The sequence below is a fragment of the Zhenpiania hominis genome, assembly GCF_014333425.1.
In the GTDB taxonomy this organism is placed as follows: domain Bacteria; phylum Bacillota; class Clostridia; order Peptostreptococcales; family Anaerovoracaceae; genus Hominibacterium; species Hominibacterium hominis.
This window is the reverse complement of record NZ_JACRYT010000009.1, coordinates 57,488-110,604: the sequence shown is the minus strand read 5'-3', so window position 1 is coordinate 110,604 and position 53,117 is coordinate 57,488. Positions and strand designations below refer to the sequence as shown.

At 44.2% G+C, this 53,117-nt stretch carries 53 protein-coding genes (1 of these 53 cut by a window edge); 38 read left to right on the top strand and 15 right to left on the bottom strand.

Features of this window, described 5'->3' with window-relative positions; all coding sequences use genetic code 11:
- The first annotated feature begins 241 nt into the window (after nucleotides 1–241).
- The 18 genes from H9L42_RS09815 (at nucleotide 242) to spoIIR (ending at nucleotide 16,311) form a co-directional block, all read left to right on the top strand.
- Nucleotides 242–826 carry a hypothetical protein gene (locus H9L42_RS09815; protein ID WP_187303231.1) on the top strand — a complete coding sequence of 195 codons (585 nt, stop codon included), beginning with the start codon at nucleotides 242–244 and terminating at the stop codon, nucleotides 824–826.
- On the top strand, nucleotides 813–1,985 hold the full coding sequence (locus H9L42_RS09810) for an ISAs1 family transposase (protein WP_187303230.1): 1,173 nt from the start codon (nucleotides 813–815) through the stop codon (nucleotides 1,983–1,985). The genes H9L42_RS09815 and H9L42_RS09810 overlap by 14 nt, the downstream gene beginning before the upstream one ends.
- A gap of 150 nt (nucleotides 1,986–2,135) precedes the next feature.
- Nucleotides 2,136–2,720 (top strand): hypothetical protein, encoded by a 585-nt coding sequence (locus tag H9L42_RS09805; protein WP_187303229.1) that lies wholly within the window; start codon nucleotides 2,136–2,138, stop codon nucleotides 2,718–2,720.
- A gap of 79 nt (nucleotides 2,721–2,799) precedes the next feature.
- Nucleotides 2,800–3,879, top strand: coding sequence for an ISAs1 family transposase (locus H9L42_RS09800; RefSeq protein ID WP_346726307.1), 1,080 nt, complete (start codon nucleotides 2,800–2,802; stop codon nucleotides 3,877–3,879).
- Between the two features lie 160 nt (nucleotides 3,880–4,039).
- Complete coding sequence (rpmH, locus tag H9L42_RS09795) at nucleotides 4,040–4,174, top strand: 50S ribosomal protein L34 (RefSeq protein WP_187303227.1); 135 nt, start codon at nucleotides 4,040–4,042, stop codon at nucleotides 4,172–4,174.
- Nucleotides 4,175–4,227: 53 nt separating this feature from the next.
- Nucleotides 4,228–4,566: a ribonuclease P protein component gene (gene rnpA, locus H9L42_RS09790; protein WP_187303226.1), complete on the top strand. Its 339-nt coding sequence runs from the start codon at nucleotides 4,228–4,230 to the stop codon at nucleotides 4,564–4,566.
- A 13-nt stretch (nucleotides 4,567–4,579) separates the two neighbouring features.
- Nucleotides 4,580–4,789: a membrane protein insertion efficiency factor YidD gene (gene yidD / locus H9L42_RS09785; RefSeq protein WP_187303225.1), complete on the top strand. Its 210-nt coding sequence runs from the start codon at nucleotides 4,580–4,582 to the stop codon at nucleotides 4,787–4,789.
- Between the two features lie 12 nt (nucleotides 4,790–4,801).
- The gene (locus H9L42_RS09780) at nucleotides 4,802–5,512 is read left to right on the top strand and encodes a YidC/Oxa1 family membrane protein insertase (RefSeq protein WP_187303224.1); all 711 of its coding nucleotides are present in this window, start codon (nucleotides 4,802–4,804) and stop codon (nucleotides 5,510–5,512) included.
- A 34-nt stretch (nucleotides 5,513–5,546) separates the two neighbouring features.
- Nucleotides 5,547–6,359, top strand: a complete 813-nt coding sequence (jag, locus tag H9L42_RS09775; protein WP_187303223.1) for an RNA-binding cell elongation regulator Jag/EloR — start codon at nucleotides 5,547–5,549, stop codon at nucleotides 6,357–6,359.
- 72 nt (nucleotides 6,360–6,431) lie between these two features.
- Entirely contained in the window at nucleotides 6,432–7,811 is a 1,380-nt protein-coding gene (gene mnmE, locus H9L42_RS09770; protein ID WP_187303222.1) for a tRNA uridine-5-carboxymethylaminomethyl(34) synthesis GTPase MnmE, read from the top strand.
- 15 nt (nucleotides 7,812–7,826) lie between these two features.
- A complete protein-coding gene (gene mnmG / locus H9L42_RS09765; RefSeq protein WP_187303221.1) occupies nucleotides 7,827–9,704 on the top strand; it encodes a tRNA uridine-5-carboxymethylaminomethyl(34) synthesis enzyme MnmG in 1,878 nt (625 codons plus the stop codon).
- The gene (rsmG, locus tag H9L42_RS09760) at nucleotides 9,701–10,411 is read left to right on the top strand and encodes a 16S rRNA (guanine(527)-N(7))-methyltransferase RsmG (protein ID WP_187303220.1); all 711 of its coding nucleotides are present in this window, start codon (nucleotides 9,701–9,703) and stop codon (nucleotides 10,409–10,411) included. Before mnmG ends, rsmG begins: the two co-directional genes overlap by 4 nt.
- 87 nt (nucleotides 10,412–10,498) lie before the next feature.
- Nucleotides 10,499–11,320 (top strand): ParB/RepB/Spo0J family partition protein, encoded by an 822-nt coding sequence (locus H9L42_RS09755; protein WP_187303219.1) that lies wholly within the window; start codon nucleotides 10,499–10,501, stop codon nucleotides 11,318–11,320.
- 117 nt (nucleotides 11,321–11,437) lie between these two features.
- Complete coding sequence (locus H9L42_RS09750; RefSeq protein ID WP_187303218.1) at nucleotides 11,438–12,211, top strand: ParA family protein; 774 nt, start codon at nucleotides 11,438–11,440, stop codon at nucleotides 12,209–12,211.
- Entirely contained in the window at nucleotides 12,211–13,104 is an 894-nt protein-coding gene (locus H9L42_RS09745; RefSeq protein WP_187303217.1) for a ParB/RepB/Spo0J family partition protein, read from the top strand. The genes H9L42_RS09750 and H9L42_RS09745 overlap by 1 nt, the downstream gene beginning before the upstream one ends.
- A gap of 22 nt (nucleotides 13,105–13,126) precedes the next feature.
- Nucleotides 13,127–13,642 carry a SprT-like domain-containing protein gene (locus H9L42_RS09740; protein WP_187303216.1) on the top strand — a complete coding sequence of 172 codons (516 nt, stop codon included), beginning with the start codon at nucleotides 13,127–13,129 and terminating at the stop codon, nucleotides 13,640–13,642.
- A 141-nt stretch (nucleotides 13,643–13,783) separates the two neighbouring features.
- A complete protein-coding gene (locus H9L42_RS09735) occupies nucleotides 13,784–15,667 on the top strand; it encodes a DUF3794 and LysM peptidoglycan-binding domain-containing protein (protein WP_187303215.1) in 1,884 nt (627 codons plus the stop codon).
- A 74-nt stretch (nucleotides 15,668–15,741) separates the two neighbouring features.
- Entirely contained in the window at nucleotides 15,742–16,311 is a 570-nt protein-coding gene (gene spoIIR / locus H9L42_RS09730; RefSeq protein ID WP_187303214.1) for a stage II sporulation protein R, read from the top strand.
- A 74-nt stretch (nucleotides 16,312–16,385) separates the two neighbouring features.
- On the opposite strand, the gene H9L42_RS09725 is transcribed toward spoIIR, so the two are convergent.
- Complete coding sequence (locus tag H9L42_RS09725; RefSeq protein ID WP_187303213.1) at nucleotides 16,386–17,657, bottom strand: S1C family serine protease; 1,272 nt, start codon at nucleotides 17,655–17,657, stop codon at nucleotides 16,386–16,388.
- A gap of 170 nt (nucleotides 17,658–17,827) precedes the next feature.
- Between H9L42_RS09725 and hslO the strand changes: the two genes are divergently transcribed.
- The 7 genes from hslO (at nucleotide 17,828) to H9L42_RS09690 (ending at nucleotide 23,214) form a co-directional block, all read left to right on the top strand.
- A complete protein-coding gene (gene hslO, locus H9L42_RS09720; RefSeq protein WP_187303212.1) occupies nucleotides 17,828–18,745 on the top strand; it encodes an Hsp33 family molecular chaperone HslO in 918 nt (305 codons plus the stop codon).
- On the top strand, nucleotides 18,745–19,170 hold the full coding sequence (locus tag H9L42_RS09715; RefSeq protein ID WP_187303211.1) for a YwiB family protein: 426 nt from the start codon (nucleotides 18,745–18,747) through the stop codon (nucleotides 19,168–19,170). Before hslO ends, H9L42_RS09715 begins: the two co-directional genes overlap by 1 nt.
- A 161-nt stretch (nucleotides 19,171–19,331) precedes the next feature.
- Entirely contained in the window at nucleotides 19,332–20,849 is a 1,518-nt protein-coding gene (locus H9L42_RS09710) for a DUF1846 domain-containing protein (RefSeq protein WP_187303210.1), read from the top strand.
- Nucleotides 20,850–20,947: 98 nt separating this feature from the next.
- Nucleotides 20,948–21,388 (top strand): PaaI family thioesterase, encoded by a 441-nt coding sequence (locus tag H9L42_RS09705; RefSeq protein WP_187303209.1) that lies wholly within the window; start codon nucleotides 20,948–20,950, stop codon nucleotides 21,386–21,388.
- Nucleotides 21,389–21,527: 139 nt separating this feature from the next.
- A complete protein-coding gene (locus tag H9L42_RS09700; protein WP_187303208.1) occupies nucleotides 21,528–22,475 on the top strand; it encodes an AEC family transporter in 948 nt (315 codons plus the stop codon).
- 57 nt (nucleotides 22,476–22,532) lie between these two features.
- Nucleotides 22,533–22,823: a nucleotidyltransferase family protein gene (locus H9L42_RS09695; RefSeq protein WP_187303207.1), complete on the top strand. Its 291-nt coding sequence runs from the start codon at nucleotides 22,533–22,535 to the stop codon at nucleotides 22,821–22,823.
- On the top strand, nucleotides 22,810–23,214 hold the full coding sequence (locus tag H9L42_RS09690; RefSeq protein WP_187303206.1) for an HI0074 family nucleotidyltransferase substrate-binding subunit: 405 nt from the start codon (nucleotides 22,810–22,812) through the stop codon (nucleotides 23,212–23,214). Before H9L42_RS09695 ends, H9L42_RS09690 begins: the two co-directional genes overlap by 14 nt.
- Nucleotides 23,215–23,290: 76 nt before the next feature.
- On the opposite strand, the gene H9L42_RS09685 is transcribed toward H9L42_RS09690, so the two are convergent.
- On the bottom strand, nucleotides 23,291–25,024 hold the full coding sequence (locus H9L42_RS09685) for a phospho-sugar mutase (protein ID WP_187303205.1): 1,734 nt from the start codon (nucleotides 25,022–25,024) through the stop codon (nucleotides 23,291–23,293).
- A gap of 70 nt (nucleotides 25,025–25,094) precedes the next feature.
- Between H9L42_RS09685 and H9L42_RS09680 the strand changes: the two genes are divergently transcribed.
- Nucleotides 25,095–26,024 (top strand): glucokinase, encoded by a 930-nt coding sequence (locus tag H9L42_RS09680; RefSeq protein ID WP_187303204.1) that lies wholly within the window; start codon nucleotides 25,095–25,097, stop codon nucleotides 26,022–26,024.
- Here H9L42_RS09680 and H9L42_RS09675 read toward each other — a convergent pair.
- The 7 genes from H9L42_RS09675 to H9L42_RS09645 form a co-directional block, all read right to left on the bottom strand.
- On the bottom strand, nucleotides 25,998–29,222 hold the full coding sequence (locus tag H9L42_RS09675; protein ID WP_187303203.1) for a 4-alpha-glucanotransferase: 3,225 nt from the start codon (nucleotides 29,220–29,222) through the stop codon (nucleotides 25,998–26,000). The two genes, H9L42_RS09680 and H9L42_RS09675, sit on opposite strands and share 27 nt — an antisense overlap.
- 11 nt (nucleotides 29,223–29,233) lie before the next feature.
- Complete coding sequence (gene glgA, locus H9L42_RS09670; protein ID WP_187303202.1) at nucleotides 29,234–30,742, bottom strand: glycogen synthase GlgA; 1,509 nt, start codon at nucleotides 30,740–30,742, stop codon at nucleotides 29,234–29,236.
- 23 nt (nucleotides 30,743–30,765) lie between these two features.
- The gene (gene glgD / locus H9L42_RS09665) at nucleotides 30,766–31,869 is read right to left on the bottom strand and encodes a glucose-1-phosphate adenylyltransferase subunit GlgD (RefSeq protein WP_187303201.1); all 1,104 of its coding nucleotides are present in this window, start codon (nucleotides 31,867–31,869) and stop codon (nucleotides 30,766–30,768) included.
- A complete protein-coding gene (locus H9L42_RS09660) occupies nucleotides 31,862–33,028 on the bottom strand; it encodes a glucose-1-phosphate adenylyltransferase (protein ID WP_207734956.1) in 1,167 nt (388 codons plus the stop codon). The genes glgD and H9L42_RS09660 overlap by 8 nt, the downstream gene beginning before the upstream one ends.
- A 50-nt stretch (nucleotides 33,029–33,078) precedes the next feature.
- A complete protein-coding gene (locus H9L42_RS09655) occupies nucleotides 33,079–35,496 on the bottom strand; it encodes a glycogen/starch/alpha-glucan phosphorylase (RefSeq protein ID WP_187303200.1) in 2,418 nt (805 codons plus the stop codon).
- Nucleotides 35,497–35,526: 30 nt separating this feature from the next.
- Nucleotides 35,527–37,434, bottom strand: a complete 1,908-nt coding sequence (glgB, locus tag H9L42_RS09650; protein ID WP_187303199.1) for a 1,4-alpha-glucan branching protein GlgB — start codon at nucleotides 37,432–37,434, stop codon at nucleotides 35,527–35,529.
- A gap of 161 nt (nucleotides 37,435–37,595) precedes the next feature.
- On the bottom strand, nucleotides 37,596–37,988 hold the full coding sequence (locus H9L42_RS09645) for a helix-turn-helix domain-containing protein (protein ID WP_187303198.1): 393 nt from the start codon (nucleotides 37,986–37,988) through the stop codon (nucleotides 37,596–37,598).
- A 230-nt stretch (nucleotides 37,989–38,218) separates the two neighbouring features.
- On the opposite strand from H9L42_RS09645, the gene rpsF reads away from it, so the two are divergent.
- The 12 genes from rpsF (at nucleotide 38,219) to H9L42_RS09585 (ending at nucleotide 48,513) form a co-directional block, all read left to right on the top strand.
- Nucleotides 38,219–38,506 (top strand): 30S ribosomal protein S6, encoded by a 288-nt coding sequence (rpsF, locus tag H9L42_RS09640; protein ID WP_187303197.1) that lies wholly within the window; start codon nucleotides 38,219–38,221, stop codon nucleotides 38,504–38,506.
- A gap of 12 nt (nucleotides 38,507–38,518) precedes the next feature.
- Nucleotides 38,519–38,941 (top strand): single-stranded DNA-binding protein, encoded by a 423-nt coding sequence (locus tag H9L42_RS09635; protein ID WP_187303196.1) that lies wholly within the window; start codon nucleotides 38,519–38,521, stop codon nucleotides 38,939–38,941.
- A gap of 18 nt (nucleotides 38,942–38,959) precedes the next feature.
- Nucleotides 38,960–39,190, top strand: coding sequence for a 30S ribosomal protein S18 (gene rpsR / locus H9L42_RS09630; protein ID WP_187303195.1), 231 nt, complete (start codon nucleotides 38,960–38,962; stop codon nucleotides 39,188–39,190).
- Nucleotides 39,191–39,459: 269 nt separating this feature from the next.
- Entirely contained in the window at nucleotides 39,460–40,194 is a 735-nt protein-coding gene (locus tag H9L42_RS09625) for a DUF2232 domain-containing protein (protein ID WP_187303194.1), read from the top strand.
- A 30-nt stretch (nucleotides 40,195–40,224) separates the two neighbouring features.
- A complete protein-coding gene (locus tag H9L42_RS09620; protein WP_187303193.1) occupies nucleotides 40,225–41,979 on the top strand; it encodes a DHH family phosphoesterase in 1,755 nt (584 codons plus the stop codon).
- Between the two features lie 26 nt (nucleotides 41,980–42,005).
- On the top strand, nucleotides 42,006–42,449 hold the full coding sequence (rplI, locus tag H9L42_RS09615; RefSeq protein ID WP_187303192.1) for a 50S ribosomal protein L9: 444 nt from the start codon (nucleotides 42,006–42,008) through the stop codon (nucleotides 42,447–42,449).
- 18 nt (nucleotides 42,450–42,467) lie between these two features.
- The gene (gene dnaB, locus H9L42_RS09610) at nucleotides 42,468–43,793 is read left to right on the top strand and encodes a replicative DNA helicase (protein ID WP_187303191.1); all 1,326 of its coding nucleotides are present in this window, start codon (nucleotides 42,468–42,470) and stop codon (nucleotides 43,791–43,793) included.
- A 2-nt stretch (nucleotides 43,794–43,795) separates the two neighbouring features.
- Complete coding sequence (locus H9L42_RS09605; protein WP_187303190.1) at nucleotides 43,796–44,002, top strand: DUF1858 domain-containing protein; 207 nt, start codon at nucleotides 43,796–43,798, stop codon at nucleotides 44,000–44,002.
- On the top strand, nucleotides 43,986–45,278 hold the full coding sequence (locus H9L42_RS09600; protein WP_187303189.1) for a DnaD domain protein: 1,293 nt from the start codon (nucleotides 43,986–43,988) through the stop codon (nucleotides 45,276–45,278). The genes H9L42_RS09605 and H9L42_RS09600 overlap by 17 nt, the downstream gene beginning before the upstream one ends.
- Nucleotides 45,251–46,690 carry a M23 family metallopeptidase gene (locus tag H9L42_RS09595; protein ID WP_187303188.1) on the top strand — a complete coding sequence of 480 codons (1,440 nt, stop codon included), beginning with the start codon at nucleotides 45,251–45,253 and terminating at the stop codon, nucleotides 46,688–46,690. The genes H9L42_RS09600 and H9L42_RS09595 overlap by 28 nt, the downstream gene beginning before the upstream one ends.
- A gap of 191 nt (nucleotides 46,691–46,881) precedes the next feature.
- Nucleotides 46,882–47,739, top strand: a complete 858-nt coding sequence (locus tag H9L42_RS09590; RefSeq protein ID WP_187303187.1) for an anthrax toxin lethal factor-related metalloendopeptidase — start codon at nucleotides 46,882–46,884, stop codon at nucleotides 47,737–47,739.
- An 18-nt stretch (nucleotides 47,740–47,757) separates the two neighbouring features.
- Entirely contained in the window at nucleotides 47,758–48,513 is a 756-nt protein-coding gene (locus tag H9L42_RS09585) for an exodeoxyribonuclease III (protein ID WP_187303186.1), read from the top strand.
- 60 nt (nucleotides 48,514–48,573) lie between these two features.
- Here the strand turns inward: H9L42_RS09585 and H9L42_RS09580 are convergent, their stop codons facing one another.
- The 6 genes from H9L42_RS09580 to H9L42_RS09555 form a co-directional block, all read right to left on the bottom strand.
- On the bottom strand, nucleotides 48,574–49,245 hold the full coding sequence (locus H9L42_RS09580; RefSeq protein WP_187303185.1) for an NAD(P)H-hydrate epimerase: 672 nt from the start codon (nucleotides 49,243–49,245) through the stop codon (nucleotides 48,574–48,576).
- A gap of 11 nt (nucleotides 49,246–49,256) precedes the next feature.
- Nucleotides 49,257–50,819, bottom strand: a complete 1,563-nt coding sequence (locus H9L42_RS09575) for a phosphohexomutase domain-containing protein (protein WP_187303184.1) — start codon at nucleotides 50,817–50,819, stop codon at nucleotides 49,257–49,259.
- A 189-nt stretch (nucleotides 50,820–51,008) separates the two neighbouring features.
- A complete protein-coding gene (locus H9L42_RS09570; protein ID WP_187303183.1) occupies nucleotides 51,009–51,398 on the bottom strand; it encodes a putative ABC transporter permease in 390 nt (129 codons plus the stop codon).
- Between the two features lie 68 nt (nucleotides 51,399–51,466).
- On the bottom strand, nucleotides 51,467–51,853 hold the full coding sequence (locus tag H9L42_RS09565) for a MazG family protein (RefSeq protein WP_187303182.1): 387 nt from the start codon (nucleotides 51,851–51,853) through the stop codon (nucleotides 51,467–51,469).
- 12 nt (nucleotides 51,854–51,865) lie between these two features.
- Nucleotides 51,866–52,678: an ATP-dependent sacrificial sulfur transferase LarE gene (gene larE / locus H9L42_RS09560; RefSeq protein ID WP_187303181.1), complete on the bottom strand. Its 813-nt coding sequence runs from the start codon at nucleotides 52,676–52,678 to the stop codon at nucleotides 51,866–51,868.
- Nucleotides 52,668–53,117, bottom strand: the 3' portion of a protein-coding gene (locus H9L42_RS09555) for an HDIG domain-containing metalloprotein (RefSeq protein ID WP_187303180.1). Its footprint extends 114 nt past the window's final position; the window shows 450 of its 564 coding nt (coding positions 115–564); its start codon lies beyond the right edge, outside the window; the stop codon is at nucleotides 52,668–52,670. Before H9L42_RS09555 ends, larE begins: the two co-directional genes overlap by 11 nt.

Below are 53,117 nucleotides of genomic sequence, written 5' to 3'. Positions count from 1 at the left end.
AGTTCTACCTTTCTGATAATGATTTCCTCCTGTTCATAAGTCTCATAGGAGGATAATTATACCACATTCGGGACATTTTCTTTTGTGGTATACTAAGACATTATCATATGTGAACCATAAACATGTTAGGGCAATCGCAAAGTCATAATTAGTAGAAAAGAGAGTAGAGGAAAAGCGACATTTTCTGCTGCTCTCTTAATTTATGCTTGACTTGTATTGTATATTATGATAATACATATATATGAAATATCCAGATTATGTAAAACAGTACAGGCCAAAGGGGACAGTGGTAAAAAAAGTAAATGACACATACTACGCTTACTACGCGACTTCCAAACGTGTTCCAGGAAAAAATTATCCGGTCCAGGAGATTAAGGGACTGGCAGGGAAAATAGATCGGTGGGGGTTCCATCCGCTGTACAGAACGAGGGTTGATACGGAGCACGTAGTTATCCGGGAGTGCGGCTTTACAAATTTTCTGCTGAAATTTGAGGAGGAATATATCAGCAGGCGAAGCGGACCTGTGCAGGAGCGGAGGAATCTTTATTACAGTATGATCGTTTACTTATCCAATAATTCCTTTTTAAATGACAGGGCAGACGTGACGATTTATCCGGTGGATGAAATGGTCGAACGCTTCCATATCGGGATCCCAAACCAGATCACAGCGATCAGCAAGATCTGTGAATACCCATTGGAAGAATTGGAGCCGCTGAAATATATTTGCAGTGTCAGGATGGGGAAACGGGTTTTTCAAAGTGAACTGACGAAAGTACAAAGAGAATTGCTAGAAAGGCTGGGAATAGAAGACAATGAGATACGATGAAGAAAAGCAACTGATCTTTCTGTTGGAGCAGATTGAAGACCCGAGACATGCCAGAGGGATCCGTTATCGTTTTGCAGATCTGCTGCTGATCTGTATTTACGCGGTGCTGGCGGGTCACAGCGAAGGGAGCGATATTGCTTTTTACGCGGAACTGAACTTCGAATATTTTAAGGAGAAAACCCAGATGAAACGGGTGCCTTCCCACGACACCTTTTCGAGGCTGTTGCGAATGGTCAGTTTTGAGAAGCTGTCGTTTTCGCTGGGGGCGTGGCTTAAAGAAATGTTCCCGGAGATCTGCGAGAGATACAAAGACATGAAAATATTGCGTGTAGATGGGAAGGCGGTACGAGCGGCCAGCGAAAAAGGGAAAGGAGAAAAGCCGAGGTATCTTCTAAACGCAATGTATGAGGGGGAATCCATTGGATTGAAGGTGAAGGAAGTGGGAGAGAAGGAGAATGAAATCAGCTGTCTTCCGGAATACCGGAAGCTGTTTGAGTTGAATAAGACGATCGTGACTATAGACGCAATGGGGTGTAACCAGACCGTAATCCAAGCGATAGTAGATAGGGGAGGAAGCTATGTCATACCGGTAAAAGAAAACCAGAAAAGGCTGCTGCGGACGATAGAGGAAGAGTTGGAGAGACTGAAACAGAAAGGGAAGTATGAGAAGCTAGACGGAGTGGAACAAATTAACAAGAGTCATGGAAGGATAGAACGCATAAAAGGAAGACTGATTCAAGACACATCGTTTCTATATGAAAAGCTGGGGCTTGAATCGATTTATGGAAGTATTGCCCGGATAGGGGTCATAGAGAAAAAGACGGTTCAGACAGGGACAGGCGAGATAAGCCATTCCAGACAGATCGTGATCACAAATCTGGAAGAGTTGGATATAGAAAATCTGGTAAAGATCCGACAAGGGCATTGGAATATAGAGATGCAGCACTGGCTGTTAGATGTGCAATTAAAGGAAGACCAGAAAACCGCGCGGAAAGAAGGAGCCATGACAAGTGGAGCTGTATTAAGAAGATTCTGCCTGATGATGAAGAAATATGATGAGCAATACTCAGATAAGCCAATGAAACGGTTTATTATGGCAAATGAGCATGATATACACAGGATAGAGAAACTGCTCTTTGAGAAAAAATATGAAAATTAAAACTCTCTGACTTTGCGATTGCCCTATAAACATGTTAGGGCAATCGCAAAGTCATAATTAGTAGAAAAGAGAGTAGAGGAAAAGCGACATTTTCTGCTGCTCTCTTAATTTATGCTTGACTTGTATTGTATATTATGATAATACATATATATGAAATATCCAGATTATGTAAAACAGTACAGGCCAAAGGGGACAGTGGTAAAAAAAGTAAATGACACATACTACGCTTACTACGCGACTTCCAAACGTGTTCCAGGAAAAAATTATCCGGTCCAGGAGATTAAGGGACTGGCAGGGAAAATAGATCGGTGGGGGTTCCATCCGCTGTACAGAACGAGGGTTGATACGGAGCACGTAGTTATCCGGGAGTGCGGCTTTACAAATTTTCTGCTGAAATTTGAGGAGGAATATATCAGCAGGCGAAGCGGACCTGTGCAGGAGCGGAGGAATCTTTATTACAGTATGATCGTTTACTTATCCAATAATTCCTTTTTAAATGACAGGGCAGACGTGACGATTTATCCGGTGGATGAAATGGTCGAACGCTTCCATATCGGGATCCCAAACCAGATCACAGCGATCAGCAAGATCTGTGAATACCCATTGGAAGAATTGGAGCCGCTGAAATATATTTGCAGTTTCAGGATGGGGAAAATGGTTTTTCAAAGTGAACTGACGAAAGTACAAAGAGAATTGCTAGAAAGGCTGGGACTCGCAGAAAATGAGATACGATGAAGAAAAGGAACTGATCTTTCTGGTGGAGCAGATTGAAGACCCGAGACAGGCCAGAGGGATCCGTTAACGTTTTGCAGATCTGCTGCTGATCTGTATTTACGCGGTGCTGGCGGGTCACAGCGAAGGGAGCGATATTGCTTTTTACGCGGAACTGAACTTCGAATATTTTAAGGAGAAAACCCAGATGAAACGGGTGCCTTCCCACGACACCTTTTCGAGGCTGTTGCGAATGGTCAGTTTTGAGAAGCTGTCGTTTTCGCTGGGGGCGTGGCTTAAAGAAATGTTCCCGGAGATCTGCGAGAGATACAAAGACATGAAAATATTGCGTGTAGATGGGAAGGCGGTACGAGCGGCCAGCGAAAAAGGGAAAGGAGAAAAGCCGAGGTATCTTCTAAACGCAATGTATGAGGGGGAATCCATTGGATTGAAGGTGAAGGAAGTGGGAGAGAAGGAGAATGAAATCAGCTGTCTTCCGGAATACCTGAAGCTGTTTGAGTTGAATAAGACGATCGTGACTATAGACGCAATGGGGTGTAACCAGACCGTAATCCAAGCGATAGTAGATAGGGGAGGAAGCTATGTCATACCGGTAAAAGAAAACCAGAAAAGGCTGCTGCGGACGATAGAGGAAGAGTTGGAGAGACTGAAACAGAAAGGGAAGTATGAGAAGCTAGACGGAGTGGAACAAATTAACAAGAGTCATGGAAGGATAGAACGCATAAAAGGAAGACTGATTCAAGACACATCGTTTCTATATGAAAAGCTGGGGCTTGAATCGATTTATGGAAGTATTGCCCGGATAGGGGTCATAGAGAAAAAGACGGTTCAGACAGGGACAGGCGAGATAAGCCATTCCAGACAGATCGTGATCACAAATCTGGAAGAGTTGGATATAGAAAATCTGGTAAAGATCCGACAAGGGCATTGGAATATAGAGATGCAGCACTGGCTGTTAGATGTGCAATTAAAGGAAGACCAGAAAACCGCGCGGAAAGAAGGAGCCATGACAAGTGGAGCTGTATTAAGAAGATTCTGCCTGATGATGAAGAAATATGATGAGCAATACTCAGATAAGCCAATGAAACGGTTTATTATGGCAAATGAGCATGATATACACAGGATAGAGAAACTGCTCTTTGAGAAAAAATATGAAAATTAAAACTCTCTGACTTTGCGATTGCCCTATAAACATGTTGAAAACTTCAGTTTTTTGTTGACAGAAAAGAAACTCAAATGTATAATAATAGGGCATATGTACATGGGTTTTTATATGCGCGTTTTTTGACGCTTTTGATAGGAAGGAAGGAGGTGTTTTAAAAATGAAGATGACTTATCAGCCGAAAAAGAGACAGAGAAAAAAAGAACACGGATTCAGAAAAAGAATGAAGACGAAAAACGGTAGAAATGTTTTAAAGAGAAGAAGGGCAAAAGGAAGAAAAGTGTTATCAGCATAGAGACCGCGGATTGTGGTCTTTTTGTTATGAGAACCATGTGAAGATGAGCAGCTATGCTAAAAAAAGAAGTATTACGAAAAAAAAGCGATTTTTCTTCCATTTATAAAAAAGGGAAGTCTGTTGGAGATCGTTATGTTGTCGTTTTTTGCAGAAAAAATAATCTTCCCTATAATCGAATCGCGTTTTTAGCAAGCAAAAAAGTAGGAAACAGTGTAGTAAGAAATCGAGCACGCAGGCTCATGAAGGAAAGCTACAGACAGATTTTTGAAAGACTTGCTGTAGGATATGATATTATTTTTATAGCAAGAAAGACAATTGTTAATTTGAAATGTGCGGATGTGAAAAAATCAATTGAAGCCGCAACCAGGAGATCCGGTATCTTGAAAAAATAAGAAGGTGATGAGAATGAAACATATCTTGATTCTCTTAATAAAGGGGTATCAGAAATTTATATCCCCTTTATTTCCACCTACTTGCAGATTTTATCCGACTTGTTCGGTGTATTTTATTCAAGCTTTGGAAAAATACGGATTTTTCAAAGGGACATATCTTGGGATTAAAAGAATTTTAAAGTGTCATCCCTTTCATCCGGGAGGTTATGATCCTTTAAAATAGTGGAGGAAATGAATGTACACGATATTAGGAGTAATAGCAGAACCTCTTGGCTGGTTACTTAGTTTTTTATATGGATTCATCAATAATTACGGAATTACAATTATTATTTTTACGATTATTGTAAAAATGTGTCTTTATCCATTATATATAAAGCAGACAAAGTCTATGGCCAGAATGTCAGAGGTACAGCCTAAGATGTTGGCTCTGCAGAGAAAATACGCGAATGATAAAGAGACTTTGAATATAAAAATGGCAGAGCTTTATAAAGAGGAAAAATTTAATCCTATGGGCGGATGCTTGCCGATGTTGATTCAAATGCCGATTATTATGGGATTATTCGCTCTGCTCCGGCAACCAATGGAATATATGACAAACGACGATACGATGTTGTTTGCTGTTCATGAAGAATTCCTGTGGATCATGGATCTGAGCCAGCCGGATAAATGGATTTTGCCGATTTTGGCAGGTATTGCGACGTTCATCGCGTTTTCCATGAATCAGCAGCAGCAGGAAGAAGCTACCGGAACCGCTGCTCAGATGAATGGGATGATGAAAATGATGAAGTACATCTTTCCTATTATGATCGTATGGATGGGAAGATCTTTTCCTTCCGGCCTGGCTTTATACTGGGCTTTGGGACAGATCATGCAGATCTTCTTTAATATCCATCTGAAGTCAGTAAGAAATAAACTCAAAGAGGAATCAAAAAAGAAGAAAAAATAGTAAATTTCTTTTTTGATAATGCGGAGGAATAAATATGGATTTTTCAGAAAAGTGGGGTACAGACGTAGAAGAAGCTGTCAAACTTGCCCTGATTGATTTAAAACTGGAAAGAGATGAAGTAGAAGTGACTGTACTGGAAGAGCCGTCAAAGGGGTTTTTCGGTATAGGATCAAAGCTCGCTAAGGTAAGAGTGGAGCCAAAGAAAAAAGTGGTGGAAGAAACAGCTGTGTCTGAAATGAAACCGGAAATTAAAGAGGAACAGCCTTCAACGATTGAGGAAACAGCGGAATCTGACAAAGCTCTTGAACAGCGAAAAACGGAAAAGAGGAAGAAGGATAGAAAGAAAAAAGAAAAGAAAAAGACAATCATTCCTCGTGAACCGGAAGAAAATATGGTAGAGGTAGAAGATCATCCGGCCCTTTCCTTTTTGAAAGAGTTGACGGAAAAAATGGGTCTGAATCTGGATATTACGGCTAAAACAGGAAGCAGCAGTGTTTATCTGAATATAAAAGGGAAAGATTCCGGAACCGTGATCGGAAAAAGAGGACAGACTCTGGATGCCATTCAGTATCTGACGAGCCTTGTGGTGAACAAGGAAAACGAAAAATATATCCGGGTTGTAGTAGACGCAGAGAATTATAGAGCAAAGAGGGAAAAAACCCTGGAACAGCTGGCCAACAGACTTGCGGATAAAGTTGTGAAAACAAAGAAGAGTGTGAGACTGGAGCCTATGAATCCATATGAGAGAAAAGTAATTCACGCGACCCTTCAGAGCAACCCGAATGTTACCACAAAGAGTGAAGGGGAAGAACCTTACAGAAGGGTAATCATTGAACTGGCAAAATAAAGTGGAAACAGACTCGGCCCGCAGCATATGCGGGTCTTTTTCATAATAAAGAAATTAGAAAGGTAATAGGCGATGGAAGATACAATTGCTGCTATTGCAACGGCGTACGGGGAAGGCGGAATAGGAATTGTCCGTATCAGCGGGCCAAATACTTATGACATATTAAAAAAAATATTTGTTCCGCGGAATAGAAAGCAAGATTGGAAAATGGAAAACCGTAAAATGACTTACGGGCATATTATGGATCCGAAAGACGGTCAGGTAGTCGACGAAGTACTTTCTGTTTTCATGAAAGAACCTCATACTTATACAAAAGAAGATGTTGCGGAGATCAACTGCCATGGCAGCATGGTTTCCTTAAGGAAAACCCTGGAGCTCGTTTTAAGGAATGGGGCTCGTCTTGCGGAGCCGGGAGAATTTACGAAAAGAGCTTTTTTAAATGGACGGCTGGATCTTTCTCAGGCAGAGGCAGTGATTGATCTGATTAAGGCAAAGACGGACAAAAGTTTTGATGTGGCAATGGGACAACTGGAAGGTGTTCTTTCTGAAGAAGTAGGAAAAATCAGGGCAAGTCTTCTTGATCTTTTAGTAAACGTGACGGTCAATATCGATTATCCGGATGAGGATATTGAAGAATTGACTTATGAGAAAATGGAAGATGAAATATCGCAGATAAGCAATATGATTGAAAAACTCTTGTCTACAGCGGATTCTGGAAGGCTGATTCGGGAGGGATTAAACGTAGCGATTATCGGAAAACCAAATGTGGGCAAGTCTTCTCTGATGAATGAGCTTTTGAAAGAAACCAGGGCGATTGTTACCGAAATACCAGGTACTACAAGAGATACCATCGAAGAGGTTCTCAACATTCGAAATATACCAGTCCGTCTGATCGATACAGCGGGAATTCGCGAGACAGATGACAAGATTGAAAAAATCGGAATTGAAAAAAGTAAAAAATCTTTTAATGAAGCAGATTTGATCCTATTTGTTTTAGATGTCAGCCGGGAGCTTTCAGAGGAAGATCAGGAAATTATCCATTATATCGGGGATCGTAAAGCAATTGTCCTGATAAATAAAATTGATCTTGAAAAAAAATGGGATTTAACATTTTTGAAGGAGCAGATGCCAAATGCTTCTGTAATTGAAACTTCTTTAAAAGACAGATTTGGTGTGGAGAAGGTAGAAGAAGAAATTGTAAATATGGTTTACAGCGGTTCTGTCCGGCAAAATGACAGTCTGATGGTAACAAATGTAAGACATAAGAATCTGTTGGAACAGGCGAAAAGTTCCTTGGCAGATGCCCAGTCAATGACAGCGGCTAGAGAAGCTATGGATTTTATTGAAGTGGATTTGAAAAGCGCTTATGATTCTCTGGGTGAAATTACGGGTGAAACAGTTTCTGATGATATTATTAACGAAGTCTTTTCGAGATTTTGTTTGGGAAAATAGAGTAGAGGATAAAAGATGGCATATTTAATGGGTGAATATGATGTAATTGTGGTTGGCGCCGGCCATGCGGGCTGTGAAGCGGCGCTGGCCTGCGCGAGGATGGGAAAAAGAACTTTGATTCTGTCGATTAACCTTGAGGCGGTAGCGATGATGGCTTGCAATCCTTCTATTGGAGGAACAGGAAAAGGCCATCTTGTTCGTGAGATTGACGCTTTGGGGGGACAGATGGGTCTGAATATTGATAAAACCTTTATTCAGAGCAAGATGCTGAATACGGCGAAAGGACCGGCTGTTCATTCCCTGCGGGCTCAGGCGGATAAAAATCGTTACCATGAGGAAATGAAAAAGACTTTGGAAGATCAGGAAAATCTCCATTTGAAACAGGGCGAGGCTATCGATCTGATCCTGGAAAACGGAAGAGCGCAAGGCGTCGTTTTAAAGACGGGTTCTATATACCGGTCGAAAGCCGTGATCTTGGCAACAGGTACCTTTTTAAAGGGAAAGATTTTTATTGGGGAAAGTGCTTTTGACAGCGGTCCAAATGGTTTGGCTCCGTCCATGGAACTGGGAGAAAATTTGAGAAAGTACGGTCTTCCTATGCGGAGATTTAAAACGGGTACGCCTGCCAGGGCTCTGGGGAAAAGTTTGGATTATTCGAAAATGCAGGAACAGAAGGGTGATTCAAAAATTGTTCCGTTTTCCTTTTTAAATGATGGGCTTGAGAAAGATCAGATTTCATGCTGGCTGACTTATACAAATGAAGATACACATACGGTTATTCGAAATAACTTTCACCGTTCTGCTCTTTTTGGAGGGCAGATTGAAGGCGTAGGTCCCAGATATTGTCCTTCCATAGAGGATAAAGTAAATCGGTTCGCGGATAAAAAACGGCATCAGTTATTTATTGAACCGGAAGGGCTGACAACCGATGAGATGTATATACAGGGAATGTCGTCCAGCCTTCCGGAGGATGTTCAGGAAGCTTTTTATAAAACAATTCCTGGACTGGAGCAACTGGAAATTGTGCGGCCTGCTTACGCGATTGAATATGACTGCATTGATCCTCTGGATTTAAAGCTGAGTCTGGAAAACCGACAGATCGAAAATCTTTTCTGTGCCGGCCAGTTTAACGGCAGCTCCGGTTATGAGGAAGCGGCAGCGCAAGGGTTGATGGCTGGGATCAATGCTGTTTTGAAAATTGACAAAAAAAATCCGTTTATCCTGGATCGAAGCGAGGCTTATATTGGCGTTCTCATCGACGATCTTGTGACCAAAGGTACTAATGAACCTTATCGAATAATGACCAGCAGAGCGGAATATAGACTGGTTCTCAGGCAAGACAACGCAGATCTGCGTTTGACAGAGAAGGGATATGCCCTCGGACTGGCTTCAGAAAAGCGTTATAGGAAATTTGTAGAAAAAAAGGAAATTATTGAAAAAGAAAAAAAGAGACTGCAAAAGAAGATGCTTTCACCGGAAGATATTAATGAATATCTGATCGAAAAAGGGAGCACGCCAGTGGAAACGAAAATTTCTATGATAGAGCTGATGAAGCGCCCACAGGTAAATTATGAAGATCTGGCTTTTGCGGATCCAGATCGCCCTCATCTTTCCGACCACGCCAGAGCTCAGTTGGAAGTCCAGATTAAATATGAAGGATACATTACAAAACAGGAGCAGCAGATTCAGAAATTTAAAAAGCTGGAAGATAAAAAGCTGGATAGTGATTTTGATTACGAAAAGGTTGAAGGACTCCGTTTGGAAGCCAGGCAGAAACTGAACCAGTTCAAGCCGGTGTCTTTGGGGCAGGCATCCAGAATTTCCGGAGTTTCACCGGCAGATATCAATGTGCTGTTGATTTATTTGGAAAAAATGAGAAGGAAGAAAATATGAAACAGTTAGAAAGAGCGCTGACTCAATTAGGAATATCCAGTGACAGCTCTCGAATTGAGAAATTTAGGATATACATGGAAGGTATTTTAAGTTGGAATAAAATGGTAAATTTAACTTCCATTACAGATCCGGAAGAATTTATAGAAAAATATTATATGGATTCTTTATTATGTGTATCCTATGATGAATTTCAAAATTCAAATTCGATTATTGATGTAGGAACTGGAGGAGGTTTTCCGGGAGTTCCCCTGGCCATTGCCGCGCCGGAAAAAGAGTTTCTCCTGATCGATTCCTTAAATAAAAGGATCAAAATTATAAATGAACTTTGTGAAAAGGCAGAAATTAAAAATGTGACGGCTATCCATGGAAGAGCGGAAGAGTTGGCAAAAAATAAAAAATACAGACAGAAATTTGATCTTTGCGTGTCCAGGGCAGTGGCGAATCTTTCCGTTCTTTCTGAATACTGTCTTCCTTTTATTAAAAAGGGAGGTTGGTTTCTCGCATATAAAGGACCGGATATTAGAGAGGAATTGAAGGAAAGCAGAAAGGCGATACAGATTTTAGGGGGTGAAGTAAAAAAAGAAGAACAGCCAATTTTGGATGGATTTCGTTTGGATCATAAAATTATTTTTATTAAGAAAACAGGCAGCACCCCTTCAAAATATCCGAGAAAAGCGGGAACACCATCGAAAGAGCCCCTAAAATAGATTTTTTAGGGGTTTTTTGTTGAACGAAATTTCTTTTGCCCTTGTCCCAATCCTGTTAAGATAGAATCAGAACAAGGAGGGATCAATATGTGGATTAAGAAAGTAACGGATATACCAGTTGATCTGATCGTTACAAATCCGGATCAGCCAAGAAAATGTTTTGGCGAAGAAGAGCTTCTTGAACTGAGAGATTCAATTGTAAAATATGGAGTGATACAGCCAATTATTTTAAAAAAGCAAAACAACGGACCTTACATACTGATTGCAGGGGAAAGAAGACTGAGAGCAGCAATTATGGCAGGACTTACAAAGATACCTGCTATTATTCGGGAAGCGGATGATAAGGACGCGGCGATCATCGCACTGGTGGAAAATGTACAAAGAGAAAATCTGGGATACATGGAGGAGGCGCAGGCGTATTATCGTCTTATGGAAGAATATAACCTTACGCAGGGAGAAGTAGCGGAAAGGGTAGGGAAAAAACAGTCAACGATTTCGAATAAGATTCGTATTCTTTCTTTACCGGAGGATATTCAAAAAGTTCTTATAGAAAATAAGCTTACAGAAAGACACGCAAGGGCATTGTTAAAAATTCCGGATGATGAGACCAGAAGAGTTGTGATTGAGAAGGTTGTCTCACATGGATTAAATGTGAGACAGACCGAAAAATTTATAGAGGATGTGCTGGAAAAACAACAGGAAGAACAGCGAAAGAAAAATAAGATCAGCTATATTAGCTATAAATTATATCTTAATACAATACGCAAAACTTTTAACGAAATCTTTCAAGTAGAACAGGGGGCAAAGTATACGCAAGAAGATAAAGGAGATTATTATGAGGTAAAAATAGTAATCCCTAAAAATAGCTCAAAAAGATCTCCTGAAAAAGCAAAAATTGTAAATCAATAAGAATGTTTCACGTGAAACATTCTTTTTTTTCGTAAAAACTATAGTAAAAAAAACATGAATAGTATATAATCAATTTATACAAAAGGAATTTATAGATTGTTCTAAGGAGGATATATTTTGGGAAAAGCAATAGCAATATTCAATCAAAAAGGAGGGGTAGGCAAAACTACTACAAATATAAATTTGGCTGCTTGCCTGGCTCTCAAAGATAAGAAAGTTTTGATTATCGATATTGATCCACAGGGGAATACTACTAGCGGTATTGGATTATCGAAAAAAGAACTTGGCAATACTTCTTACGAAATTCTTGTAGAAGATAAAATCGATCCACAAACGGCGATTGTGCAGACAGGAGTAAAAAACCTTGATATTATTCCAGCTAGTGTACAACTTGCCGGAGCTGAAGTAGAATTGATTAAATTAAAAGGTAGAGAAAAGAGACTAAAAAAAGCGCTGGATCAGATTAAGCCAAACTATGATTATATTTTTATTGACTGTCCTCCGTCTTTGGGTCTTCTGACTATTAACTCTCTGACGGCTGTAGATTCTGTATTAATCCCGATTCAGTGTGAATTCTACGCGCTGGAAGGTGTAAGTCAGCTTATGAGCACAATTGAAATTGTAAAGAAAAATATGAATCCAAATTTAAAGATACAGGGTGTAATTCTCAGTATGTTTGATGGAAGAACAAATCTATCTGTTCAAGTAGTTGAGGAAGTAAAGAAATATTTTAAAGAAAAGGTTTATACAACCGTAATACCAAGGAATGTAAGACTTGCAGAGGCCCCAAGTTATGGTATGCCTATTATGCAATATGATCCAAAATCAGCAGGAGCCCAGGCTTATCAGGAATTTGCTGAAGAATTCTTAAGTCTGGAGGAAGAAGAGTAATGGCAGCACCAAAAAATCGAGGTTTAGGAAAAGGGCTTGAAGCTCTTTTTAGTAATTCTGAAATAGACACACAGGAAATTTCTGTTACAAAAAAAGAAGAAAGCGAAGAAAAAGGAATTTCTTTTATTAATATAAATGAAATCAAGCCTAACCAAAATCAGCCACGGAAAAGTTTTAATGAAGAAAAGTTAGAAGAATTGGCTGCGTCTATTATAGAAAACGGTTTGATACAGCCTGTTATCTTGCGAAAAGCGGATAAAGGATATGAAATCGTTGCAGGTGAAAGACGTTGGAGGGCTTGCAGAAAAGCGGGGCTGAAAGAAATCCCATGTATCATAAGAGAATTTACAGATGAGCAGAATATGCTTATTGCTATTATTGAGAATATGCAGCGAGAAGATCTAAATCCGGTTGAAGAAGCAGAAGGACTCAATCAGATGATCGTGAATTTCGGCATGACTCAAGAGCAGGTTTCTAAAAGCGTAGGAAAAAGCAGACCGTATATTACAAATGCTCTTCGCCTTTTAAAGCTTCCGTCTGAAATTCGAGAAATGCTCTTGGCAAACCAGCTTTCCGCCGGACATGCCAGGGCAATTGCGGGGATCGGGGATACGGAAAAACAGATTCAACTTGCGGAATATGCAATAAAAGAAGGACTCTCTGTAAGAGAAATTGAAAAAATAATCAAGGAAGAAAATGCTCCTAAAAAGAAAATTTCCAGAAAAAAAGCAGAGAAAAGCGCGGATGTAAGAAAAGTGGAAGACGATTTAAAACAGATTATGGGTACGAAAGTAAATCTGAATCAGTCTGGAAAAAAGGGTAAAATTGAAATCGAATATTATAGCCGAGATGAGTTGGAGAGATTGATTGAACTATTGAAATCACTGGGATAGAATGAAAAGTTTCACGTGAAACATGGATAAGAAAGAAATAGAATTTTGTGTTCAGGAGCTTATAAAAGAGTGCCGGAATTTAAAAATACCTGTAAGCAGGAAAATAAATTCGGAAATCACAATCAACAAAAGAGCTCGCAGCCGGTTTGCCGCTTGCAGACGGGAAAAAGGCATCAAGGGTGAGATCTACAGGATTGAAATAGGAGAAATGCTTCTTGCGGCAGACAAAAAGGTTGTACGGACGATTCTTGCTCATGAGCTGCTCCATACCTGTAGGGGATGCTACAATCACGGTACTAAGTGGAAGGAATACGCATCCAAAATGAACCAGACTTATGGCTATAAGATCAAAACTACAGCTACTTATGAAGAATTGGGGTTGGAAGCGCCAAAAAGAGAAAAAAAGATCAATTATGTGATAACGTGCCAGAAATGTGGCAAAAAGTTTTACCGACAGAAACGCTCCAAATTGATTACAAATATCAACCAATACAGATGTCGATGTGGCGGAAGATTAAATTGTGAAAAGCAGATCTGAAAAATGAAAAGATCTGCTTTTGTTAATTATTTACAATTTTAAAATCGCTAAATACAGGTAATTTAAAAACAAGGAATGAATGATTTCCTATCCGCATAGAATTTAAAAGAATATTGTACAGAAAATAGAGGGGGAATCATTATGACCTATGAGGAAAAGATACCTGATTTCGCGCTGCAGCCGGCAAAATCGGAAGATGCGGATTTAGATAAACAAGAAAACAACGATGAATTTGATCCGACTCCTTATGATCGGCTTTTAGTGCCGGAACCGCCGGAAATAAAGAAAGAGAACGGTGACATTTCGGAGGAAAATAATCCGACAGAAGAAGAAAAAAGAAAAGAAACGGTGAAGGAAGAATCAGAGGAAAAAGCGGATCCAATTATTTTTAAAGAAAAGGAAAAAGAAAAAATCGAAAAAAAGCCTATTGTGGATCCGATGAGAATAACACCGCTTTCCGCTTCCTGTGTATATAATGATTTGAATATTTGTACAGTCTGCCAGAATGAAGATACAAAAATAGTAGTAGAGGAAGACGTTTTAGTTCCGGATGTAAAGCCGGATTTACTTTCGATTCTCTCCATGAGCGGGAATGCTTATCTTTCCGAACAAGAAATTCAGGCAGAGCAAGGGGAATCAGGGAATATCCGTGTAACGGGAGAAGTTTCTATTCATACAATCTATATCCCACAAAAGGAAGAAAACAAAGATCCTATCGCGGTTATACAGTCACGTCTGCCGTTTAAAAAAGACTGGCCGATTAGTGCTTCTCCAATTTCTTATACTTCCATTCGGCCTGAAATTGAAAAGATAGAATATACCGTGATTAATGAGCGCAAATTTCGCGCGAAAATAACCGTAAAACTTTTCATGAAAGAATACGCGGAAAAACATCTTAAGTTGTTTGACAGTTTGCGCAATGAAAAGCTGGAGCTTCTGAAAGAAACCGTATCTATCAGCCATATAGCTGCAAGAAAAGAAGATTCCATTGAAATTTCAGAAGATCTGCATTTAAAAGATGGATCTTTGCGGCCTTCAAAAATTCTAAATACTGATATTCGCATTGTGGAAAATCATAGACAGGTTACAGAAGAAAAAATTGTAATTAACGCGAATCTGTGGGTTGATGTTCTCTATGCCGGAGAAGATGTGGAAGAAGGGGAAATTTACGAAAGAACAGCTTTTTTTCAGGGAAAGACCGATTTCACTCAATTTATTTTAATTGATAAGGAAAAAGAGATTAGCGGAAGCCGGGTTACTTTCAACGATCAGGATCTGGAAATAAAGATAACGGAAGGAACAGAAGATGGCTTTTCTATTTCAGGAAATATCCACACATCCGTAGAACTGCTTCGCAACATTGAGAAGGAAATTGTATCCGATCTGTATCATAATACCAAAGATACAACCTATGATTGTTCCGAAGAAAAGGTAGAGGCTATTTTAGGAAACAGCCGAAGTGAAACAACCGCGAGGGAAATTTTTCATATCCCGGAGAAATACGGAAACGCAGAGAAAATACTGTACATAAACGGCATGATCAAAGAAAAGAAAAGCCGGTTTGAAGGAGGAAAAGTGATCGTAGAAGGGATTCTTACAGGAGAGATCTTGTGCCTTTCCGAGGAAAATCGAAAACCTTTCGCAGTCAGACAGGACCTTTCATTCCGAAGTTCTCTGGAACTTCCGCATAATCGTGATAATGTTAAAATTGAAAGTAATGTCGAAATTCGGGAACTCTGGTTTGATAAAATAAACGACAAGCAGGTTGAAGTAAATGCCAGTCTGCAAATTGAAGCTACCGCTATTGAAGAAAAGAATATAAAACTGATTAAGAATCCATGTTTTGTGGAAAATGATTCGAATAAACGCCCATCTTCCATGGTAATTTATATCGCGAGAAAGGAAGACAGTCTCTGGAATATAGCGAAAAAATATAAAACAGGCGTTGATACCATAAGAAAGATCAATCAGATGCAGGACAATGAAGATGTAAAAGAAAATATGCGGCTGCTTATTGTAAAATAGAAAATCCCATAAATTAAGTATAAAATAAGCCCTCCATGGTAAGAATTGAAAATACAAGGAGGGCTTTATCTATTATGAAGAATTCAGATTTAAAACAAAAATGTGTACTGAGTCTGATCTTAGTTATTGTAATGGCAGTCGTTCTCTTTTATACATATGAGGACACGCCGCAGAATCAATATAGCGGGATTATACGGCTCCATGTGATCGCCAACAGTGACAGCGAAGAAGATCAGGAACTGAAACTGAAGGTAAGAGATGAAATTATCAAAAAGACTAAAAGTCTGCAGGAAAGCCAAAGTATCGAAGATTCCAGAGAATATCTGCAAACACATTTAAACGATATGGAAGAGACAGCAAATAAAGTAATTGAGGAAAATGGAAAGAGTTATAAAGCGGAGGCGAATCTTGGAATCCGATGGATCCCTGAAAAAACTTATGGAGATATGTATTTTCCGGCAGGAAATTATGAAGCTTTAAATCTGACACTTGGGAGAGGAGAAGGGCAAAACTGGTGGTGTGTACTCTTTCCACCGCTGTGCCTTATAGAAGAAGATGAAGAAGCTATAAAAGAGATGGGGATCAGCGAGGAACAAAAAATTGAGATAAAGTGGAAATTAATGGATATTTTAAAAGAAAAATAGAAAAAATTGAAACATGCAAAAGACCCGGGGAGCTGTTAGCTTACCGGGTCTTTTGCATATCTTATTATTACTTATTAAGAGGAAGTTCTTTCTTCTAACTCTAACTCAATTTCTTTTGTCTGTCCGTCGCGGAGCACGATATAAGTCACCTTATCCCCGACTTTATGAGAAGTAATGATGGAGGAAAGAGTTTCAAAACTGTCAATTTCCTGCCCATCTACGGAATAAACAAGATCTCCTGATTTAAAACCAGCTTTCTTGGCGTTGGTTCCTGTTACTTCCTGGATATAGACACTGCCGGCTCCCTGAGAGCTCTGTCCGCCGCCAAAAAACTCTTCGAGCCCGCTGGTTCCGCCGCTCTGCTGAGAAGACATATCCACATAAGACATTCCTGTGTATGGCTGTCCGCTTACATATCCGTTTTCAATTAACTGGCTGGCAGCGTCCGCAGCTTTGTTAATCGGAATAGCAAATCCCAGACCTTCTACATCGGAACCGGAGGATTTCGCCACTACAATGCCGATTAACTGTCCATATTGGTTGAAAAGCCCGCCGCCGGAATTTCCCGGATTGATAGAAGTATCTGTCTGAATCAAAGACATGGTTTTTCCATCAAGACTGATAGAACGATCCAGGGCACTGATAATACCTGCCGTAACGGTGCCGCCCAGTTCACCCAAAGGATTTCCAATAGCAACTGCCATATCGCCTACATTTAGCTGATCACTGTTTCCCATGGTAGCCGCGGTCAGGTTTTTGGCGTCAATTTTCAGAACCGCGATATCGGTATTAGAGTCGCTGCCAACTACTTTTGCCTCATATTCCTTTTCATCCGCTGTAGTAACCGTAATAGTGCTGGCATCCTCTATAACATGGTTATTTGTAATAATATACCCGTTGCTTCTTACAATTACACCGCTTCCCGCGCCCTCGGTCACATATTGATCCATCCATTGAGAAGTCTGGACAGACTCTGTTTTAATTTCCACAACAGAATCCTGAGTCTTCGCTGTAATCTCCTGAACTGTCATTTCGCTTCCCGTCGCGTCTTCCAGATTAAATCCGGTTGTATTTGCGTTTGTGGTATTATCCTGTCCCGCGGAATACTGCGGTGAAGCTGAATTTGCCAGATAAGCTCCTCCAAAACCGAAAGCGCTTGACAGGAAAACGCAAAGCACAATAATTGCGACGAGACCTGTTTTTGTCAGAGTAATCGGTTTACCGCTCTTTTTTTTCTTTCTGCCTCTTCCGGGCTGCGGCTCCTGTTCTCCCATTCCCGAAGGAATCAGTTGTCCGGGATTCGGACCGCTTGTGTATTGGTATTGATCGTTGTTATAATGATCCATAGTTTATTTTCCCCCTTTGCTTTAAAACTTTCCTCTTGTTTGAACTTAATATACACATTTTATATGATTTTTTTGTGTTGAATGAATGTAAATATGAAATAAAGATATTAATAATTTCTTACAACTATGGTAGAATTGAAAGGAAAAAGATAAAATAGGGGGGAAGGAAATTGAGCAAGGTTTTAATTGGAATCGATAAAAGTAAATCCTTTCGGGTTTATCTCACAGTTACAACGGATATGGTAGAAACAGCTCGGAAAATACATATGACAACACCTCTCGCGACAGCAGGGATGGGTCGAGTTCTTACAGCAGCCGGCATAATGGGGGTTATGCTTAAAAATAAAGAGGATAAACTAACTCTGATTATTAAGGGAGACGGTCCGGCAAAGCAAATTCTCGCTACAGCTGACGGAGATGGAAATGTGAAAGGATACATCGCCAATCCCGATGTGGATCTTCCTCTCACAAAGGAAGGAAAACTGGATGTAGGAGGCTCTATTGGTATAGGAGATCTGACGGTTATCAAAGATCTGGGGTTGAAAGAGCCGTATATGGGAACAATTGCACTGGTAAACGGGGAAATCGCAGAGGATTTGACTGCGTACTTTTTTATTTCCGAGCAACAGAATACATCTGTGGCTTTGGGCGTAAAAATTGAAAGAGATTACAAAGTCGGAGCGGCGGGAGGTATGATTATTCAGATGCTCCCGGGAGCAGAGGAAGGGTCCGTCGACGCTCTGGAGGAAATGATCGGAAAGATGCCGCCTCTTACGACGCTAATTGATGGAGTTTCGAAAAGGTGCGCGGGTAAAAGCGAAGATGGAATCGTTTTAGAGCTTATGAATGAAATTTTCGGTGAAATGCCGGAAGAATATAAAGTAGAGCCTTTAGAAAGCAGGGAGATTCGATGGAATTGTGACTGCAGTGAAAAGCGGCTGGAAAAGGCTTTGATGAGCATAGGAAAAACGGATCTGACAGAAATTCTGGAAGAAGACGGTGAGGCGGAGCTGCAGTGTCAGTTCTGTCTGAAAAAATATCATTTTGATAAACCCCATTTAGAGCGGATATTGGAGGAGATGTCGTGATGAAAGAAATTATGATGAAAATAATTGGGACGCAGATGAACGCGGATATGGAAGAAGATAAGATGGAATTTATTACAGAAGGAAAGTTGTACCAGAAGGGAGATTCCATGTATCTTCTTTATGATGAAAGTGAAATTTCCGGAATGCCCGGATGCAAAACAAGATTGAAGCTGAAGGGCGGGACGATAAAAATGAAACGGATTGGTGAGAAAGTAGGAATCGATACAGAGATTGAATTTGAAAAGGGAAAGCGGTATACCGGTTATTATGATACCCCTTTTGGCGCTATTGAAATGGAAGTTCTTACAAACCATATTGAAAACAATCTGACCCCGGAAGGGAAAGGAACATTGGATATTGACTACCACATCAGCCTGAAAGGGCTTGCGGAAGGGCGCAATAAATTGAACATACAGCTTATGTAAGGAAAAAGGGAGGGGATTTGATTATGATGAGCAAAAAAGCAATCCGGATCGTCGCAGTCGCGATCATTGCGGCGATGGTTGTGACTACGCTGGTAGGCGCGGTTGTATTTTTGTAATTGAGAAAAGAAAAGGTATATAGTTAGCAGAAGGAGAGGAAGTTAATGGCTAAAATAGGGTTTGACGCAAATAAGTATATTGAAGAGCAGTCGAAATATATCCTGGAGCGAATTAACGCGGGTGAAAGCGAGCGGCTTTATTTGGAATTCGGAGGGAAATTAGTGCAGGATAAGCACGCGATGCGTGTTTTGCCGGGATTTGATGAAAACTCGAAAATAAAGCTGCTGCAGAAAATGAAGGATCAGGCTGAGATAATTATCTGTATTTATTCTGGAGACATTATGACCAGCAAAACCCGAGCGGATTTTGGAATTACTTATGATCTTGAGGTGCTCCGGCTGATCGATACGTTCCGGCACTATGATCTGGAAATAAACAGCGTTGTTGTAACGAGGTATGAGGATGATGCTCCCGCGGTAGACATGTTCCTCAACAAACTGCAGCGTCGGGGAATCAAAACCTATCGGCACCGCTTTACAAAGGGATATCCGACCGATGTAGATACAATCGTAAGCGATGAAGGCTACGGCGCCAACCCTTATATAGAGGTAAGCAAGCCTCTGGTTGTTGTGACAGGACCGGGCGGGGGAAGCGGAAAGCTGGCAACCTGTCTGTCCCAGCTTTATCATGACTATAAAAGGGGAAAAAAGGTCCGTTACGCGAAATTCGAGACATTCCCTATCTGGAACATTCCTTTGAAGCATCCGGTGAATGTGGCCTATGAAGCAGCAACCGCGGATCTGAAGGACGTGAATATGATCGATTCCTTTCATCTGGAAGCCTATGGAGAAATGGCAGTCAACTATAATCGAGATTTAGAAGTCTTTCCGGTCGTAAAGCGAATCATCGAAAAAATTACAGGAGAAGAATCCGAATATAAAAGCCCTACGGATATGGGCGTTAACCGGGCGGGATTTAGTATTATTGATGATGAAGTGGTAAAAGAAGCCGCGTGTCAGGAAATCATTCGCCGGTATCTGAACGCTCTGTGCGATTATAAAAAGGGAAGGATCGACGATGGAGCCGTGGAACGCTCTAAACTTTTAATGGACGAACTTGAACTGAAAATCGAAGATCGCCGTGTTGTAGAACCCGCGCGGGAATACGCGGAATATAAAAGAAACTATGACAAGCGTTACGAAAATGTGGTTGTTATGTCTCTGGAACTTCCAAACGGCAAGATCGTTACCGGCCGCAGCTCTCGCAGAATGGTAGCTTCCGCGGCGGTTATTCTGAACGCGGTCAAAGTTCTGTGCGGCATGGCAGATGAAATTCATCTGATTTCACCCGGGATCTTAAAGAAAATTCAGGATATGAAAACGGAGATTCTGCATCATGAAAAGACCAGTCTTCATTGTGAGGAAGTACTCAGCGCTCTGACCATTTCCGCGGCTACAAACCCTTCCGCGGAGGTCGCTCTCAGCAAGCTTTCCGATCTGAGGGGCTGTCAGGCGCACTGTACCGCTATCCTGAGTGAGGGAGACGAACAGACGATCCGTTCTCTGGGGATTGATGTGACCTGCGATCCGGAGTATATTACGAATAATTTGTATTTCAGCTAAAGATGCAGGAAATAATTATGATGTTTTAATTTTTCTTTGCATTTCCTGCAGATTTTGATAAAATAGCTTGTAAACTAAAAATCCGGGAGGGATGTCAGATGGATATAGGAAAACGATTTGAAGAGATTCTGCAGCACGTTAAGCATCCGAGCGAACTCCGCCTGAACAATATGCTGGACCCCTTTGTCCTGGGTTATCAGGAGGATGATCAGAGCTCGGAGATCCTTTTCTGTACCCAGGAATGGGAGAAGAATCAGAGAGATGAGATTCACGGAGGCGCTATCGCGTCTATGTTTGATACAGCGATGGGTGTGACCGCGGCCGCATACCAGGGGACAGGAAGCGTTTCGACCGCGGATCTGCAGGTGAGTTTTATTCGCCCGTTCCTCAGTGGCGCGTTTATTTTTTCCACGCAGATTACAAGCCTTGGAAAGACGCTGATTCGAACCACATGCGTTGCCAGAGAAAAGCAGAGCGGAAAAATTGTGGCAACTGCTTCGGGTACCTTCGTACCGTATAAAAAGCAGGAATCCATTTAGTTCTGTCAGAAATTAAGGAATATGTAAGTACGCGCAGTAAGAAAGTCCCTTCAGGCGACAATCTTCTGTGCGTATTTTCTTTTCTATGATATAATACCGTTGGCTTACAGGATTAAAAGGACTTAAGGAGAAAGAATTTATGTACGCAAACTATCTGGTTTTATTTGCTATCTTATTTACAGGGTACTTCCTGCGTAAAATTCGTTTTTTAGATGATGCGATGAATCACGGGCTCAATAAATTTATCGTTTATTTTGCCTATCCGTGTATGATTGTACATAATCTGGGAACGCTGGAAATGGATGAAGAAGTAATCGTCGATTTCCTGCTGATGCTGTTGCTGACGCTAGCCTGCTTTTTTGCTTACGGCGGGTGGATGTATCTTTACTGCAAATTCCGAAAGGTACCCCGGGATGTTTCCAATATTGTAGAGCTTTCATCTCTAAGTCCGAATAACGGATTTATGGGCTTTCCCATTACTTTGATCTTTTTCGGAGAACGAGGGTTTTTATTTATGCTCGCTCATAACGCCGCGATGAACTTTTTTGTATTTACTTACGGTACCCATGTGCTCAGACGGAATAAAGACGCGATCCGCCGCCGGACGCCGAGACTCATTTTCCGTTCTTTTCTAAAAGTGTTGTTTAATCCCAATGTAATCGCGCTTATTATTGGGTTTCTTATCAGCGCTTTGCATTGGACCATGCCGGAAGCAATTGATGAGTATCTGGTATACATTGGAAACGTTTCCACTCCTATGGCAATGATCTATATCGGTTCTACGCTGGCAGGATGCAGTATGCTGGAAATTCTGAAAGATCATATTGTCATAGAAGGAACCCTGAACAAGCTGATTATTCTGCCGCTTTTAACATATGCGTTGGTAATTCTGCTTCCTGTAGATCCGCTGATCAAGGCGATGCTTATTCTGGGATGTTGCTTTCCGGCGGCCGCTACGATTTCCATGTTGGCCGAACAGGAAGGGGAAAACGAGACAATGGCCAGTAAGATTTTATTTCTCAGTACCGTTTTATCCATTATTACCATTCCACTTTCGATTAAAATGATCAATCTGATTGTGATGTAACAGGAACCGTTGACGAAGCGAAATCCCATGTAGTAAGATAGACACAAGGAGGGGATTATGAATACCGGAATAAACCCAAGAGTCATCAGCGAAATCAGACTTCTGGCTCAAAAATATAATCTTGATAAAGTGATTCTATTTGGTTCCAGAGCGAGGGGAGATTTTCAGGAAAAGAGTGATATTGATCTGGCGATTAGCGGCGGAGATTTCATACGGTTTTCCCTGGATATAGAAGATACGACATGGACTCTGCTAAAATATGATGTGGTAAACCTGGAACAGGAGCTTTCTCCGGAGTTGCGGAATTCGATTGAAAGGGAAGGGGTTTTATTGTATGAAAAAATATGAAAACTATGCGGCAAATCTAAAGGTACTTTCTTCTGCGAAGAATGAGGATCTGTCAAATGAGTTTATTATAAGCGGGATTATTGATAAATTTTTTATTCAATTTGAGTTGGGATGGAAGCTTTTGAAAGAACTGATGAAGTATGAAGGGAATTCCCAGGCCGCGTCAGGTTCGCCGCGAGCAATTATAAAAGAAGCATATGCGTCCTATAGCTTTTTGGATGAAACACTGTGGCTTTCTATGTTAGAGGCAAGAAATGATATGACGCATATTTACAATGGAAATGCTGCAAGAGATATGGTTGAAACGATTTTAGAGGAATACATTCCGGCATTTGAAGAGCTAAAGCGAAAGCTGGAGGAACTGTATGGAGAACAGATAAAAAAGTTTTAGGTTAAAAAAGAGAGTTTTTGCAGTTGGTTGCAAAAACTCTCTTTTTTCGACAGAAAATGCAGTTGTGTTGTTCTCCCTACAGCAGATCCGCAATGAGGGAAAAGAACCCTTCTTTCGTCTGCTTGAGTTTTTCCTCCGCGTCCTGGCGGGAAGTTCCGGCGATACAGAAATAAAACCGGATTTTCGGTTCGGTTCCCGACGGGCGAGCTTTGATAAATCCACCGTTTTCAAAGGTAAGGCCGAGGATGTTAACAGAAGGAAAATCGAGAGGGAGCACGCTTCCATCTTTTTTCTGTTCCTGCTTCTTGTAATTTTCGCGGCTTGCGATGGTCTGCCCGCCCAGACTTTCTCTGGAATCGGCGGCAAGGCGATCCATGATCTGTCCGATCCGCTCTTTGCCGTCTTTTCCCATAAGGGTGCAGGCAACCTGTTCATCCAGGAAATACCCATATTTTTCAAAGAGCTCTTCCAGCACATCGGCCAGTGTTTTGCCCTGTGTGGTTTTATAATAAAGGGCGGCTTCCGCGACGAGGGCCGCGCCAAGCACCGCGTCTTTGTCTCTGGCATAAGTCCCTTTCAGATAGCCGAGACTTTCCTCGAATCCGAAGAGGAAGGTACCTTTTCCCGTTTCCTCCATCTTCTTAATTTGTTCACCGATAAATTTGAAGCCCACAGGCACCTTGATGAGAGGTACGCCCATATCTCGGGCCAGAGGTTCTGTGAGAGCTGTGGAAACTACGCTTTGGAGCATAACGCCGTCCTGGGGGAGTTTCCCTTCTTCCTTTTGAGAACCGATAATGTAGTATGCCAGAATCGCTCCGATCTGATTTCCAGTCAGATGACAATAGGTTCCATCCGCGTTCCGGCACTGTACGCCCAGACGATCCGAGTCCGGATCCGTGGCCAACAAAAGATCTGCCTGCTGCTGACCCGCGTATTTCCGCGCTAATTGCCAGGCCCCGTCATCCTCTGGATTCGGAACTTTTACGGTAGAAAATTCCGTATCCGGATCCGCCTGTTCCGGCACAGTAAAGACCTGAGAAAATCCGCTTTCCGAAAGGACTCTTTCTACAAAGACCCGGCCCGCGCCGTGAAGAGGAGTGTAGACAATTTTCAGCTCTCCGCCGTGGGTCTGGTCCATATCCGGATGAAGGAGCTGTTCCTTTACGCAGGCCAGGTAACGATTATCTGTCGGCTGGCCCAGCATTTCAAGAAGACCGCTTTCCAGAGCTTCTTCTCTGGTGATTATCGGAATATCCCATCCGCATTCCGCCATTTTTTCCATGATCTTGTCCGCTTCCGCAGGCGGTAGCTGAGCGCCGTCTTCCCAATAAACCTTGTAGCCGTTGTATTCCTTTGGATTATGACTGGCTGTGATCATTACGCCGGCAATCGCGTGTTTGTCCCGAACGGCAAAGGAAAGCTCCGGCGTAGAGCGGAGGCTGTCAAAGAGATAAGCGCGGATTCCGCACGCCGTCAGAACAAGGGCAGTTTCCAGAGCAAATGCTTCTGAAAAGCGGCGGGAATCATAAGCAATAGCGACTCCTCTCTTTTTCGCTTCCGGGCCATGATCGCAAATTACCTGCCCGAAGCTGTAAGTCAGTTTGCGGATCAGATAGACATTCATCCGGTTTGTTCCTGCTCCCAGCATACCTCGCATGCCGCCGGTTCCAAACTCCAGATCGCAGTAAAACCGATCTTCGATCTCTTTCTCATCAGTAAGCGCGGCCAGTTCCGCTTTCGTATTTTCATCAAAACAGGGGCTGGAAAGCCACTGCTGATAACGGTCTTCAATTTCTTTATTTAACATGTTTTCTTCCTCACTTCCTGCTGATTTTATATGATATACTTAGCATAATAAAAACACGGAGGCTTTTATTATGATTTTAACAGTCGATATTGGGGGTACGAAAACCCTTTGTACTTTCTGGGATGGACATAGGCGTCTGGAAAAAAAGAAATACGCTACTCGGGCGATTTCCGATTTCAGTGTCTTTCTCGCGGACCAGGTCCGGGGAAAGGATATAAACGCGATTTGCATCGCAGCTGCCGGACCTGTCTCCGGCGGCCGGGTTCAACTGACGAATACTGGCCAGTCGATCGACTCTGCACAGCTTCGGGAAAGGCTGCCGTCAATTCCCCGAATTGCTGTTTTAAACGATTTAGAGGCCCTGGGATATTCGATTCCCCATCTTCCTTCAGGAAAGATTCCCTTTTTCAAAGAAGGAAAGCCTTCCTGCGGTACAGCTGCCATCCTGTCTCTTGGTACCGGACTTGGTGTGTCCGCAGTTACAAAAGAAGGAATTGTCCTCTCTTCAGAAGGCGGACATATGGATTTTGCGCCGGAAGATGCAAAGCAGGAACAGGTTCTTCGTTTTCTGCGCCGGCAGTATGGCCATGTCAGCTATGAAAGAGTCCTGTCCGGTCAGGGCCTTGCTAATATTGACGCGGCTTTTTTAAAATCGGGGGAGCAGCCCCGCAGCCCGGAACAGATTACCTCCGCAGCTTTGGAAAAGGAGCCGGAAGCTCTTACGTCCATCCATATATTCACTTGTATTCTCGCAGCCTTTGCAGGAAACCTTGCTCTTACCTTCAAGGCTTCCGCAGGCGTTTATCTGGGCGGCGGTATGGTGCCGAAAATTTTTTCTCTTCTGGACTCGGACTTATTCTGCCAAGTCTTTACCGCAAAGGGAAGATTCCAAGCTTTTCTGGAAGCTGTTCCAGTCCAGGTTATCCTTGATGAAGAGGCTCCGTCTTTGGGAGCAGCGTCTTATGCTCAGCGTTTAACGACAGGAGTCTGCCGCCCATGAAGCGACTCGTTTGGCCAGATCTGTCGTAAGATGTGAAGCTTCCGCGCGCCATTTCCAGTTCCCCTTTGTCTGGCCTGGTATATTCATGCGAGCTTCGTTTCCCAGTCCCAAAAGATCCTGCAGAGGGGTAATTACCCAGGCGGCGGGACTTTCATATAGTTCCCTGATAATCGTCTCTGTTGAATCCGGAGAAAGGGAATGTTCCTCACACCAGCCTGCCAGAGTCTGATTATCATGGGTACCGGTATAAAAGATTTTCCGCTCCGCAATATCTTTTGGAAGATGCCGCATCTCTTCCTCTGAAAACTGATATACCAACATTCCCGGATATCCGGAAAGGGCAAGCAGACTGCGAACCTGCGGGTCCAAAAGCCCTAAATCCTCTGCTAAAAAGGGGAGGGGCCCCAGCTTTTCCGTCAGAGTTTCAAAGAATTCATGCCCCGCGCCGGGAAGCCAGTATCCTTCCCTGGCTGTTTTTCCTTGAGGAATCGCGTAAAAGGCAGAAAAGCTGCGGAAGTGATCTATCCTTACATAATCAAAACGCCGGATTGCCTGGGAAATACGCTCCGTCCACCAAAGGTACCCGTCCTTTTTCATGGAGTCCCAATCATAGAGAGGATTTCCCCAGTTCTGTCCGTTTTCGTTAAAATAATCAGGAGGAACGCCTGCGCCCGCCAGCGGAAATCCGTCTTCCCCCAGAAGAAAATATTCAGGGTGAGACCAAGTGTCCGCGCTATCGATTCCCACATAGAGAGGCAGATCGCCGATGATGGAGATCCCCTTTTTATTCGCATAGCTTTTAACCTGTTGCCAGCGTTTCCAGAAGAAAAATTGCTGTTTTTTTATTTCTTCTAAATCGGCAGATTTTGCTTTTTTCCAGTAGTCCAGGTTTCGTCGATTTCGTTCTTCTTCAGGCCATTTCTGCCATGGCAGATCATCAAACTGCAGCTTTAAAACCGTATACAGCGCGAAATCGTTCAGCCAAAAGGATTCCTCTCTGCAAAACGCCCGGTATTCTTCGGAGTCAATGCTTTTATATTCCGGATGGCAGAGCTCTGTATTCCCCGCGAAAACAGCGGGGCTGGAATAAGGGGAATTTCCTTCTTTATCGGTTGGATTCAGAGGAAGCACTTGCCAAAGCCTTTGCCCTGCCGCTTCTAAAAAGTCGATGAACTGCTGCGCCGTTTCATCCAGCCTGCCCGACGGCAGGGAAGACACATGACACAAAACTCCGGCGGCCCGTGGAAGTGGCAGTTCTGCCGGCGCTTTTTTTCTGCAGTATAAAAGTTTTGCGGACAGAGGCGGCAAATCCAGAAAAAGGGTGCCATCATTGGAAGAAAGGGGCTCCGCTGTAATCAGATCGAAAACCCAGCCGGCGCCTTGCGGAAGTTCTACTTCGACAGAGACATTTCCAAATAAATGACGATTTACTACAGCCAGAATTTGTTCCTCCCTGGAATCCGCTCTCCGCTCACATAGAATTACATGCTCTCCATAGGATTGCAGAGAAAATCCTCCGGAAACCAGGAAGGGATACTGTTTACGCAGTCCCGCCAGCATCCGGTAATGGGCAAGAAGCTCGGAATCCTCCCGTCCCCAGGGATAGGTTCCACGGTTTAGCGGATCATCAAACCCCTGCAGCCCCGCTTCATCTCCGTAATAAATACAGGGCACGCCGGGAAGTATAAATTGAAGCAGAGATAATACCTTTAATCTGTTTTTCGCAAGCCGCAGCTTATCTTCAGGCAACCGATATTCTTCTTTTTCCGGATCCGTAAGATTCGGAGGAGGATCTCCCAGAAGGGTAAGAATCCTTGGTCGGTCGTGGCTGCCAATGAGATTGAGACAGCTGTAAAAATTCTCTGGAGGATAGTTTTCCGCCAGACTGCGAAGCTGCCGGACTGCGTCGTCTGCGCTTTGTTTCCCCAACATAAAACTGAGAAGTGCCTCCCGCATCGGATAATTCATCACACCGTCCAGTTCATTGCCGAGCAGATAGCGGCGGTGGATTCCGTAACTAACCTTATTGCTGGCATCTTCCCAAACTTCGCCTAGGAGAAGTCCCTCCCGGTTTGTCTGCCGAATGGCGCCGCGGATTCCTTGGATAAAGGAATCGGGAAGCTCATCGGCTACGTCCAGACGCCATCCTGAGGCGCCCTCCCGCAGCCACCTGCGTACAACGCTGTCCTCTCCCTCATAGATAAATTTTTGGTAATCCGGATTCTGCTCTTCCACATCAGGTAAATCCTCTACACCCCACCAGCACTGATACTGGTCGGGAAAGCGGGAAAATCGGAACCATTTATAGTAGGGAGAATCGTCTCCCTGGCAGGCTCCCGGATCGGGATAATTGCCATATCGGTTAAAATAGATGCTGTCCGCTCCTGTATGGTTAAATACTCCATCCAAAATCAGGCGGATTCCCAGTCTTTTTGCGTCAGAAGCCAGCCGGCGAAAATCCTCATCTGTTCCAAAAGAGGGATCGATCTGCTGATAATCAGCGGTGTCATATTTGTGGTTGCTTGCAGCGGAAAAAATGGGGTTCAGATAAATCGCTCCCGCTCCCATACTTTTCAGGTAAAAGAGGTGTTCACGAATCCCTTCAAGAGTTCCGCCGAAAAAGGCCCAGCGTGTAATTTCACCCCGCGAGTTTTTCGTATAAAAAGGAGTATCATTCCAGTTTTGCAGAACTACCCGGGCCGGACCTTTCCAGTCGGGCCCGTTATCCGCCGCTGCCTGGCGCTGCATCCAGTCTTCGCTTCTGGCAAACCGATCGGGGAAGATCTGATATACAACGGAAGATTTATACCAGTCCGGAACAGCAGCAGGCTGGTAGGCTGTAATCTGAAAAGCAGGAGGGATTTGATCCCAAATCTGCCCTTCACCACCGAGATGGCGGGAATTGTTTCCATAATAAATCTGCTGGCCGGATCCTTTTAAAAGGAAATAATACCAGCATAAAGACGGAGTTTGGGTAACATTGACGCAGACTGTAAAACAAAGGCTCCCATCGTCCATAATCTGTTTTTCCATAGGAAATCGTAAGTCGCCGCAGTCCTCCTGCCACAGATTCAGTTCACAGGTATAGTCCGCGCCGCAGTCGGCGGCTTTTATGGACAGTCTGACGGATGAACCGCAGGGTACGGCGCCGGAGGGGGTCCGATATTCCGGAAGCTGTGAGTTGTGGTAAATCTTCATAGCCCTTCTCCTTATTCCGCCCTTTGCGCGATTAAACCTTCATAGAGCCGGACATATTCCTGAGCGGAGGCTTTCCAGGAAAAGTCCTTTTTCATGGCTCGCTGTATGATTCCCTCCCAGGAACCTCTGTGATTAAAATAAATATCCAGAGCGTGTTTTATGGTAAATAAAAGCTCGTGAGCATTATAATTAGCAAAACTAAAGCCGTCTCCTGCATCTTCATATTGATTGTAGGCAATGACACTGTCTTTAAGCCCCCCGGTTTCCCTTACAACGGGAATCGTACCGTAGCGCATAGCGATCATCTGGGAAAGTCCGCAGGGTTCAAACTTGGATGGCATCAGCAGCATATCCGCGGCTCCGTAAAATTCAGAGGACAGAGCCGGATCAAAGGTAATACAGGCGTTTACTTTATTTGGCATCCTGTACTGATAATGACGGAAGGCATTTTCATATTTGCTTTCCCCAACGCCGAGAACCGCCAGCTGGATATTTTCACAAAGAAGCTCGTCTAAAATCCCTAAAACCAGATCCAGGCCTTTTTGCTCTGTCAGACGGGTAATCATCACAAGGAGAGGGGTATTCGGCTCCTGAGCAAGTCCCAATTTTTTTTGAAGCGCCTGCTTATTGGCCGCTTTTCCTTCCCGGAAGGTAGAACGGTTATACTTCTGAAAAAGGAAGGAATCTCTGCCAGGAGAATTGCTGTAAGTGTCGATTCCATTCAGTATCCCACTGAGAATGCTGCGGCGCTGCTGAAAGATTCCGTCCATATGCTCTCCGAAATAAGGGGTGCAGATTTCCTCCGCGTAGGTGGGACTTACGGTTGTAAGACGATCACTGTAATAAAGAGCTCCCTGCATATAATTGACTGCATCGCCATACGCCAGCTGATCCGACGCGGGCTTGCTGTCCGCGAGCCCCAAGACATCTCCAAGAACAGATGCCGGGAAAATGCCCTGATATTTAAGATTGTGCACGGAAAAAACAGTTCCGATTTTTTGATATAGGGGGAGCTGCATGTAATGTTCCCTCAAAAATACCGGTGTCAGCGCCGTATGCCAGTCATTACAGTGAATGATATCCGGTGTAAAATCGGGAATGTGCTGCAGACTTTCTAACACTGCTTTGCTGAAAAAGGCGATCCGTTCCGCGTCGTCCTCGTATCCGTAGGGGAGAGGGCGTTTAAAATAGTATTCGTTGTCCACAAAATACCAAGTCACGCCTTTTTCTTTGAGAACTTCAATTCCACAGTACATCTGGCGCCAGCTTAAGGGAACCGAAAACTCCGCAATTCGCTTCATACGACTTTTGTATTCCGGTGGAATGCTTTCAAGCTTTGGCAGCATGACACGCATGTCCGCCCCTGCTTTGCAGACAGCGGGTGGGAGGGAGCCTCCCACATCGCCAAGTCCGCCGGTTTTGATAAAAGGAACTGCCTCAAAGACGGCAAAAAGGATCTGCGTCTTTTTGGCCGCCGGTGCTTTTTTCTGAGTTTGTTTTTTTCCGTGTTTTTTTGTCATCCCGTAAATTTCCTTTTCCCAATTTAGATTTGCTCGCTTTTTCCAATTACAAGCGGCGTGTACCGATTGCCGCTCAGACGGCTGTCCTCGCTTATTCGCACGAATTTATCGCAGATTACATTATCCAGAACCGCGCCCGGAAGAATTTTACCGCGCTGCATGATGATGCTGTTTTTAATAACCGCGCCTTTTCCGATTTCCACACTGCGGAACAGAATACTGTTTTCTACTGTACCCTCAATAACGCATCCGCTGGAAATAAAGGAGTTGGACACGCGCGATCCCGACAGGTATTTAGAAGGCGGAGCATCCTGTACTTTCGTAAAAATCTGGCGCTTAGAATCAAACAGCTCGCTGCGGATTTCCCGCTTCAAAAGATCCATAGAGCACCGCATATAATCGTAAGAGCTGTCTACCGCGCCCACATAGCCGTCGAACCGGTAAGAATCGATTTTCATATTCGTAATGTTTTCGCTGAAAATTTCAGTCATATCGATGTAATCCATGGTTTCATACCAGTCCATAAGGGCCAGGAAATCAGAAATATTAATTACAAAGCAGTCTAAAAACCAAGCCGCGTTTCCAGCGCTTTCTCTTTGAATGCTCCGTAGTTTTCCACTGCAGTCAAGCTCCAGGAAAGGTCCGCGTTTCATATGAGCGTCGGCGATTTCCTTGTATACGAGGGTTACCTGCGCTCCAGAGGCGAAATGCTGATCCAGCAGGGGAGTAAAATCCATATTATAGATTTTGTTGCTGGCGCTGACAACTACCACATCCTCCTTAGCTCGTTTTAAGTACGGTCGATTCTGGATAAAGTCACGCAGCAGAAATTTCCCCTCAAACCGCTTCATTCCGTAAATCGAACCGGGAAGCAGGAATAGGCCTCCGCTTTTTCGGTCCAAAGACCATTCTTTTCCAGAACCCAGATGATCGATGAGGGAACGGTAGGAATGGGCAGTGGTGATTCCCACACAGCGGATCCCCGAATGTACCATATTGGATAGGGGAAAATCTACCAACCGATATCTTCCGCCGAAAGGCACCGTGGCGACAGGACGGGATTCCGCCAGCTTTCCGAAGTTTTCATTGGCATAATTGGTTGTGATAAGGCCGATGGCTTTATTCATGGGAAACACCTCCTTTTATCTGGGACGCCGCAATGGTTTCATTATCTCCAATGACGGTGATTTCCTGCGAATCAGGGGAGCCTAAGACCGTGTCTTCCCCAATAACGGACTGTTCCCCGATAATGGAACGGAAAATACGCGCGTTTTTCCCGATTTTAGCGCCTGGCAGCAGGATGGAATCGGTAACGCGGGCTCCATCTTCGATGTGTACGTCAAAACTGAGGATGGAGTGATGGATTTCTCCGCGGACACGGCATCCATTGCAGACCAGAGAGTTTTCCACAACTGCGTCCGGACCGATGTAATGGGGTGGATAGATATTGGAATTACTAAAAACCCGCATATTTTCCTCGAAGATATTAAATGGAGAATCCGGATTAAGCAACTCCATATTCGTGTTGTAGTAGCTGTCGATGGTTCCGACGTCTTTCCAGTAACCGGTGAAGGTGTAGGCGTAAAGTTTTTTGCCTTCTCCCAGCAGCATGGGAATCACGTTTTTTCCGAAATCATGGTCGGAAGATGAATTGAGGCTGTCTTTCAGCAAAGCTTCTTTCAGAACCGGCCAGCTAAAGATATAGATCCCCATAGACGCTAGATTGCTGTCCGGGTTTTTCGGTTTTTCCGAAAATTTGCTGATCCTTCCGGTGTCATCCGCTGTCAGAATTCCAAATCTGCTGGCATCCTCCCATGGAACCTCCATGACGGAAATCGTCAGATCCGCGTCATTTTTTTTATGGAAGTCCAGCATCAGGCTGTAATCCATTTTGTAGAGGTGATCGCCGGAAATAACCAGGACATACTGAGGATCGTAGTTGTCAATAAAGTCAATATTCTGAAAGATTGCGTCCGCAGTCCCCTGGTACCACTGGCCTCCGGTTTCCGTCGCGTAGGGAGGCAGAAGAAATACTCCGCCGTAGGCGTCATCCAGATCCCAAGCCGCGCCTGTACTAATGTAAGAGTTAAGTAGCAGAGGTTTGTACTGAGTCAGTACACCTACTGTGTTAATGTTGGAATTCGTGCAGTTGGAAAGGCTAAAATCGATAATTCGGTATTTGCCTCCAAAAGCGACGGCGGGTTTGGCAATTTTCTTTGTGAGCGCACCCAAGCGGCTTCCCTGACCGCCTGCGAGCAGCATTGCTACACATTCTTGCTGCCTCATGATAATCCTCCTTTGTAAAAGAACGTTATATTTCAAACAGTTTCCTGTTTTTAAACGTGCCAGATTTCCTCCGCGTACTGGGAAATAGTCCGGTCGCTGCTAAAATGGCCGGCCAGAGCAATATTTGTAAGCGATATGCGGGTCCAGCGTTCTGTTTCCTGCCAGGCCTGGACCGTTTCCTGCCAGGCCCGCAGATAGTCGCGGAAATCTTTTAAAACAAAATATTCATCGTTATATCGGATTAACGCGTCGTGAATACTCCAGAATTCTTCTCCGTTATCTTTAAAAAATCCGTTGATCAGTTGATCCGTGATTTCTTTCAGCTCTGGATCTTCCTCGCACAGCTGAGAGGAGTGGTAATTGTTCTTTCGATAATAATCTTCTACCTGTTCGGAAGAAAGTCCGAAAATAAAGATATTGTCCTTGCCTACAAGTTCATGGATCTCTACATTGGCTCCGTCCATGGTACCCAGGGTAACTGCGCCGTTGAACATAAATTTCATGTTGCCGGTACCACTGGCCTCTTTTCCTGCTGTAGAAATCTGCTCGCTGATATCCGCCGCAGGATAGATGAGCTGCCCCAGGCTGACGCTGAAATTCTCCAGGAAAACTACTTTCAGCTTCCCGCCGATGGAAGCGTCATTGTTGACCACATCCGCTACCGTGTTGATAAGGCGGATTACTTCTTTGGCAAAGTCGTAGCTCTGGGCCGCTTTCCCTGAGAAAATAAAGGTACATGGCGGAATCTCCGCATCCGGATCCTTTTTTATTTTGTTATAAAGATACATCACCTTAAATATATTCAAAAGCTGACGCTTGTATGCGTGAATTCGTTTGACCTGCACATCAAAAATGGAATCCGGATTAATGGAAATCCCATTTTCCCTTTCGATATACCAGGCAAGTCTGCATTTATTTTCATATTTGATCTTCCGAAGGGTTTTCAGAAAATCGGGATCTTCTTTATATCGAAGAAGATTTTTTAATTGATAGGTGTCGAAAAGCCAGCTGTTTCCGATAGCCATGGAAATTTGCCTTCCCAGTTCCGGGTTGGCTTCCAGTAAAAATCTTCTGTGGCTGATCCCGTTTGTCTTATTGTTAAACCGCTGAGGCATATCTTGATAAAAATCTTTGAAAACATCATGCTCCAGGATTTCTGTATGGATCGCGGCCACACCGTTTACAGAATGGCTGCCGATGATGGACAGGTTGGCCATATGAACCTGTCCGTCCCATAAAATCGCTGTGGACTGAAGCTTTCTCTGACAGTCCGGCTGGCTGTGATCAAAGTTTTCCCGATATCGGCGGTCGATTTCTTCAATAATCATATATACTCGGGGCAGCAGACGCTGCATCAGATCAATAGGCCATCTCTCCAAGGCCTCCGGCATAACGGTATGATTGGTGAAGGACATGGTCTTCACTGTGATCTCCCAAGCTTCATCCCATTCCAGATGCTCCTGATCCAAAAGTACCCGGATCAGTTCCGGCACACAAAGAGCAGGATGGGTATCGTTGGTATGGATCGCTACTTTTTCCGGAAATTTTGCCCAGTTGTCAGCGCCATAAGTAAATTTGTAATTTTTAATAATGGAGGCGATTCCGGCAGCTACGAGGAAATACTCCTGTTTCAGACGCAGCTCCCTGCCTGCCAGAGTACTGTCGTCTGGGTAAAGGATAGCGGTAATGGCCTCAATTTCATCCCGTTCGCGGAAAGCTTCGCTGTACTGGCCCCGGCAGAAAGCGTCCAGATTGATTTTTTCTTCCGCGGGCTCCGCCTGCCAGAGCCGCAGCATATTGACGTTTTTTCCGCCGTATCCAACAATAGGAACATCATAGGGAATCGCCATAACGGTCTGATAACCCACATGATCAAAATAGATCTTTCCATTTTCATAGCGGCGGTTTACGCTGCCGCCAAAATGCACCTCTGCCGCGCAGTCGGATCTGCGAATTTCCCACGGATATCCGTTGCTCAGCCACGGATCCGGTTCTTCTTCCTGCTGATTGTCTCTGATTTTTTGCTTAAAAAGTCCGAACCGATAACGCGCGCCCATGCCGAATCCGGCAATGCCTAGAAACGCCATGGAATCTAAGAAACAAGCGGCAAGCCTTCCCAGACCTCCATTTCCAAGTCCCGGATCTGGTTCCATGGAAAGCAACTCATCTAAATTTTCTCCCAGATCCGCGAGCCCTTCCCGCACGGTATCCTCTACTCCAAGGTTAATCAGATAGTTATCTAAAAGTCTCCCCAACAGAAATTCCATTGAAAAGTAGTAGACACGTTTTGCGCGCCGTTTATCATAGCCCAGCTTCGTCTCAGTATGAAGCTTTGCCGCGCGACTGCAAATCATTTTCGCAAGAACCTCGTACTTTTCCCTCTTGGTACATTCTTCAAAGGGTCTTGCTATGGTTTCCATAAATTCCGCTTTGTACTGTTTTTTAAAATCCTCTTTTCCTGCAAACATAAATCTCAATCCCTCCTATATCTGGTATTTCTAGGTAAGCGTTGGAGCAAAAATCACTGCGCCGATAGGCGGAACGATGATTTCAATATATTGCTCCTGTCCGTGATAAACTCCTTTTTTTGTTTTCAGCGGCTGCGGGTTGATATGATTGCTGCCGCCGAATTCCTCCCGGTCTGAGTTGAAAATTTCCCGGTAAGCGCCTGCCGCGGGAACCCCTATCTTATATTCTTTATAGGTGTCCGGCTGGAAGTTAAGCAGGATAATGGTAAAATCATCTTCTTTTTTTCCCTGACGCTTAAAGAGCAGGATACTCTGATCCCGATTATCGGCATCCAGCCACTGATAGCCGGACCAGTCATAATTCTGCTGCCACAGGGACGGTGTGTTTAAATAGAAATGATTCATAGCTTTCACAAATTTTTGATGCCGGGCGTGAGCGTCGTAATCCAAAAGGAACCATTCCAGACCTTCATAAAACCGCCACTCGATAAACTGACCGATCTCGTTTCCCATGAAATTCAGCTTGCCTCCGCTGTGGCACATCTGATACATCAGAAGGAGCCGCAGCCCTGCGAACTGCCTCCAATAATCCCCTGGCATCCGCTGAATCAGCGAGCATTTTCCATGAACGACTTCATCGTGAGAAAGGGGCAGAATAAAATTCTCATTAAAGGCGTACATCATGGAAAAAGTCAAAAGCTGATGGCTCCCGTCGCGGAAGGGAAAGTCCAGCGCGCAGTATCGGAGCGTATCGTTCATCCATCCCATATCCCATTTGTAGTGAAAGCCGAGCCCTCCTTCTTCCGGAGGGTAAGTGACCAGGGGCCAGGCGGTGCTTTCCTCGGCAACCGTGAATACATCGGGATGGAGTCTGCCAATTACTTCATTAAGCTCCTGAAGGAATGCCTGAGCCACCAGATCTTCCTCGCCGCCTTTGTGATTAAAGCGCTTCTGCGCAGGATCGTCAATTCCATAATTCAGATAGAGCATGCTGCTGACTCCGTCTACCCGTATGCCGTCGACATGGTATTCTTCCAGCCAGAAAATCGCGTTGCTAATGAGAAAACTGCGGACTTCCGGGCGGCTATAATCAAATTTATAGGTTCCCCACTCTACATGTTCTTCGGATTCAAAAAGCTCAGACCCGTTGAACCGGCAGAGCCCATGAGCGTCCCGGCAAAAGTGGCCCGGAACCCAGTCCAGGATAACACCAATCCCTGCCTGATGGAAACAGTCAATCAGATATTTAAAGTCTTTGGGCAAACCATAACGGCTGGTAGGAGCGTAGTATCCGGTAGTTTGATAGCCCCAGGATCCATCAAAAGGGTGTTCCATAACCGGCATCAGTTCCACATAAGTGTAGCCCATATCTTTTACATAAGAGGTAAGTTCTTTGGCAAGCTCACGGTAGGAGAAAAAAACCGGATCCTCCGCGTTTTTTCCATGCTGTTTCCAGGAACCCAGGTGAACTTCATATATATTCATGGGTTTTTTAAAATGTGACTCTGATTTTCTCTGTTTGATCCATTCTTCATCGTTCCAGCGGTGTTTCAGTGTGTTGGGACCTGCCAGTCTGGAAGCGGTGCCCGGTCGTTTTTCCGCAAAGAAAGCAAAAGGATCCGCCTTATAAAGCACCTCGCCGGAAAGAGTTTCAATCCGAAACTTATAGAGCATTCCATCGATTGCTCCCGGTACAAAACAGGTCCAGATATCGCTTTGCGATCCTCCCGGAAGATCCACGCAAGCCATAGGAATGCCATCCCGCCAGCCATCAAATTCCCCGATTACATGCACACTTTTTACGCGGGGAGCCCAGAGGGCGAAGTGAAACCCTTTTCCCCCTTGTGCGTGAGCGCCAAACTTCCGATAACACCGGAAATCTTTTCCCTGATGGAAAAGAGTGATTTCTTTTTCTGTCAAATGCCCGTATTCTGCCAAGGAGACACCTTCTTTCTTCCCGTAAAGAGACGTTTTCCAGTTATTATTATATTATACCATAAATAAGAGATTTTTATTGCAGAAAGTAAAGAAATAACATAGTATTAACCTGATATTAACATAAAGCGAAATTTAGGATTTATAAAAAAAAATCCGCAGACTTAGTGTTCCGTCTGCAGAATCTGCTTTTTTTTAAGGATTTCCAGTTGGGCCAGTTCCTCAGCTCGTTCCAGAAGGCGGCCTTTTGAACTTTCAGAAAGTCGTTTGTAAAGCTTTAGAAGCCGTGACTCTTCCTTTCCTGGATTCTGTTGGGTAAAAAATTTTTGCAGAAGCTCCTGGATATCGCAGGAGATCAATGCGTCCGGCGCGATATGGTAGAAATCAGAAATAGAAAAAAGGATGTTTAGATCCGGCTGGCGAAGACCTTGCTCCAGTTGACTGTATGAAGCTCGGCATATACCGATCGCGGAAGCAATTGCCTCCTGACTCAGCCCGGATGCCTTTCTTAAAACTACCAGATTTCTGGTGAATCTCAGATATTCATGGATTTCCATAATATGCCCTCCCTGTCGTCCATAAGGTGCCGCCAATTTAAGGCGATGAAACAATCGAAATTTTCAGGAACATAGATAAAAAACACAGCTGTAAGGGTGCATGATCTTTTTTTGTTTTGTTCTTGATTTTTGTAAAAACTAGTGTATAATAGAAAGGCATTGTAATTTTTCAATGTTCTCTGCGCCGACAGAAGGGTTGGCGCCATTTAGTCCATAGGGAGGTGAAACGAATGACAAATTATGAGGTTATGTTCATTATTGACCCGATTTTGGAAGATGACAAAAAAGAGGCGACTGTTGAGACCGTTCAGCAGATCATCAATGCTGACGGTGAAGTTTCCAAAGTCGATGTGTGGGGTCTGAGAAAGCTCGCGTATCCGATTCAGAAGAAGAACGAAGGGTACTATGTTGTTGTAGAGTTCAAAGCGAGCCCGTCTCTGCCGAAAGAGTTGGACAGAAGACTGAAAATCTCAGACAATGTAATGAGACATATGATCATCAATAAAGATGAGAAATAAAGGGGTGCAAATATGAATAACGTGGTGCTGATCGGAAGATTAACCAGAGACCCTGAAGTAAGGTATACTTCTGAAACACAGATGGCTGTTGCCAGATTCAGCGTTGCCATCGATCGGCCCGTTCGCTCCGGCGGAGAAAAGCAGACAGATTTCCCCAATGTTGTTGTTTTCGGCAAACAGGCTGAAAACTGCGAACGTTTTTTGAGAAAGGGAAGACTGGTAGGCATACAGGGCAGAATTCAGACTGGGAGGTATACCAATAAAAACGGCGATACGGTTTATACAACGGAAGTTGTTGCCAACAATGTAGAATTTTTAGACTGGGGCGATCGCAATGAAAGAAGCGAGAGACCGGCGGCTCAATCCTCTCAGAAAGAGGATATGGGAATTCCCGACGGGTTCCAGGCCATTGAAGACGAAGATATCCCATTCTAAAGGAAAGGAGATTATGTCATGGAAAAAAGACGCGGTGGCATGAGAAGAAAGAAAGTCTGCCAGTTCTGTGCGGATAAGACAGAGACGATTGATTATAAAGATGTTGAAAAACTGAAGAAATATGTAACAGAAAGAGGAAAGATTCTCCCGAAGAGAATCACCGGAACTTGCGCGATTCATCAAAGAGAAGTGACAAGAGCGATTAAAAGAGCAAGAATTGTAGCGCTGTTGCCGTATACAGCAGACTAAATTGGCTGGCGCAGCCACAGAAAATCCAAATTTCAAAGGGATCAGATGTAAAACACAGACTGATCCTTTTTTATAATGTAGGAAATATCGTTAAAACGGTGTTTCCGCTTTCTTTATCGGAAAATCCTGGTTTGGGAGCTGTGGTCTCTGGGCGTTGTTGTACATTGACACAAGTTCAGCACAACATCTAGGGGCAGACAAGCAGGCAAAACTATGGTATAATAGTCGCAAACCTTTTAGGACGGTATAGCCGCAGGAAGGAACGGTTCATGTATCTGTCATTCATGTTTTTTACAGCATTGCTGATTCCAATTCCCGTTATGGCAGGGCTGATGAAAAAGAAAATGTCTCCGTACCGGGTTGTTGTAGAGGGAGCAATTGGAGGGATAAGCGGAGCGCTTTTCATCATGATTCTAGCTTCTGCCGCGGGCCACAGCATATTCTCTCAATTCCAGGAGAATATCCGCTATATGGCGGAGAGCCTGGCAGGAGATCCGAATGTAGCGAATTTCCTTGGAGCGGAATTGTCGGAAAATCAGCGAGCTGAGCTTTTGCAACAAATATATGAACAGGCTGCGGAGCTGCTTCCTTCCACAATCGCGATTTTTGCAGCGGCAGGCGCGTATACAGAATATTTGATATTGAGCAGGCTCATAAAGATAAATGGCGAACCGGCGATCCGCATGGACAGATTCAGGGAGTTTAATCTCCCCAGAAATATCGTAATTGCTTGGGTGGGACTTTATCTCCTGTCTTGGCTTCTTACGAATTTTGAAGCGTTGCCGGGTCAAATGCTGGCTGCCAACATAAACGCATTGTTTGATTTTGCTTTCAGCCTGCAGGGGATGTCCGTTATTTTTATGCTTTGCTATAAAAGAGGAGTACCCAAGATAATCGTTGTTATTATAATCATCTTCCTGCTGTTTTTCGGTATCGGAAAGCTGCTTCTCATGATTCTGGGGCTCGCGGATGTGATTTTCAGGATGAAACAGCGGATGAGGTAACTTTTAACAGGGACAGGAGATAGGAACTGCATGTACGTAACTCGAATTGAAAAACTGCTTTGTGCATATTCACCGGTGCCTCTTTGTATCTTGAACCCGCAGGGAAAGGTTGCGAGGGCAAGTGACAAGATCGACGAGGTGTTCATCTATGATGGAATTCAGGGAGCGGATGTTTTTACCCTGACCGGCATTAAATATTTAGATATCCGGGAAGCGACCGGAGAAGGAAGACCGCTTATCCTTTCTCGAAATGAGAAGGTTTTTAAAATCCTTACATCTTTTATTGGAGAAGGAGAGCTGGCCAGTATTGTCATGTACTTTTTTGATGTTACCGACTATGAAACGATCAAAGAGCAGCGCCGTCAGGAACGCTGCTGCATGGCAGTAGTAAATGTAGATAATTTTGATGAATTGACTTCCAGCACAGGGGAAGACGCGCAGATGCTATTGGCAACAGAGATTGACAAGGTTGTACGCAGCTGGGGCGCTAAGATGGACGCGTCTGTCACCCATTACAAAGATCATTTGTACCTTATGATTTTTGCCTATAAGCATTATGAAAAAATGGTCGAAACAAAGTTCCCTGTACTGGATGAAATCCGGCAGTTAGAAACCGAATCGGACTTCCCTGTAACACTTAGTATCGGAATTGGTGTTGGAGGTGAATCGCTGCTGCAGACCGATCAGTTCGCGACCGACGCTCTGGACATCGCGCTGGGAAGGGGCGGTGATCAGGCAGTTGTTAAAAGCGCGCGGCAGATTGAATATTATGGCGGAAAAACCCAGGCTGTAGAAAAGCGGAATAAAGGAAAGTCCAGAGTAATCGCTCACGCGCTCAAACAGCTGATTGCCCAGTCATCCCGTGTAATTATCATGGGCCATCGGAATCCGGATATGGACTGCTTTGGCGCATCGCTGGGAATTTATCGAATCGCGGTCAGCAGCAAAAAGGAAGCGCATATTGTTATCAACAGCTACAACGAAGCGCTGGCAGCTATTTATCAGGCAGCGAAGGAGACTGAGGCTTACAGTTTTATCAATTCGGAAAAAGCTGTTGCCCTCTGTGATGAGGACACGCTGGTAGTTGTGCTGGACACTCACAGGCCAAGCCTTGTAGAATGTCCGGAACTTCTCAGCTCGGATAAAATCGTGGTAATTGATCACCATAGGAAGGCGGAGGAAGCGATCTCGCATATGATCCTTTCCTATATGGAGCCTTACGCGTCCTCCACGGCTGAACTGGTTACAGAGATTATACAATATTCGGAGGAAAAAAAGACTCTGAGTAAAATGGACGCGGAAGCGCTGCTGGCAGGTATTACGGTTGATACAAATCGGTTCGCGGTAAAGACAGGGGTCCGTACTTTTGAGGCGGCTTCCTGGCTGCGCAGATGCGGAGCGGATACTGCCGTTGTAAAGCGGTATTTCCAATCGGATATGGAAAGCTTTAAAATCCGGGCAAAATGTATCGCGGGCGCTGAATTCCTGGATGATGGAATCGCTATGTCGGTTTGCCAGGGTGAAAACCCCAACGCGCAGATTGTAAATTCTCAGGTAGCAGATGAACTGCTGACCGTTCAGGGAATCCGAGCGTCTTTTGTTGCCGGAAAAAACGATCGGGGAGAGACCGTGGTAAGCGCGCGATCTTTAGGAGATATTAATGTCCAGATTATTATGGAAAAATTGGGCGGCGGCGGGCATCTCAATACAGCCGGCGCGCAGGTGGATATGTCGCCGGAAGAAACGCTGGAGCAATTGAAGGTGATTTTAAAGGAATTTCTTTAACCTATCACATTAGGAGGGTAAAATAAATGATAGTAATATTACAGAAAGATTTAAAAGGAACGGGAAAAGCAGGAGACGTTGTAAAAGTAAGCGACGGATACGCGAGAAACATGCTGATCCCAAGAGGAATCGCCAAAGAAGCGACAGAAGGAAATATAAAGAACCTGAAAAAGCAGCAGGAGATTGCTGCGGAAAAGAGAGCGGAACAAAAGGCTGCGGCAGAAGCGAACGCGAAAAGAATCAGCGATCTTGCCATTGAAATTAAAACAAAGGGTGGAGAAGGTGGCAGATTGTTTGGATCCATCACATCGAAAGACATCGCGCAGGCGCTTGAAGATCAGCATCAGATAAAGATCGACAAGAAAAAAGTCGAGCTGGCTAACCCAATTAAACAGACTGGCGAGTTTGTCGTTCCGATTAAACTCTATACCGATGTGGTGGCGGAACTGAAAGTAAAAGTGACCGTTTAATGCGAGGAGCAGATTCTTATGGAACGTATCCCTCCTCACAATGATGAAGCCGAACGATCTGTGTTGGGATCCGCGCTTCTGAGTAAAGACGCGCTGTTTGATGTTGTGGAACTCCTGACGGAGGATGACTTTTACAGCGAAATACATAAAGAAATTTTCAGATCCATCAAGGAACTTTACCGAAAAAGTTCTCCGGTGGATACCCTTACTGTTTCTGAGGAGATTAAAAGAAGGAACTCTCTGGAAATGGTAGGAGGACGAGCCTATATCGCGGCGCTGGCTGCCGATGTACCGTCTACATCGAACGCGGCGGAGTACGCGAAAATTGTATCTCAGAAAGCCTCACTGCGCAGGCTCATAGAGACGGCAGATGATATCGTTCAAAAAAGCTATGAAGAAAACATGGAAACCAACGCGATTCTGGACTTTGCGGAAAAAGAGATCTTCGAAATTGCGCAAAAGGGGCAGAAGAGCGATTTTACACATATAAAAGATGTATTGTTGGAGAACATCAATATTATCGACAAAGTATCTCAGCTTGATGGAAATCTGACGGGACTTACAACCGGATTTCGGGATTTGGATCAGATGACTTCCGGGCTGCAGCGTTCAGATTTGATTATCCTGGCAGCCAGACCGGCGATGGGGAAAACGGCGTTTGCTCTCAGTGTCGCGCAGCAGGCGGCAGTCAAAGGCGGCGCCAGCGTAATGATTTTCAGCATGGAGATGTCGAAGGAACAGCTTGGGCAGCGGCTCCTTTCCATGGAATCCCGAATTGATATGCAGAGTCTGAAAACCGGAAACCTGGAACGGACAGACTGGGACCAGATTAATATGGCATTGGATGTTCTTTCGAAAGCGGATATCAACATTGATGATACGCCGGGAATCAGCATTATGGAGATGAAGAACAAATGCAGACGCCTGAAGGCGGAGAGGGGTCTGGATCTGATTGTAATTGACTATCTTCAGCTGATGAATATGGAAGGGAAGAAAACCGACAGCAGAACACAGGAGATTTCCGCGCTTTCACGAAGTCTCAAGCTGCTTGCCAGAGAACTGGATTGTCCGGTTATTGTACTTTCTCAGCTGTCGCGGGCGCCTGAACAAAGGCCGAATCACAGACCGATGCTGGCAGATTTGAGAGAATCCGGATCCATCGAACAGGACGCGGATATCGTTATTTTCCTTTACCGGGATGAATATTATAATGAAGATACCGATAAACCGGGAGAATGTGAAGTTATTGTCGCCAAGCATAGAAGCGGCCCTACCGGGACAGTAGACGTAACATGGCTTGGAAAATATACAAGGTTTGCCGACAAGAGCAGTATTGGGAGGTAGCTATGAAGAAAATTACCAGAGAAATGCTGGTTTGTGATATTCTGGATATCAATCCACAGCTGGAAGAGATTTTTATCGCCCACGGTATGAACTGCATGGGGTGTCCGGGCAGCAACGCGGAGACGCTTGCGGACGCCGCGGAAGGGCATGATGTTGACCTGAAAAAATTACTTGAGGATTTGAACAAAGCAAATGAATTTCAGGCGTGAGGAAATAAAAGAATACTACCTGCTTGATACGGATGTGGAAAACATCTTCATAAATGAATACATGGCGTCTGCGCCGGGAGATTTTGTAAAAGTATATCTTTTCGCGCTGATGTACGCAGGGGTGAGAGAATCTTTGGACAATGACATGATCGCTCGTCAACTTTCCATGAAAGTCGAAGATGTAGAAAAAGCCTGGACCTATTGGGAAAGTATGGGTGTGATTCGAAAGGAAAGAAAAAATGCCGCCGCAGAAGGCAAAGCGGAGTATGACTTAGAATTTGTAAGCCTGAAGAGGATGCTGTATGGAAAACAGAAATCCGAACAGAAAAAAGAAAAGCAGAAGCAGGAGGACCGGAACACAAAGGATCTTCTGTCGAATAAAAAGATCCAGAGCATGTATAAATCAATTGAAAGAATCACAGGGAGAGCGCTAAACGGGACAGAGATGATGGAAATTGTTTCTTGGATTCAAGACTACGGCGCCACCCCGGAGATTGTGGTATATGCTTATTCCTACTGTAAGGCAAAGGAAAAGGACAATGTGCGGTATATCGCCGCGGTTGTCAGACAGTGGGTGGAGCGGGGCCTTCTGGACGTACTGGCTGTAGAAGACTATCTGAAGCAGATGGATGAAAAGCACGCGCGTTACAGAAGAGTGTATAAAGCGCTGGGATTTATGAGAAACGCGACCGAAGAGGAAATGCGTATTATGGACAGATGGTTTGACCACATGGGATTTTCCATGGATAAAGTTCTGGAAGCCTGTGGCAAGACCAGTGGGATACCAAATCCAAGTATCAACTATGTTAACAAAATTTTGACTAGCTGGTATGAAGAAAAGAGCGGAAATCCCGTGGGAGGAGGGCAGAAGGGTGTCTCTGCTGCCACGGTTCAGCAATATTACAGCTATCTGAGAAAGACGGAAGAAGAGGAGGCGGAAGCGCGTAAAAAAGAAGTCTATCAGAAGATCCCGAGAGTTCGGGAGCTGGAAGATGCGATGAATTCTTACAGAATGAACATATCGAAAGTATATCTTTCCGGTCGGGCGGATAAGGAGAAGGACGTTAAAAATCTGCAGAGTAGAATTGAGAAGTTAAATAGAGAGAGGGCAGCACTGTTAACGGATCATGACTTTGAAGTGGACTATATGGATATACATTACAAGTGCAAAATTTGTAAGGATACCGGAACTAACGACGAAGGCGGGCGCTGTGAGTGCTACGTCCTGCGTGCGAAAGAGGCGGAACTATGGAAGAAAAATTCAGCAAAACAGTAAAAAAACTTTTTGGAAAACTGAATAAGAACGAAAATGGTAAGTTTGTGCGATTTAAGAAATTCGCGGATCGATATAGGATTATGCTCCTTGCGTCCTTTGCGATTTTTACGGTAGCGACTCTGGGCTTGATTGGAATTGTTAATCACTATATGGCTTATGAGTATTCCTATAATGGGAAGGTCCTGGGAGTTGTAAAGGATAAGGAAGATGTTCTGAAGATTACCGATCTGGTGCAAAACGCGCTGACGGAGGAAAAAAATATCGAAGTTGTAATCGATAAAAAAGATGATATTACTTTTAAGAGAGTAGCCGCTATGGGTGATGATGTACATATTGATTCCTCGGAGGAGGTTTTAAAACGTCTCACTTATGTAGGGGACGTCAATGTGAAAGCCTACAGTATTACAGTTAATGGAAAGCAGGCCGCTACTCTTGAGAGTAAAGAGTCGGCAGAGAACGTACTTAGCGCGATTAAAGACGAATACACAAGCGAAGGCAAGAATGTCGTAGTAGAAGACTCAAAATTTGTAGAGGACGTAGAGATTAAAGAGGTAAACACCAATTTGGATAATCTGCAGGAAGAAGACGCCGCTAAGGAAGCCATTCAGACCGGAGCGGTAGTGGAAACTTCCCATGTCGTGATGAAGGGAGAAACACTCTCCGATCTGTCAAAAGAATATGGGATGTCAGAAGAAGAAATCCTGGAGCTGAATCCGGATGTCAACCCCAAAAAGCTGGAGGTGGGAAGCGAAATTCAGCTGAAGGAAGAAGCGCCGGTTGTTACTTATAAAGCGTCCGAACTGGTTACCTATGAAGAAGATATTGACTATGAAACAAAAGAAGAAAAGACGGATAAGCTTTACGAAGGCGAAACAAAAGTAAAGACAAAGGGAAAAAAGGGAACAAAAGTAATTACGGCAAGGGTGGAAACAAGCAATGGGAAAGAATCCACAAAGGTTCCGCTAGTCGAAAAAGTAGAAAAAGAGCCAACAACAGAAGTGATTCTGGTAGGTACGAAAGAACGGCCGCCAACGATTGGATCCGGAGAATATATCTATCCGGTAGAGAACTACAGACTTTCATCCCCGTTTGGGCCGCGTTGGGGCAGAAATCATAATGGCGTGGATTTGGCGTGTCCGACAGGTACGGATGTTGTAGCGGCGGACGGTGGAACCGTTACATTCGCGGGATACAAAGGTACTTTCGGATATCTGGTAATTATCGACCATCAGAACGGAATGGAGACTTATTACGCGCATAACTCAGAGCTGCTCGTAGAAGAAGGCGATAAAGTATATCAGGGATATCATATCGCGGAGGTTGGAAGTACAGGACGAAGCACAGGTCCTCACTGTCATTTTGAAATTCGGGTAGATGGCGTACCTCAGGATCCTATGGAATATCTGCCATAAACCCCGGACTGAAGTAAGCGGGAAAAACGGGTTCCTAAAATGGGACCCGTTTTCTATGCCCTGAAAGGTTACATGGATACGGATCACATTGAAACTTGACTGAATTCTGCGGGGAGTGCTTTGTTTTTTATTGACGGCAGTAAGGCAGAAGTATAAAATGAAAATAGAAATGAAGAGGAGGGGATGCGGCTATGAGTTCAGCAAAAAAAGAATTTCTGATAAAAGGGTGTATTGCGTTGGTTCTGATCGCTATGGTCGCTCTTTGTATCGCGAATCCCAATGAAGGGACAGAGTCTGGGCCGGACTGTATCACGGACGGACAAGTTGTGATTATTGAAGATGAGATGCCGCCTCTCGCGGCGACTGTTTCTAAGACGACAACGAAGACGAATGTAAAAAAATATACGAAAAAGAAGAAGCTGAACAAAAAAGCGAAGAAAAGCAAGACAAAGACGAAAAAGAAGACAAAACGGTCTTCTTCTACAAAAAAATCAGGAAACAAAACAATCAAAACTCAGAAGACGGTGGTAACGACAACGAAGACCATTACAAAAAAGAAATCAAAAATACAAAGAATCAAAACTACAGTAAAGACAACAACAAGAACAACGACTACTACGCAGACGACAACCGCCACCGGAGGAGAAGTAAAGATTCGCGACATCGCTCCGAAAATTAAAGATGAGATCCTGGCGGCTTTTGAAGACGGAGGCTATAAGGTAATTGTCAATCCAAAAGTCAGCTATTCAGGTGTGTTCCGCTCAGCGACAAAGACGATTGAGTTGAAATCGGCAAGCTCTGTTATTTATCATGAGATGGGGCATTTTGTATCCTTTAAAACAGGACGCGCGGAAAGCACGGAGGAATTCAAAGATATTTATAAGGATGAGAAAAATGCCTACACTGCCAGCAATAAAGCTTACGCGACCCAAAGCGCGGGAGAGTATTTTGCCGAATCCTTTAAAAACTATACGGAAAATCCATCAAAGCTGAAAAAGGAACGCCCACGTACGTACGCGTATGTAAAAGAGAAGGTAGACGAATTTTAATTTGTGGGAGAAATCATAATGAAATTAATATCCTGGAATGTAAATGGAATCCGCGCCTGTATGGGTAAGGGATTTCTCGAGGTGCTGAAAGAGCTGGACGCGGATATCTTCTGTATTCAGGAGACGAAAATGCAGGAGGGGCAGGCGGAAGTTCCGACGGAAGGATATTTTCAATACTGGTGTTCCGCTGAAAAGAAGGGCTATTCAGGAACCGCGCTTTTTACTAAAAAAGAGCCGCAGTCTGTTTCCTATGGAATCGGTGTGGATGTTCATGATCATGAAGGGCGGGTCATTACAGCCGAATATGAATCCTTTTATCTGGTAAATGTTTATGTGCCCAACTCTCAGAATGAGTTGAAACGTCTGGATTACCGAATGGACTGGGAAGAGAATTTCCGCAGGTATGTCTGCGAGTTGGATGCAAAGAAGCCGGTGATTATATGCGGAGATATGAACGTTGCTCATAAAGAGATCGATTTGAAGAACCCGAAAACCAATGTGAAGAACGCGGGGTTCACTCCGGAAGAGCGGGAAAAAATGACCTTGCTCCAGGATGCGGGATTTATCGACAGTTTTCGCTATTTCTACCCGGACGTGGAAGGAATCTATTCCTGGTGGAGTTATCGGTTTAATGCCCGTAAAAATAACGCAGGGTGGCGGATCGATTATTTCCTCGTTTCCAGAAAACTGGAACAGAAGCTGGAAGACGCGGAGATTTTAACGAATATTATGGGAAGTGATCATTGCCCTGTGACGCTTACCTTGAGGATTTAAAAAAAGAAAAACGGAGTTCCGGAAATTCAATCGGGAACTCCGCTTTTTACATGTGAAGATTTACCATAAAGACTCCTCGTCAATTCCGATATCCACGATAGCGGTTTCGCCGCAATAAGGGCGAGCAAAGGGCTGAAGGTGGATCGGCTTTTTATTGTGGAAGGTAATGGTGATGTCCGCCTCCACAGCATTGGCGTCAATCTGAGAAAAATTCGTCGCGTCTCCGCTCAGGCCAGAGGGAATATCCAGGGAGCAGATGAGAGATTTTTTCTTAAACTGATTGATGAAAGCGGCGGCTTTCAGTGCGTTAGGCCGCAGTTTTCCATGAAACCCCGTTCCATAGATGGCGTCAATGAGGATATCCTGTCTGCCGGGGATATCCATAAAGGGCGACTCCGTGACAGTCATATCGATAATCGGCAATTTGTCCTCGATTAATTGAAAATTGGTAATTGCATCCTTCGATGCAGGCTTACCATCAACAAGAACAAGAGAAACATCGGAACCGGCCTCCAGCAGTTTTCTTGCTACAACGAAGCCGTCTCCTCCGTTATTACCCTTTCCGCAGAAAAGAAGAACCTTGGTATCGCCAATGGATGATTCATATTTGGAGCAGATGATTTCAAAGGCGGAAGTTCCGGCATTTTCCATCATCTGGTAGTATGAGAGGCCGGAGGCGTCCGCGCGTTTTTCCAAAATTTTCATCTGTCCGCAGGTAACAAATTTCATCATAGATAGTCCTCCTAACATCCTTCAAAAGGAGAGAGATCCAAGCGATCATAGTCTGAAAGGAAAGCATATAGCTTATCCGAAATTTTCCGGCAGCCGCCTTCTTTTTCTGATTCAATATTCAAGGGAAGAATCGGATCGTGAAGGGACTTCCGCAGGAGGCACCAGCCTTCCTCAAAGGCAATCCTCACACCCTCATAATTCGGTGTTACAACGGTCATATCCGGGCTTTCCTCTGCGAATTGGACCAGATTTTGAAGAATCTTGTCCCCGTAAGGGCCAAATTCTGAAGTCTGGATAGGAATTCGGATTTCAACAGCCTCAGCGGGCTCTCTCAAATCAGAAATCAGACTGTCCAGAGTTTTTCCCTCCAGAGCGAGCTGGGCGGTTTTGATTACGATTTTTGTTGCCAGATAAGCGCCGTCATCGAGGAAATAATTTTCCTTCAGAGCCGCGTGTCCGGAAGTTTCGATGGCAAGCTGGCAGTCGGTGCCTTCTTCATTTAATTCAATGGCTTTATTGATGACATTCTTATATCCACGTTTAAAGCGCAGATGTTTTAGCCCCAGATTCTGCTCAAGAAATACGGTCAGATGATCGCTGGTAATGCTGTCTGTAACAACTGTACTTCCAGGGTGATCTTCCGCAATCAAGGCTGCTGCTAAAGCTACGATCCCGTTACGGGCAATTTCCCTGCCTCGATGATCGACGGCTGCTGAGCGGTCGACATCGGTATCAAAGATGAGACCCAGATCGGCGCCACTGCTGAGGGTTTGCAACGCTGCAGATTCCATAGCTTCCCGATCTTCCGGATTGGGCGCGTGATTAGGAAAATCTCCATCAGGTTCAAGATACTGGCTTTTACTGATATCTGCCCCCAGAGGCGCCAGGACTTTCTTGGCGTAAAACCCGCCGCTGCCATTGCCCGCGTCCACAACGATTTTCAGCCCGCTCAGAGGCTTTTCAAAATGTTGTGGGTGATTTACATTTTTCTGAATAAGAGTACGAAGATGAAGGCAATAGGTATCTATCAATTCAATTTCCTCGGTTGGATATGTTTTCTTTCCAAAATCCAGAAATTCCCGGTCTGTAAAACGGGCTTTTCCTAATGCTTTTAATTTTTCGTCAGACTGAGCAGCTTCAATAATTTGGGTGATATCACCTTTGTTAAGGCCCCCGTTTCTATCAAAGAATTTAAACCCGTTCCGATTATAGGGAAGGTGACTGGCGGTAATCATAATGGCCCCATCGCATTGATATTCAGCAAAGATGGTGGACATAAACATAGCAGGGGTAGAAGCGAGGCCCGCATCCAGAATTCGTACCCCATAAGGCCCCAGCCCCATAATAAGACCATGTTTAAGCAGCTTTGCGGAAAGGCGGGGATCATGTCCAATGGAAATAGTCAGATCCTCAGGGGATTTTCCGGTTTTGTTACGCAGCCATAAAAGATAGCCTTTTGCCAGTCGCAGGGCTTCCGCATCCGTAAGGTTGGGAAGCTCTCCGGGAACTCCGGTAAGGGAAATTCCGCGGATATCACTGCCGTTTTGTAGTTTTTTATAATTGAACTCAGACATTTTTCTTCTCCTTATACGTAAATGCTGTCTTTATCTTATGGATTTATCATACATTTAAAACTTGCGTATTCTAAAATTATTATAAAAGAAAATTGTGTGTTATGAAAGAGATTTTTTAATTAAGAAAAGAAGGAAGGCAATTATATAACAGTAAAAGTAAAAACCCGGAATCAATTGTGGATTCCGGACTTAAGTGCTGGAATGCTCCGCTTTTGCGGAGACTTTTTTCAGGCCTTTGGAAACAAAGGCAAGGGTCAGGCAGAGCAGGAACCAGAGAAGAGTAAACAGCGGGCAAATTTGTCCCAGAATATTTCCGGGAAGCAGGGAATAGTTCCATACATTCCATCCGTACCATAAATTCACGATTAGGCCCACAGAAAATTCATAAAGCGTAATAATGAGTGCCCCTCCCGCGGCTTTGATTAAAATAGGCGTCTCGTGGAATGGTCGCTCCAGATAGTATAAAGTCAGAAGACAGGCTCCGCCGGTCAGCGTCATGGTCCAATGGGTATAACCGCGGAACAAAAGTTCCAGTGCGCCATATCCCAAAGAACCAATTAAAAAAATTATTACATTCATACTCTTATTATCTGCGGCGCTGAAGTAAATAACCGTGGTATTATTTTTCAACTGTAAAATAAAATCGCTTATTTGCCGGATTTTGCTTCTTTTTCTTTCTGTTTAATCTGTTCCCACAGATCCAGCCCCTCTTCTACGGAAGAAACTTTTATATCGCCGAAAACATGGGGGTGGCGGCGGATCATTTTTTCATTGACTCCGTTGATAACGTCTTCAATGGTGAAACGTCCCTCTTCGGCAGCGATCTGAGCGTGCATAACCACCTGCAGCAGGACATCCCCCAGCTCTTCACACAGGTTGGCGTCGTCCTTTTTATCAATCGCCTCCAGGACTTCGCCGGTTTCCTCTACCAGACATTCTTTCAGGCTTTCATGAGTCTGTTTTCTGTCCCAGGGACAGCCGTTTTCACTGCGCAGCGCGGCGATGGTCGCGACAAATTCATCAAATTTTTCCATTTTCATAACCTCTTATTCTTCAATTTCCTCATTCAGACTTCCCATGCGGTAGCCGGCCAGATCCAAAGTTACATATAAAAAACCGAATTCCTTCAGCCGCTCATTTACCAGATCCATAAGCCCGAGATCAAAGAAATCGCCGCGGGCCTCAGGCAGCACCTCAATTCTTGCCAGCGTTCCGTGGTGGCGCACCCGAACCTGACGAAATCCCAGATCCTGCAGGAGAGATTCCGCCCGGTAGATTGCCGTCAGTTTTTCTTTCGTAATGGTCTCTCCGTAAGGAATACGCGAAGCGAGACAGGCAAAGGCGGGCTTGTCCCAGATATCGCCTCCCAGTTCCTTCAACCCTCTGCGGACTTCTTTTTTTGTCAGCCCCGCTTCCTTCAGCGGACTGGCGATTGAAAGCTCTTCCAGCGCCTTTCGCCCGGGCCGGTAGTCGGAAACATCGTCCAGATTGGTACCGTCCGCGACTACCGCCTCTGGCAGCTGCGCACGCATCTCGTCTACCACTTTCCCAAAAAGGGTTTTTTTACAAATATAACAGCGATCCGGCGGGTTATGGGAAAAGGCGGAAAAAATTTCCTCTCCCAGCTCCAGGACAAAATGGCGAATCCCTTCCTTTTTGCAGAGCTCTTGGGCATACCGGATTTCGTCCGGAGCAAAATTAGGCGCGGAAATCGTAACGGCAGACACGTTTTCTCCCAGCACTTTTTTGGCAAACAGCAGGAGGAAGGTGCTGTCAACTCCGCCGGAAAAGGAAACGGCAACCTCCCCATATTCTCTAAGTCGGCGTTCCAGATCCTGCAGTTTCTCTCTATACTCCATATTCGTTCACCTGCTGTTCGCTCTGCTGCATGGCGCAAATGGTTTCTCCAAACAGTTCATCCAGTTCCCATCCCAGCATTTCGGCTCCCTGGCGGATGACGTCGCGGGAACAGCCCGCGGCAAATTTCTTGTCTTTAAATTTCTTTTTCAGAGATTTTATCTCCATGCCCTGAACGCTTTTGGAAGGGCGCATCAGAGCGTAGGCTCCGATCAGCCCGGTCAGCTCGTCGACGGCGAAGAGAATTTTTTCCATTTGGTGTTCCGGCTGGATATCGCTGCACAGACCATAGCCATGGGAACATACGGAACGGATAAAATCATCGTCCAGTCCCGCGTCCTTTAACAGTTCCGGAGCTTTCTGGCAGTGTTCCTCGGGATACATTTCAAAATCAATATCATGGAGCAGACCGACAAGTCCCCAATATTCCGGATCATATCC

What these genes read in the sequence shown, in the direction of transcription:
- H9L42_RS09815 (WP_187303231.1), top strand. Translation starts at nt 242, where the DNA reads ATGAAATATCCAGATTATGTAAAACAGTACAGGCCAAAGGGGACAGTG.
- H9L42_RS09810 (WP_187303230.1), top strand. Translation starts at nt 813, where the DNA reads ATGAGATACGATGAAGAAAAGCAACTGATCTTTCTGTTGGAGCAGATT.
- H9L42_RS09805 (WP_187303229.1), top strand. Translation starts at nt 2,136, where the DNA reads ATGAAATATCCAGATTATGTAAAACAGTACAGGCCAAAGGGGACAGTG.
- rpmH (WP_187303227.1), top strand. Translation starts at nt 4,040, where the DNA reads ATGAAGATGACTTATCAGCCGAAAAAGAGACAGAGAAAAAAAGAACAC.
- rnpA (WP_187303226.1), top strand. Translation starts at nt 4,228, where the DNA reads ATGCTAAAAAAAGAAGTATTACGAAAAAAAAGCGATTTTTCTTCCATT.
- yidD (WP_187303225.1), top strand. Translation starts at nt 4,580, where the DNA reads ATGAAACATATCTTGATTCTCTTAATAAAGGGGTATCAGAAATTTATA.
- H9L42_RS09780 (WP_187303224.1), top strand. Translation starts at nt 4,802, where the DNA reads ATGTACACGATATTAGGAGTAATAGCAGAACCTCTTGGCTGGTTACTT.
- jag (WP_187303223.1), top strand. Translation starts at nt 5,547, where the DNA reads ATGGATTTTTCAGAAAAGTGGGGTACAGACGTAGAAGAAGCTGTCAAA.
- mnmE (WP_187303222.1), top strand. Translation starts at nt 6,432, where the DNA reads ATGGAAGATACAATTGCTGCTATTGCAACGGCGTACGGGGAAGGCGGA.
- mnmG (WP_187303221.1), top strand. Translation starts at nt 7,827, where the DNA reads ATGGCATATTTAATGGGTGAATATGATGTAATTGTGGTTGGCGCCGGC.
- rsmG (WP_187303220.1), top strand. Translation starts at nt 9,701, where the DNA reads ATGAAACAGTTAGAAAGAGCGCTGACTCAATTAGGAATATCCAGTGAC.
- H9L42_RS09755 (WP_187303219.1), top strand. Translation starts at nt 10,499, where the DNA reads ATGTGGATTAAGAAAGTAACGGATATACCAGTTGATCTGATCGTTACA.
- H9L42_RS09745 (WP_187303217.1), top strand. Translation starts at nt 12,211, where the DNA reads ATGGCAGCACCAAAAAATCGAGGTTTAGGAAAAGGGCTTGAAGCTCTT.
- H9L42_RS09740 (WP_187303216.1), top strand. Translation starts at nt 13,127, where the DNA reads ATGGATAAGAAAGAAATAGAATTTTGTGTTCAGGAGCTTATAAAAGAG.
- H9L42_RS09735 (WP_187303215.1), top strand. Translation starts at nt 13,784, where the DNA reads ATGACCTATGAGGAAAAGATACCTGATTTCGCGCTGCAGCCGGCAAAA.
- spoIIR (WP_187303214.1), top strand. Translation starts at nt 15,742, where the DNA reads ATGAAGAATTCAGATTTAAAACAAAAATGTGTACTGAGTCTGATCTTA.
- H9L42_RS09725 (WP_187303213.1), bottom strand. Translation starts at nt 17,657, where the DNA reads ATGGATCATTATAACAACGATCAATACCAATACACAAGCGGTCCGAAT.
- H9L42_RS09715 (WP_187303211.1), top strand. Translation starts at nt 18,745, where the DNA reads ATGAAAGAAATTATGATGAAAATAATTGGGACGCAGATGAACGCGGAT.
- H9L42_RS09710 (WP_187303210.1), top strand. Translation starts at nt 19,332, where the DNA reads ATGGCTAAAATAGGGTTTGACGCAAATAAGTATATTGAAGAGCAGTCG.
- H9L42_RS09705 (WP_187303209.1), top strand. Translation starts at nt 20,948, where the DNA reads ATGGATATAGGAAAACGATTTGAAGAGATTCTGCAGCACGTTAAGCAT.
- H9L42_RS09700 (WP_187303208.1), top strand. Translation starts at nt 21,528, where the DNA reads ATGTACGCAAACTATCTGGTTTTATTTGCTATCTTATTTACAGGGTAC.
- H9L42_RS09695 (WP_187303207.1), top strand. Translation starts at nt 22,533, where the DNA reads ATGAATACCGGAATAAACCCAAGAGTCATCAGCGAAATCAGACTTCTG.
- H9L42_RS09690 (WP_187303206.1), top strand. Translation starts at nt 22,810, where the DNA reads ATGAAAAAATATGAAAACTATGCGGCAAATCTAAAGGTACTTTCTTCT.
- H9L42_RS09685 (WP_187303205.1), bottom strand. Translation starts at nt 25,024, where the DNA reads ATGTTAAATAAAGAAATTGAAGACCGTTATCAGCAGTGGCTTTCCAGC.
- H9L42_RS09680 (WP_187303204.1), top strand. Translation starts at nt 25,095, where the DNA reads ATGATTTTAACAGTCGATATTGGGGGTACGAAAACCCTTTGTACTTTC.
- H9L42_RS09675 (WP_187303203.1), bottom strand. Translation starts at nt 29,222, where the DNA reads ATGAAGATTTACCACAACTCACAGCTTCCGGAATATCGGACCCCCTCC.
- glgA (WP_187303202.1), bottom strand. Translation starts at nt 30,742, where the DNA reads ATGACAAAAAAACACGGAAAAAAACAAACTCAGAAAAAAGCACCGGCG.
- glgD (WP_187303201.1), bottom strand. Translation starts at nt 31,869, where the DNA reads ATGAATAAAGCCATCGGCCTTATCACAACCAATTATGCCAATGAAAAC.
- H9L42_RS09660 (WP_207734956.1), bottom strand. Translation starts at nt 33,028, where the DNA reads ATGAGGCAGCAAGAATGTGTAGCAATGCTGCTCGCAGGCGGTCAGGGA.
- H9L42_RS09655 (WP_187303200.1), bottom strand. Translation starts at nt 35,496, where the DNA reads ATGTTTGCAGGAAAAGAGGATTTTAAAAAACAGTACAAAGCGGAATTT.
- H9L42_RS09645 (WP_187303198.1), bottom strand. Translation starts at nt 37,988, where the DNA reads ATGGAAATCCATGAATATCTGAGATTCACCAGAAATCTGGTAGTTTTA.
- rpsF (WP_187303197.1), top strand. Translation starts at nt 38,219, where the DNA reads ATGACAAATTATGAGGTTATGTTCATTATTGACCCGATTTTGGAAGAT.
- H9L42_RS09635 (WP_187303196.1), top strand. Translation starts at nt 38,519, where the DNA reads ATGAATAACGTGGTGCTGATCGGAAGATTAACCAGAGACCCTGAAGTA.
- rpsR (WP_187303195.1), top strand. Translation starts at nt 38,960, where the DNA reads ATGGAAAAAAGACGCGGTGGCATGAGAAGAAAGAAAGTCTGCCAGTTC.
- H9L42_RS09625 (WP_187303194.1), top strand. Translation starts at nt 39,460, where the DNA reads ATGTATCTGTCATTCATGTTTTTTACAGCATTGCTGATTCCAATTCCC.
- H9L42_RS09620 (WP_187303193.1), top strand. Translation starts at nt 40,225, where the DNA reads ATGTACGTAACTCGAATTGAAAAACTGCTTTGTGCATATTCACCGGTG.
- rplI (WP_187303192.1), top strand. Translation starts at nt 42,006, where the DNA reads ATGATAGTAATATTACAGAAAGATTTAAAAGGAACGGGAAAAGCAGGA.
- dnaB (WP_187303191.1), top strand. Translation starts at nt 42,468, where the DNA reads ATGGAACGTATCCCTCCTCACAATGATGAAGCCGAACGATCTGTGTTG.
- H9L42_RS09605 (WP_187303190.1), top strand. Translation starts at nt 43,796, where the DNA reads ATGAAGAAAATTACCAGAGAAATGCTGGTTTGTGATATTCTGGATATC.
- H9L42_RS09600 (WP_187303189.1), top strand. Translation starts at nt 43,986, where the DNA reads ATGAATTTCAGGCGTGAGGAAATAAAAGAATACTACCTGCTTGATACG.
- H9L42_RS09595 (WP_187303188.1), top strand. Translation starts at nt 45,251, where the DNA reads ATGGAAGAAAAATTCAGCAAAACAGTAAAAAAACTTTTTGGAAAACTG.
- H9L42_RS09590 (WP_187303187.1), top strand. Translation starts at nt 46,882, where the DNA reads ATGAGTTCAGCAAAAAAAGAATTTCTGATAAAAGGGTGTATTGCGTTG.
- H9L42_RS09585 (WP_187303186.1), top strand. Translation starts at nt 47,758, where the DNA reads ATGAAATTAATATCCTGGAATGTAAATGGAATCCGCGCCTGTATGGGT.
- H9L42_RS09580 (WP_187303185.1), bottom strand. Translation starts at nt 49,245, where the DNA reads ATGATGAAATTTGTTACCTGCGGACAGATGAAAATTTTGGAAAAACGC.
- H9L42_RS09575 (WP_187303184.1), bottom strand. Translation starts at nt 50,819, where the DNA reads ATGTCTGAGTTCAATTATAAAAAACTACAAAACGGCAGTGATATCCGC.
- H9L42_RS09570 (WP_187303183.1), bottom strand. Translation starts at nt 51,398, where the DNA reads ATGAATGTAATAATTTTTTTAATTGGTTCTTTGGGATATGGCGCACTG.
- H9L42_RS09565 (WP_187303182.1), bottom strand. Translation starts at nt 51,853, where the DNA reads ATGGAAAAATTTGATGAATTTGTCGCGACCATCGCCGCGCTGCGCAGT.
- larE (WP_187303181.1), bottom strand. Translation starts at nt 52,678, where the DNA reads ATGGAGTATAGAGAGAAACTGCAGGATCTGGAACGCCGACTTAGAGAA.